The 57,671-nt window shown below is 72.4% G+C and carries 47 protein-coding genes and 2 tRNA genes (2 of these 49 cut by a window edge); 23 read left to right on the forward strand and 26 right to left on the reverse strand.

The features are described 5' to 3' along the window. The 5 genes from ettA to ABD976_RS17660 form a co-directional block, all read left to right on the forward strand. Positions 1-1,195, forward strand: the 3' portion of a protein-coding gene (gene ettA, locus ABD976_RS17640) for an energy-dependent translational throttle protein EttA (RefSeq protein ID WP_345364495.1). It extends 482 nt beyond the left edge of the window; the window shows 1,195 of its 1,677 coding nt (coding positions 483-1,677); its start codon lies off the left edge, out of view; it ends in the stop codon at positions 1,193-1,195. A 20-nt stretch (positions 1,196-1,215) separates the two neighbouring features. Next, positions 1,216-5,322, forward strand: coding sequence for a hypothetical protein (locus tag ABD976_RS17645; RefSeq protein WP_345364497.1), 4,107 nt, complete (start codon positions 1,216-1,218; stop codon positions 5,320-5,322). Positions 5,323-5,523: 201 nt separating this feature from the next. Then, positions 5,524-10,476: an NAD-glutamate dehydrogenase gene (locus ABD976_RS17650; protein ID WP_345364499.1), complete on the forward strand. Its 4,953-nt coding sequence runs from the start codon at positions 5,524-5,526 to the stop codon at positions 10,474-10,476. Between the two features lie 53 nt (positions 10,477-10,529). Next, positions 10,530-10,961 (forward strand): acyl-CoA thioesterase, encoded by a 432-nt coding sequence (locus ABD976_RS17655; protein WP_345364501.1) that lies wholly within the window; start codon positions 10,530-10,532, stop codon positions 10,959-10,961. Next, on the forward strand, positions 10,954-11,595 hold the full coding sequence (locus ABD976_RS17660) for a DUF8010 domain-containing protein (RefSeq protein ID WP_345364503.1): 642 nt from the start codon (positions 10,954-10,956) through the stop codon (positions 11,593-11,595). The genes ABD976_RS17655 and ABD976_RS17660 overlap by 8 nt, the downstream gene beginning before the upstream one ends. A gap of 92 nt (positions 11,596-11,687) precedes the next feature. Here the strand turns inward: ABD976_RS17660 and ABD976_RS17665 are convergent, their stop codons facing one another. The 5 genes from ABD976_RS17665 to ABD976_RS17690 all read right to left on the reverse strand — a co-directional run bounded on the left by ABD976_RS17665 (position 11,688) and on the right by ABD976_RS17690 (position 18,102). Continuing rightward, complete coding sequence (locus tag ABD976_RS17665) at positions 11,688-13,022, reverse strand: heparan-alpha-glucosaminide N-acetyltransferase domain-containing protein (RefSeq protein ID WP_345364505.1); 1,335 nt, start codon at positions 13,020-13,022, stop codon at positions 11,688-11,690. A gap of 139 nt (positions 13,023-13,161) precedes the next feature. After that, the gene (locus ABD976_RS29620; protein ID WP_369774844.1) at positions 13,162-14,196 is read right to left on the reverse strand and encodes an alpha-amylase family glycosyl hydrolase; all 1,035 of its coding nucleotides are present in this window, start codon (positions 14,194-14,196) and stop codon (positions 13,162-13,164) included. Between the two features lie 167 nt (positions 14,197-14,363). Then, the gene (locus ABD976_RS17680) at positions 14,364-14,747 is read right to left on the reverse strand and encodes a globin (RefSeq protein WP_345364507.1); all 384 of its coding nucleotides are present in this window, start codon (positions 14,745-14,747) and stop codon (positions 14,364-14,366) included. 73 nt (positions 14,748-14,820) lie between these two features. Continuing rightward, on the reverse strand, positions 14,821-15,801 hold the full coding sequence (locus ABD976_RS17685) for a mechanosensitive ion channel family protein (RefSeq protein ID WP_345364509.1): 981 nt from the start codon (positions 15,799-15,801) through the stop codon (positions 14,821-14,823). Between the two features lie 186 nt (positions 15,802-15,987). Then, entirely contained in the window at positions 15,988-18,102 is a 2,115-nt protein-coding gene (locus tag ABD976_RS17690) for a prolyl oligopeptidase family serine peptidase (RefSeq protein WP_345364511.1), read from the reverse strand. Between the two features lie 239 nt (positions 18,103-18,341). On the opposite strand from ABD976_RS17690, the gene ABD976_RS17695 reads away from it, so the two are divergent. Beyond that, complete coding sequence (locus ABD976_RS17695) at positions 18,342-18,977, forward strand: HNH endonuclease (RefSeq protein WP_369774845.1); 636 nt, start codon at positions 18,342-18,344, stop codon at positions 18,975-18,977. A 70-nt stretch (positions 18,978-19,047) separates the two neighbouring features. Here ABD976_RS17695 and ABD976_RS17700 read toward each other — a convergent pair whose 3' ends face one another. After that, on the reverse strand, positions 19,048-19,314 hold the full coding sequence (locus tag ABD976_RS17700; RefSeq protein ID WP_345364513.1) for a right-handed parallel beta-helix repeat-containing protein: 267 nt from the start codon (positions 19,312-19,314) through the stop codon (positions 19,048-19,050). Between the two features lie 518 nt (positions 19,315-19,832). Between ABD976_RS17700 and ctaJ the strand changes: the two genes are divergently transcribed. Both ctaJ and ABD976_RS17710 read left to right on the forward strand, forming a co-directional pair. After that, on the forward strand, positions 19,833-20,093 hold the full coding sequence (gene ctaJ, locus ABD976_RS17705; RefSeq protein ID WP_345364515.1) for an aa3-type cytochrome oxidase subunit CtaJ: 261 nt from the start codon (positions 19,833-19,835) through the stop codon (positions 20,091-20,093). Next, entirely contained in the window at positions 20,080-20,577 is a 498-nt protein-coding gene (locus tag ABD976_RS17710) for a DUF5130 family protein (RefSeq protein WP_369774846.1), read from the forward strand. The genes ctaJ and ABD976_RS17710 overlap by 14 nt, the downstream gene beginning before the upstream one ends. Before the next feature lie 414 nt (positions 20,578-20,991). Here ABD976_RS17710 and pepN read toward each other — a convergent pair whose 3' ends face one another. Beyond that, the gene (gene pepN / locus ABD976_RS17715; protein WP_345364517.1) at positions 20,992-23,574 is read right to left on the reverse strand and encodes an aminopeptidase N; all 2,583 of its coding nucleotides are present in this window, start codon (positions 23,572-23,574) and stop codon (positions 20,992-20,994) included. Positions 23,575-23,804: 230 nt separating this feature from the next. Here pepN and ABD976_RS17720 point away from each other — a divergent pair, with 230 nt between their 5' ends. Next, complete coding sequence (locus ABD976_RS17720) at positions 23,805-24,419, forward strand: mycothiol-dependent nitroreductase Rv2466c family protein (RefSeq protein WP_345364520.1); 615 nt, start codon at positions 23,805-23,807, stop codon at positions 24,417-24,419. A gap of 3 nt (positions 24,420-24,422) precedes the next feature. Then, complete coding sequence (locus ABD976_RS17725) at positions 24,423-25,067, forward strand: endonuclease V (protein WP_345364522.1); 645 nt, start codon at positions 24,423-24,425, stop codon at positions 25,065-25,067. On the opposite strand, the gene ABD976_RS17730 is transcribed toward ABD976_RS17725, so the two are convergent. The 10 genes from ABD976_RS17730 to ABD976_RS17775 all read right to left on the reverse strand — a co-directional run bounded on the left by ABD976_RS17730 (position 25,060) and on the right by ABD976_RS17775 (position 38,444). Further along, positions 25,060-25,485: a hypothetical protein gene (locus ABD976_RS17730; protein WP_345364524.1), complete on the reverse strand. Its 426-nt coding sequence runs from the start codon at positions 25,483-25,485 to the stop codon at positions 25,060-25,062. The genes ABD976_RS17725 and ABD976_RS17730 overlap by 8 nt on opposite strands. A 60-nt stretch (positions 25,486-25,545) precedes the next feature. Beyond that, a complete protein-coding gene (locus ABD976_RS17735) occupies positions 25,546-25,944 on the reverse strand; it encodes a hypothetical protein (protein WP_345364526.1) in 399 nt (132 codons plus the stop codon). A gap of 25 nt (positions 25,945-25,969) precedes the next feature. Then, complete coding sequence (locus tag ABD976_RS17740) at positions 25,970-30,436, reverse strand: WXG100-like domain-containing protein (RefSeq protein ID WP_345364528.1); 4,467 nt, start codon at positions 30,434-30,436, stop codon at positions 25,970-25,972. Beyond that, positions 30,433-30,774, reverse strand: a complete 342-nt coding sequence (locus ABD976_RS17745) for a WXG100 family type VII secretion target (RefSeq protein ID WP_345364530.1) — start codon at positions 30,772-30,774, stop codon at positions 30,433-30,435. Before ABD976_RS17745 ends, ABD976_RS17740 begins: the two co-directional genes overlap by 4 nt. Further along, positions 30,774-31,391 carry a YbaB/EbfC family nucleoid-associated protein gene (locus ABD976_RS17750; RefSeq protein WP_345364532.1) on the reverse strand — a complete coding sequence of 206 codons (618 nt, stop codon included), beginning with the start codon at positions 31,389-31,391 and terminating at the stop codon, positions 30,774-30,776. The genes ABD976_RS17745 and ABD976_RS17750 overlap by 1 nt, the downstream gene beginning before the upstream one ends. A 248-nt stretch (positions 31,392-31,639) precedes the next feature. Beyond that, entirely contained in the window at positions 31,640-32,194 is a 555-nt protein-coding gene (locus ABD976_RS17755; protein ID WP_345364534.1) for a suppressor of fused domain protein, read from the reverse strand. A gap of 54 nt (positions 32,195-32,248) precedes the next feature. After that, the gene (locus ABD976_RS17760) at positions 32,249-32,695 is read right to left on the reverse strand and encodes a hypothetical protein (protein ID WP_345364536.1); all 447 of its coding nucleotides are present in this window, start codon (positions 32,693-32,695) and stop codon (positions 32,249-32,251) included. 495 nt (positions 32,696-33,190) lie between these two features. Continuing rightward, complete coding sequence (locus tag ABD976_RS17765; protein WP_345364538.1) at positions 33,191-37,225, reverse strand: hypothetical protein; 4,035 nt, start codon at positions 37,223-37,225, stop codon at positions 33,191-33,193. Next, complete coding sequence (locus ABD976_RS17770) at positions 37,222-37,527, reverse strand: ESX-1 secretion-associated protein (RefSeq protein WP_345364540.1); 306 nt, start codon at positions 37,525-37,527, stop codon at positions 37,222-37,224. The genes ABD976_RS17765 and ABD976_RS17770 overlap by 4 nt, the downstream gene beginning before the upstream one ends. Before the next feature lie 125 nt (positions 37,528-37,652). Further along, complete coding sequence (locus ABD976_RS17775; protein WP_345364542.1) at positions 37,653-38,444, reverse strand: MBL fold metallo-hydrolase; 792 nt, start codon at positions 38,442-38,444, stop codon at positions 37,653-37,655. 62 nt (positions 38,445-38,506) lie between these two features. Between ABD976_RS17775 and ABD976_RS17780 the strand changes: the two genes are divergently transcribed. The 3 genes from ABD976_RS17780 to ABD976_RS17790 are packed head-to-tail and all read left to right on the forward strand — an operon-like array spanning position 38,507 to position 40,172. Beyond that, entirely contained in the window at positions 38,507-38,977 is a 471-nt protein-coding gene (locus ABD976_RS17780) for a ribose-5-phosphate isomerase (RefSeq protein WP_345364544.1), read from the forward strand. Between the two features lie 25 nt (positions 38,978-39,002). Beyond that, a complete protein-coding gene (locus ABD976_RS17785) occupies positions 39,003-39,338 on the forward strand; it encodes a hypothetical protein (RefSeq protein ID WP_345364546.1) in 336 nt (111 codons plus the stop codon). A 27-nt stretch (positions 39,339-39,365) separates the two neighbouring features. After that, positions 39,366-40,172, forward strand: coding sequence for an Fpg/Nei family DNA glycosylase (locus tag ABD976_RS17790; RefSeq protein WP_345364549.1), 807 nt, complete (start codon positions 39,366-39,368; stop codon positions 40,170-40,172). A 16-nt stretch (positions 40,173-40,188) separates the two neighbouring features. On the opposite strand, the gene ABD976_RS17795 is transcribed toward ABD976_RS17790, so the two are convergent. The 5 genes from ABD976_RS17795 to ABD976_RS17815 all read right to left on the reverse strand — a co-directional run bounded on the left by ABD976_RS17795 (position 40,189) and on the right by ABD976_RS17815 (position 44,767). Beyond that, positions 40,189-40,899 carry a hypothetical protein gene (locus ABD976_RS17795; protein WP_345364551.1) on the reverse strand — a complete coding sequence of 237 codons (711 nt, stop codon included), beginning with the start codon at positions 40,897-40,899 and terminating at the stop codon, positions 40,189-40,191. Between the two features lie 133 nt (positions 40,900-41,032). After that, positions 41,033-42,244, reverse strand: a complete 1,212-nt coding sequence (locus tag ABD976_RS17800) for a GNAT family N-acetyltransferase (RefSeq protein WP_345364553.1) — start codon at positions 42,242-42,244, stop codon at positions 41,033-41,035. Positions 42,245-42,350: 106 nt separating this feature from the next. Continuing rightward, positions 42,351-42,989 carry a 2'-5' RNA ligase family protein gene (locus ABD976_RS17805; protein WP_345364555.1) on the reverse strand — a complete coding sequence of 213 codons (639 nt, stop codon included), beginning with the start codon at positions 42,987-42,989 and terminating at the stop codon, positions 42,351-42,353. Between the two features lie 46 nt (positions 42,990-43,035). After that, positions 43,036-44,505 (reverse strand): MDR family MFS transporter, encoded by a 1,470-nt coding sequence (locus ABD976_RS17810; protein WP_345364557.1) that lies wholly within the window; start codon positions 44,503-44,505, stop codon positions 43,036-43,038. A 188-nt stretch (positions 44,506-44,693) separates the two neighbouring features. After that, a tRNA-Gly gene (locus tag ABD976_RS17815) sits at positions 44,694-44,767 on the reverse strand. 150 nt (positions 44,768-44,917) lie between these two features. Here ABD976_RS17815 and ABD976_RS17820 point away from each other — a divergent pair. Then, a tRNA-Pro gene (locus ABD976_RS17820) sits at positions 44,918-44,991 on the forward strand. Positions 44,992-45,110: 119 nt separating this feature from the next. Then, complete coding sequence (locus ABD976_RS17825) at positions 45,111-45,281, forward strand: hypothetical protein (RefSeq protein ID WP_345364559.1); 171 nt, start codon at positions 45,111-45,113, stop codon at positions 45,279-45,281. An 18-nt stretch (positions 45,282-45,299) separates the two neighbouring features. Here the strand turns inward: ABD976_RS17825 and ABD976_RS17830 are convergent, their stop codons facing one another. After that, entirely contained in the window at positions 45,300-46,157 is an 858-nt protein-coding gene (locus ABD976_RS17830; RefSeq protein WP_345364562.1) for a ferredoxin family protein, read from the reverse strand. A gap of 169 nt (positions 46,158-46,326) precedes the next feature. On the opposite strand from ABD976_RS17830, the gene tig reads away from it, so the two are divergent. The 5 genes from tig to ABD976_RS17855 all read left to right on the forward strand — a co-directional run bounded on the left by tig (position 46,327) and on the right by ABD976_RS17855 (position 51,682). Then, complete coding sequence (gene tig / locus ABD976_RS17835; RefSeq protein ID WP_345364564.1) at positions 46,327-47,736, forward strand: trigger factor; 1,410 nt, start codon at positions 46,327-46,329, stop codon at positions 47,734-47,736. Between the two features lie 253 nt (positions 47,737-47,989). Further along, on the forward strand, positions 47,990-48,565 hold the full coding sequence (locus ABD976_RS17840) for an ATP-dependent Clp protease proteolytic subunit (protein WP_345365040.1): 576 nt from the start codon (positions 47,990-47,992) through the stop codon (positions 48,563-48,565). 92 nt (positions 48,566-48,657) lie between these two features. Continuing rightward, complete coding sequence (locus tag ABD976_RS17845) at positions 48,658-49,290, forward strand: ATP-dependent Clp protease proteolytic subunit (RefSeq protein WP_345364566.1); 633 nt, start codon at positions 48,658-48,660, stop codon at positions 49,288-49,290. Positions 49,291-49,669: 379 nt separating this feature from the next. Continuing rightward, positions 49,670-50,950 (forward strand): ATP-dependent Clp protease ATP-binding subunit ClpX, encoded by a 1,281-nt coding sequence (clpX, locus tag ABD976_RS17850; RefSeq protein WP_345364568.1) that lies wholly within the window; start codon positions 49,670-49,672, stop codon positions 50,948-50,950. Positions 50,951-51,106: 156 nt separating this feature from the next. After that, positions 51,107-51,682, forward strand: a complete 576-nt coding sequence (locus tag ABD976_RS17855) for an alpha/beta hydrolase (RefSeq protein WP_345364570.1) — start codon at positions 51,107-51,109, stop codon at positions 51,680-51,682. Between the two features lie 17 nt (positions 51,683-51,699). Here ABD976_RS17855 and ABD976_RS17860 read toward each other — a convergent pair whose 3' ends face one another. Together ABD976_RS17860 and fdhD are read right to left on the reverse strand one after the other, a co-directional pair. Next, on the reverse strand, positions 51,700-52,590 hold the full coding sequence (locus ABD976_RS17860; RefSeq protein ID WP_345364572.1) for an alpha/beta hydrolase: 891 nt from the start codon (positions 52,588-52,590) through the stop codon (positions 51,700-51,702). A 38-nt stretch (positions 52,591-52,628) separates the two neighbouring features. Continuing rightward, the gene (fdhD, locus tag ABD976_RS17865) at positions 52,629-53,465 is read right to left on the reverse strand and encodes a formate dehydrogenase accessory sulfurtransferase FdhD (RefSeq protein ID WP_345364574.1); all 837 of its coding nucleotides are present in this window, start codon (positions 53,463-53,465) and stop codon (positions 52,629-52,631) included. A gap of 152 nt (positions 53,466-53,617) precedes the next feature. Here fdhD and ABD976_RS17870 point away from each other — a divergent pair, with 152 nt between their 5' ends. Next, the gene (locus tag ABD976_RS17870; RefSeq protein ID WP_345364576.1) at positions 53,618-54,949 is read left to right on the forward strand and encodes an OFA family MFS transporter; all 1,332 of its coding nucleotides are present in this window, start codon (positions 53,618-53,620) and stop codon (positions 54,947-54,949) included. Continuing rightward, the gene (locus tag ABD976_RS29625) at positions 54,949-55,056 is read left to right on the forward strand and encodes an MFS transporter small subunit (protein ID WP_425570103.1); all 108 of its coding nucleotides are present in this window, start codon (positions 54,949-54,951) and stop codon (positions 55,054-55,056) included. The genes ABD976_RS17870 and ABD976_RS29625 overlap by 1 nt, the downstream gene beginning before the upstream one ends. A gap of 47 nt (positions 55,057-55,103) precedes the next feature. Here the strand turns inward: ABD976_RS29625 and ABD976_RS17875 are convergent, their stop codons facing one another. Next, entirely contained in the window at positions 55,104-57,401 is a 2,298-nt protein-coding gene (locus tag ABD976_RS17875) for an FdhF/YdeP family oxidoreductase (protein ID WP_345364578.1), read from the reverse strand. A 117-nt stretch (positions 57,402-57,518) separates the two neighbouring features. Between ABD976_RS17875 and ABD976_RS17880 the strand changes: the two genes are divergently transcribed. Beyond that, positions 57,519-57,671: the start of a valine--tRNA ligase gene (locus tag ABD976_RS17880; protein WP_345364580.1), read on the forward strand. It continues 2,481 nt past the right edge of the window; only the first 153 of its 2,634 coding nucleotides appear in the window; its start codon is at positions 57,519-57,521; its stop codon lies off the right edge, out of view.

Genomic DNA, 57,671 nt, shown 5'->3' on the forward strand with positions numbered 1-57,671 from the left:
CGGAGGCGAGCGCCGCCGGGTCGCCCTGTGCAAGCTGCTCCTGAGCAAGCCCGATCTGCTCCTGCTCGACGAGCCCACCAACCACCTGGACGCGGAGAGCGTGCTGTGGTTGGAGCAGTTCCTCGCGAACTACGCGGGCGCCGTCCTCGCCGTCACCCACGACCGCTACTTCCTGGACAACGTCGCCGGCTGGATCCTGGAGCTGGACCGCGGGCGCACCTTCGCCTACGAGGGCAACTACTCGGCGTACCTGGAGAAGAAGGCCGAGCGCCTCGCGGTGCAGGGCAAGCGCGACGCCAAGCTGCAGAAGCGCCTCAAGGACGAGCTCGACTGGGTCCGCTCCAACACCAAGGCCCGCCAGACCAAGTCCCGGTCCCGACTGGCCCGGTACGAGGAGATGGCGGCCGAGGCGGAGAAGACCCGCAAGCTCGACTTCGAGGAGATCCAGATCCCGCCGGGCCCGCGGCTGGGCAACGTCGTGGTCGAGGTCGAGCACCTCAAGAAGGGCTTCGACGACAACCTGCTGATCGACGACCTGTCGTTCACGCTCCCGCGCAACGGCATCGTCGGCGTCATCGGACCGAACGGCGTCGGCAAGACGACGCTGTTCAAGACCATCGTGGGGCTGGAAGAGCCGGACGAGGGCGACGTCAAGGTCGGCGGCACCGTCAAGCTGTCCTACGTGGATCAGAACCGGGCCAACATCGACCCGGACAAGACGGTCTGGCAGGTCGTCTCCGACGAGCTGGACTACATCCACGTCGGGCAGGTCGAGATGCCGTCCCGCGCCTACGTCAGCGCGTTCGGGTTCAAGGGCCCGGACCAGCAGAAGCCGGCCGGGGTGCTCTCCGGTGGTGAGCGCAACCGCCTGAACCTGGCGTTGACGCTCAAGAAGGGCGGCAACCTGATCCTGCTGGACGAGCCGACCAACGACCTCGACGTGGAGACCCTCAGCTCGCTGGAGAACGCCCTGGAGCAGTTCCCCGGCTGCGCCGTGGTGATCTCCCACGACCGCTGGTTCCTGGACCGGGTCGCCACCCACATCCTCGCGTGGGAGGGAGATGACGAGAACCCCGCCAAGTGGTTCTGGTTCGAAGGTAACTTCGAGGGCTACGAGGCCAACAAGATCGAGCGCCTCGGTGCGGACGCGGCCCGTCCGCACCGGGTGACGCATCGGAAGTTGACCCGGGGCTGAACGGAGGCGCCTTGGCGAGCGTGCAGGTTTCACCTCGCACCGGCTCGGCGCACGAACTCCTGGAACCCGCTGAGCAGATGTGCTGGCGGGTTCCGGAGCTCGCGCTGGTGTTCGGTGATCGAGCGGTCGCGCTCGCGAGGCGGACAGGTGACCGCGGCGCCCGGCTGCAGGCCGAGGCGCTGGCGATCTTCTGCTCGAACCGGCTGGGTCGGGGCGTGGCGGTGACCCACCGCGCCCTGACCGCGGTCCGGGATGCCGAGGCGGCGGGGGACGAGGAGGTCGGCGGGCGGCTGCGCGTCGAGCTCGCGTGGTGCGCCCGCGCCGCCGACAGCCACGAGGTCGCGGTGCGGGTGCTGCGTCCGGTGCTGCGCCGGGAACGCATCGAGCCCGCCGTGCGCGCGCACGCGTTGCTCGCGATGGCCGCCTCGCTGCCCGCGTCGCGGCAGCACGTGGAGCGCCTCGACGCGCTCGACGAGGCGGAGCGGCTGTACGAGTCGATCGGCCTGGCCCGCGACGAGCTCCGGCTGGTCCGGGCCCGGGTGCGCGCGGCCCGCGCCGGTCACCACCGCAGGCAGGGCGAGTTCGACAAGGCCGTCGAGGTGGTCGATCAGGGCCTCGACCAGCTCGACCGGCTCGGCGATCCGGACGCCGACAGCGGTGAGCACCGCGCGCGACTGGTGCTGGAGCGCGTCCACGCCCTGTTCGAACTGGGCCGGCGCGCGGAGGCGGTGCGGGTGGCCGACGCCGTGCTGTCCCGACCGGTGCGCGCGGCGGCGGCCGGCCCGGTCGGTTGGCTGGGGCTCGCCATCAGCACCCGCGTCCACCTGCCGGAGGACGACCACGACGCGGCGGTGCGGGTGCTCAACGACACGGCCGCGATCGCCGACCGGCACAAGCAGGACGCGGTGCTGACCGAGGCGTTCAACGCCTTGTCGCAGGCGCACGAGCGCTGCGAGGACTTCCCGGCGGCGCTCACGGCGTTGCGCTCGGCCTACGCCGCCGACCGGCGCTGGCGGGCCGCCGTGCACAGCGCGCGGGTCCGACTGCTCGAAGCGTTCCCGGCGTTGGCCGACGACGCGGCCGTCACGGCCCTGGCCGCGGTGGTCGGCGGCACCGCTCGGGCGGCCGAGCAGCCGGCGGCGGTGCCGACCGCCGAGCCCGGGGCCGAGCCGACCGCTACGCCTGCGGCCGAGCTGAGCACCTCGCCCGGGGTCAAGCCGTCCGCTACATCCGGGGTCGACCCGAGCACTGCGTTCGGGGTCGAGCTGACCGCTACGCCGGGGGTCGAACAAGCCGCTACGCCTGGGGCCGAGCTGAGCGCTGCGCCCGGGGCCAAGCCGACTGCTGTGCCCGGGGTCGAGCCGGCTGCTGCGTCCGGGGTCGAGCGGAGCGCTGCCTCCGGAGCTGAGCCGTCCGCTGTGCCCGGGGCCGGGCCGACTGCTGTGCCCGGGGTCGAGCCGACTGCTGCGTCCAGGGCAGAGCCGACCGCCGCGCTCGCGGCCGACGATCAGCGGGAAGCGGACGCGTCGGCCGACGAGAGCCCCGCGACTGCGCCGGAAGCGGCAGGGTACGTCCCGGCCGGTGCCGCCGCGGACGACGCGCGCACCGGGGTCTCCGGAGGTGGCGCGCACGACGCGGCGTCGGTCGCGCGGGCCGAGGCCGCCGCCGCGGTGCAGTCCGGCACCAGGGCGGCGCGCGCCGCGCACGCGAGCAATCGCGGTGAGCGGGGGGCGGCACGCCCCCGCCCGGAGGTTCCCGGCCCCCGCGGTGGTTCGGACAGCGCGGTCGGGAGCAAGCACGATCTCCCGGCCCCCGGCGGTCGCGGCACCGTGGAGTACGAGGTCCGCGGGGCCTGGACGCCGGAGCCCGCGCGCGGCGGTGGGCGCCGCCGCGCCGAACCGGATGAGACGCACGCGGATCCCGACACCGCGGGATCCGCTGCGGGTGGTCGTCGTCGTGTGGATCGGTCGCCGGAGGTTCCGCAGGCGTGGCCGGAGGCGGTCGAGCCCGCGGGGAGCGACCGCAGCCGCGCGGCCTGGCCGGAGGAGGCGCACCCGGAGTCCGGAGCCGTGGACCCGGCTGCGAGTGGTCGTCGTCGGGCGGACCGGTCGGAGGTCCCGCAGGCGCGGTCCGAGGTGGCCGAGTCCGCGGCGCGAGGTCGCCGCCGCGCGGCCGAGCCGGACCCGGCGACCGACACCCGCGGCCCCGGCCATGACACCGGGCGGGCGGCGCGCCGTGCGACCCCGGCCGATGACGCGGCGGAAGGCGGGGAGCGCTTACCGGGCCGCGTCGACGACCTGGCCGAGCACGCGTGGCCGACGGCCGAAGGCCGGTCGCGCGAGCCCGTCGACGAGCAGGCGTGGCCGGAGGAGCTCCCGGCGGAGGCACCGGGGCGCCGCCGAAGCCCCGCCGACCAGACCCCCGCCGACCAGCCGGGCGATCCGGTGATGAGCCCGTGGACGTCCGGTCGGCGCGGCTCCGGGGACGAACCCGCCGCCGCCCCGCCGGAGGACCAGCCCGGTGGTCGGCGCGCCAGGTCCACGAGCGAGAGCACGTCCCGGTACGGCGCCGGGAACGCGGCGGACGTCGAGGCATCGGGCGGTCGGCACGGGCGGGAGCGCGCTGCCGCGGCCCCCGGGCGGGCAGCCGGTCGGCACGGTGCCGCGGCCCGGTCGGAGGCGTTCGGCGACGCGGCGTCGCGGGGCTCGGGCGCCGAAGGCGTTCCCGGGTACGTCCTCGGCGAGGCCTCGGAGCCGGGCGTCCGCCCGGCGGCGGGAGAGCCGTCCCCCGGTTCGCGCCGGGGCACCGGTGACGCCGAGGTCGCGGGCACGGCCGGGACGTGGGACCGGGGCGCCGCCTGGCCACCGGACGAGGACGTTGCGGAGCGGTCGCCGGGTCGGCACGGCGACGACGCCGGGGGAGCGGAGGCTGCCGCGGCGTGGGAGCAGGGGTCCTCCGATGCTGCCGTCGGGCAGGGCCGTGCGCGCCGCAGACGAGCCGACGTCGAAGCCCCGTCCTGGACGCCGGGTGCCGTCGAGGGCGCCGGTTCGCACAGCGCTGCTGGCGGAAGTGCGGGTGTCGGCGAGCCGTGGGGGCACGTGCGGCCTTCGGCCGCTGAGGACTTCGCCCCGTCCGGGAGGCACGACGCGGAGGCGGCCGCCGGGCCGGGGTGGGACCTGGGCGGCGCCTGGCCGTCCGAGGTGCGGCCGGAGCCGGCGAAGTCCGCGTGGCCGGAAGCGGACGAGCCCGCCCGCGGGCGGCACGGGACGGCGGAGTGGGCGGCCGACGCCGGACGGCACGGCGCTCCGGCGGGCGAGGAACCCGGCGAGGTCGACGACTTCGGCCTCTCGCGGAGCGATCTCAGCGTCCGGGACGCCGCGCGCCGCCTGATGGAGACCCTGACCGGACGTCCGGAGATCTTCCGGGACGCGGTCGGCGGTGCTCGTCGGACCGAGGCCGCGCGCGAGCCGTTCCCCGAGCCGGACGCGGTGCCCGAGGTCACCGGACCGGTGCCGGAGCCGGAGCCCACCGGCGCGTGGCCCGGCGAGGACCGGTCGGCCGAGCCCGACGACCGGCGCCCGGAGCGCGACACCGCCGACGTGACGACGATCATGCCGGTGATCGCGGTGCCGCCGGAACCGGACGTCGCGCCGTCCGATCCGCCGGATGAGCAGCGGTTCCGCGCCGAGGAACCCGAGGGCGGGCGCCGCTCGCGCGGCCGCTCGCTGTCCGAGATCCGCGCTAGCCTGGCGCTGAGCGAGCAGGAGCGGTCCGGGCAGCGGCATTCCCGTTCGGGAACGGAGGAGCCGCCCGAGGACGGCGAACCGGCTCGGGCGGGTGAAGCTCCCGAACTGGTGGCCGAACAGCGCCCCGACTGGCAGGCTGCCGAGCAGGGGGACGTGGTGGACCTGCCGACCGGGGAGCCCGGGGCCGAGGTCGGTCTCGCCGAGCTGCTGACCGAGGCCCTGATGGCCTACGAGACGGGACGCCGGGGGGAGGACGCCGAGCATGGCCGAGCGCCCGGCAGGCACGGCTCGACGCGTTCGTCCACTTCGGATCCCCGTGGTGCGGACGCGCGGCACCGGTGGCCCGGTTTCGGTTCCACCGCGCCGAATCCGCCGACGTAGTTGGCCGACCGCCGACCGCCGTCCCCGGCCCGGGTGGCCGCGTGGGACGCCGCTGCGGTGCCGCCGTGCGCGGGGGTGCGCGCAGGCGCCGAGCGCGGTCCGCGCCCCCGCCCCGCCCCGCGAATCCGGCCCGGACGGACCTCTTAAGCTGGGAGCCGTGTGGGCACAACGAGGTGCCGTCAAGCGTGGAGCTGCCTGAAGATGACTTCGAACCCCGGACAGGTGAAGACCGGACTCCGGTCGCCCGGCGTGACCGCGGCGGCCGGTGACGTGGAGAGCCCCGAGCTCGTGAAGGAGCGCCTGCTCGCGAGCGCCGCCGAGATCGCGCCGGAGCTGGGCGAGCTGCTGCAGGTGTACTACCGGCACGTCCCCGCCGAGGAACTCGTCGACGACGAGCCCGCCGACCTCGTCGGCGCGCTGCGGTCGCACCGCAGGCTCGCCGCGAACCGCGCCGCCGGGCGTCCGGTGGTGCAGATCTTCAACCCCGAGCGCGAGACCGACGGCTGGCAGAGCCCGGCGACCGTGGTGCAGGTCGTGACCGACGACATGCCGTACCTGGTCGACTCGGTGATCGCCGAGCTGGGGCGCGACGTCGCCGAGGTGCAGCGGGTCATCCACCCGATCGTCTCGGTCCGCCGCGACCTCGCCGGCGACCTGCTGGAGGTGCTGCCGGGGGCCGATCCGGCCGCGCCGCCCGCCGACGCGCTGACCGAATCCTGGATGTTCGTCGAGGTGGACCAGGTCGTCGACGCCGAGCGGATCACCCGCCTCCAGCACGACCTGCTGGGCGTGCTCAGCGACGTCCGGGAGGTCGTCGAGGACACCGAGCGGATGCTCGCCGCGGCGCGGACGCTCGCCGACGAGCTGCACTCCGGATCGCCGCCGGTCCCGGTCACCGAGGTCCGCGACGGCGCGGAGCTGCTGCGCTGGTTGACCGAAGGACATTTCACCTTTCTCGGGTACCGGCACTACGAGCTCGTGGCGGAGTCCGGGGACCTGTCGCTGCGCCCGGTGCTGGCCTCGGGGCTCGGCGTGCTGCGCAACGACGTCGTCGCCGAGCGGACCCTGACCTCCGAGCTGGACGCCCGGACCACCGCCACCTCCGACGACCTGCTGGTGCTCACCCAGGCCAGCGCACCGTCCACGGTGCACCGCCCGGTGCACCCGTTCTACGTCGGCGTGCGGACCTTCGACGAGGCGGGCCGGGCGACCGGCGAGCACCGGTTTCTCGGCCTGCTCACCACCACGGCGCTGCACGAGAACGTGCTGGACATCCCGGTGGTCGAGCGCCGGGTGCGGGAGGTCATCCACCGCGCCGGGTTCCCGATGGAGTCCTACTCGGGCCAGCGGATGCTGGAGGAGATCCAGAACTACCCGCGCACCGAGCTGCTCGCCACCGATTCGGAGTCGCTGCAGAGCACCATCACCGGGGTGCTGGCGCTGGCCGAGCGGCGCAAGCTCAAACCGTTCCTGCGCCGCGATCCGTTCGGCCGCTACTACTCGTGCCTGGTGTACCTGCCCCGGGACCGCTACACGACGAGCTCCCGGCTGGCGATGCAGGAGGTGCTGCTCCAGGAGCTCGCCGGCACCGGGCTGGAGTACAGCACCCGCGTCGGCGAGTCGACGCTGGCCCGGGTGCACTTCGTGGTGCACACCGACCCGGAGAACGAGGTCGAGCCGGACTTGGCGCGCATCCAGCAGCGGCTGACCGAGGCGATCCACACCTGGGACGACCAGATGGTCGAGCGGATCGAGGCGGAGCGCACGGGGGCGAACCGCCGCGGTCGGCGCGCGCGCACCGGTTCGGAGGCGATCAGCCAGATCGGGCAGCGCTACGCCGCGAGCTTCCCGGAGGCCTACAAGGAGGACTTCACCGCCGCCGAGGGCCTGATCGACCTGCGCCGGTTGCAGTCCCTGACCGGCCCCCGCGACGTGCGGATGTCCTTCTACACGCCGCGCGACCCCGACCCGGGCGAGCGGCGGTTCAAGATCTACGTCGCCGGTGGCCGGGTCACCCTCTCGCGGGTGCTGCCGGTGCTGCAGAGCATGGGCGTGGAGGTCGTGGACGAGCGGCCCTACGAGATCGAACCCGCCGAGGGCGAGCGCTGCTGGCTCTACGACTTCGGGCTGCGCCTGGAACCGGGGCTGCTGGACAGCGAGGGCGTGGAGCGGCTGGACACGCTGCGCCAGCGCTTCGAGGACGCGTTCCGCGCGGCCTGGCTCGGCGAGGCCGAGGTGGACCGGTTCAACGCGCTGGTGCTGCGGGCCGGGCTGACCTGGCGGCAGGCGTCGGTGCTGCGGGCCTACGCCAAGTACCTGCGCCAGGTCGGCGTGGCCTACAGCCAGGAGTACATCGAGGACACCCTGATCGCGCACCGCACCACGTCGGTGGCGTTGACCAGGCTGTTCGAGGTGCGGTTCGACCCGAACCTGGCCGCGGAGGACCGGGCGGGCCGCGAAGCCGACGTGACCGCCGAGGCGACCAAGCTGATCGACGAGGTCACCAGCCTCGACGCCGACCGGATCCTGCGGTCCTACCTGAGCCTGATCCGGGCGACGCTGCGCACCAACCACTTCGCCGGGTCGCGGCCGTACCTGGCGCTGAAGCTGGAGCCGAAGGAGATCCCGGGGCTGCCGGAACCGCGCCCGCAGTACGAGATCTTCGTGTACTCGCCCCGGATGGAGGGCGTGCACCTGCGCTACGGCTCGGTGGCCCGCGGCGGGTTGCGCTGGTCGGACCGCCGGGAGGACTTCCGCACCGAGATCCTCGGGCTGGTCAAGGCGCAGGCGGTGAAGAACGCGGTGATCGTGCCGGTCGGCGCGAAGGGCGGGTTCGTGGTCAAGCGCCCGCCGGTGCCCACCGGTGACCCGGCGGCCGACCGCGAGGCCGCGCGCGCCGAGGGCGTCGCCTGCTACCGGATGTTCATCTCCGGACTGCTGGACCTGACCGACAACCTGGTCGGCGGGGCGGTCGCGCCGCCGCCGGACGTGGTGCGCCACGACGGCGACGACACCTACCTGGTGGTGGCCGCTGACAAGGGCACCGCCACGTTCTCCGACATCGCCAACGACGTCGCCGGCTCCTACGGCTTCTGGCTCGGCGACGCCTTCGCCTCCGGCGGTTCGGTCGGCTACGACCACAAGGCGATGGGCATCACCGCCAAGGGCGCGTGGGAGAGCGTCAAGCGGCACTTCCTCGAACTCGGCGTGGACACCCAGCGCGAGGACTTCACCGTCGTGGGCATCGGCGACATGGCCGGGGACGTGTTCGGCAACGGGATGCTGCTGTCCGAGCACATCCGGCTGGTCGCGGCGTTCAACCACATGCACGTGTTCATCGACCCCGACCCGGACCCGGCGGTCTCGTTCGCCGAGCGCAGCAGGCTCTTCGCGCTGCCCCGGTCGAGCTGGGACGACTACGACCGGACCAAGATCAGCACCGGCGGCGGGGTGTGGTCCCGCTCGCTGAAGTCGATCCCGCTGAACCCGCAGATCCGCGCGGCGCTGGGCATCGACGACTCGGTGGCGCAGCTGTCCCCGCCGGAGCTGATCAAGGCGATCCTGCTGGCCCCGGTGGACCTGCTGTGGAACGGCGGCATCGGCACCTACGTCAAGGCGGGCACCGAGACCCACGCCGAGGTCGGCGACAAGTCCAACGACGCGGTGCGGGTCGACGGCCAGCGGCTCCGGGCGCGGGTGGTCGGCGAGGGCGGCAACCTCGGCCTCACCCAGCTCGGCCGGATCGAGTTCGCCCGCGCCGGGGGCAAGGTCAACACCGACGCCCTGGACAACTCGGCCGGGGTGGACTGCTCCGACCACGAGGTCAACATCAAGATCCTGCTTGACCAGCTCGTCACCGACGGCGAACTGGACACCGGGGCGCGCAACGAGCTGCTGGCCGGGATGACCGACGAGGTCGGCGAGCTGGTGCTGCGGGACAACCACCGGCAGAACGCGGTGCTCGGCGTCTCCCGCTCGCACGCCGGTCCGATGCTGCCGGTGCACGCCCGCCAGATCACCTCGCTGGAGAAGCGCAGCGGACTCGACCGCGAGCTGGAGGCGCTGCCCGCGCCCAAGCAGATCCGCGAGCGGGAGAAGACCGGGGAGGGGTTGAGCAGCCCCGAGCTGGCCACCCTGATGGCGCACGTCAAGCTCGCGCTCAAGCGCGACGTGCTGGCCGGGGAGCTGCCCGACGCCGAGGCGTTCAGCGACCGGCTCGTCGACTACTTCCCGACCCCGCTGCGGGAGCGCTACGCCGCGGCGATCGCGGCGCACCCGCTGCGCCGCGAGATCATCGCCACGATGCTGGTCAACGAGGTGGTCGACGGCGCGGGGATCTCCTACGCCTACCGGCTGTCCGAGGAGATCAGCGCGTCCACGACCGACGTGGTGCGGGCGTTCGCGGTGGTCACCACGGTCTACGACCTGCACTCGCTGTGGCGGCGGATCGACGCGCTCGCCGGTGCGGTGCCCAGCTCCGTCGCCGATGAGCTGGTGCTGGAGAGCCGCAGGCTGCTCGACCGCGCGGCGCGCTGGATGCTCACCAACCGGCCGCAGCCGCTGGCCATCGGCGCCGAGATCAGCCGGTTCCGGCCGGTGGTCGCCGGGCTCGCCGGTTCCGTGCGCGAGCTGGTGCAGGGCCGGGCGGCCGAGGGCGTCGACGCGAAGGTGCGGCGGTGGGTCGCCGAGGGCGTGCCCGCCGAGCTCGCCGAGGAGGTCGGCTGCCTGCTCGACTCCTACGCGCTGCTGGACGTCACCGAGGTCGCCGAGCTCGCCGAGCGCGACGGCGGGGTGAACGCCGAGCGCAGCCCGCAGGAGAGCGCGGAGCTGTACTACACGCTGTCCGAGCACCTCGACGTCGAGCGGATGCTGCTGGCGGTCAACGGGCTGGAGCGCGGCAACCGGTGGCACTCGCTGGCCCGGCTGGCGCTGCGGGACGACTTCTACGCGTCGCTTCGGGAGATCACCATCGACGTGCTGCGGATCAGCGACCCGGAGGACTCCCCGGCGGACAAGATCGCGCGGTGGGAGTCGCTCAACGCGTCGCGGCTGGCCCGCGCCCGGTCGTCGCTGGAGCAGATCACCAATTCGGGGCTGCTCGACCTGGCGACGCTGTCGGTGGCGGCGCGGCAGTTGCGCAGCATGGTCAGGTGAGGACGTGGGCGTCCGGACGGGCGCCCACCGCACAGCGGAAGGGGGAGCTCGTCGTGGGCGCGTTCGTAGCCGAGGTGCCGTTGCGCTGGTCCGACATGGACGCGTTCGGGCACGTCAACCACGCCAGGACGATCACGCTGCTGGAGGAGGCCCGGGCCGAGCTGCTGTTCACCGAGGCCGAGCGCCGCGGTTTGCTCGGCATGGCGGAGGGGATGGTGGTGGCGCGGGTGGTGATCGACTACCACAGCCCGCTGAACTACCGGTCCGGGACGTTGCAGGTGCAGATGTCGGTGCGCGAGCTCAAGGCCGCGTCGTTCGTGCTCGACTACACCGCGCACGCCGACGAGGTGGTCGCCACGGCCGAGACGCTGATGGTGCCCTACGACCTGCGCGCCGGGCGCCCGCGGCGGCTGTCCACCGACGAGCGCGAGTTCCTCGACGAGTGGTACGTCGAGGTGCCGGAACCGGAGCTCGGCCGTGCCTGAACTGCGGATGGACGACGCCGTCGAGCGCGAGGACCTGGGCGCGTTCGTCGCCCGGGCGGTGCGGCTGGACGGGCAGGCGGTGGTGCGGATGCGCAACCGCGCCGGGACCGACCGGCTCGACGTCTGGGCGGCGACGCCGTTCGACGCCCTGTGCACCCGGTCGGTGACCGGTTCGGTGGTGCCCGACGACCTCAGCGTCTCGGGCAGTGACCTGCTGGCCGCGCTCACCGTCGCCGGCGGGCCGGTGATAGACCCCGGACCGCCGCGCGACCTGATGTGGCGCAGCGAGCTGCCGCCGCCGGGCGGCTGGCGGCGGGTGGACGACCTGCCCGCCCGGCTGGTCGGCGAGGTCGCCGAGCGGGGCATCGACGTGGCCAAGGAGAACGTCGGCCCGAAGGGCACCCCGCCCGCCTCGCTGCTGGACCAGGAAGTGTTCACGGTCAGCGGCTCCGGGTACGAGGTGAAGGTGCCGCTGCGCTGCCTGTTCGTGCTCTCCGGCATGGGCTTCCTGGTCAGCGGCCCCGCCGAGGAGGAGATCGTGCGGGTCAGCGCCACCGACTCGTGGCTCCGGCTGGACTCCCGGTTCGGCGCGGTGGTGCGCCGCAGGCACGCCCTGCTCCCCCTCTTCACCTGATCAGCTGATCTTTTTCCAGGTGAGGGGCACCTTCATCCGACTTGCTCGGATGAAGGTGCCCCTCACTCACCACCCTTCCGGGTGGAATCCGGTCAGGGGTGGCGTTCGGCGCGCACCTCGGGGGCCGCGGGGGCGGGAGCGCGGGTCAGGGCGGTGGTGATCCGGGCGACGGCCTCGCTGACCAGCGCCTCCAGCGGGCCGCGCCGGAAGCGGCGGTGCCAGGCCGCGGCGAAGACCAGCGAGAACAGCAGGAACAGCTCCGGCATCGAGGCGTGCACCCAGGCCATGACGCCTTCCGGCCGGTGCCCGTCCCGGGGGAAGTCGGGCAGGTCCGGCAGCTCCGGCATCGCCGGACCCAGGCTCGCGAGCTCCACCAGGAACTCCGGGGCGCTGCCGAGGACCCAGCCGCCGACCACGATCTGCCAGGTCATCACCAGGGCGTGCAGCGCGTAGAGGGTCAGCGCCATCGATCCGGCCCAGGCCAGCGGCAGCAGCACCTTGCCGGTGCGGTCGGCCAGCTCCAGGCACATCGCGAGGACCACCAGCGCGATGCCGCCGGAACCGGCCAGCTCGAACGTGGTCCCGCTGTGCGCGACGCCCGCCAGCAGCCACTCCGGGTGGTCGACCGGCACCGCGCCCTGCGCCATGCCCTCCGGGTCGACGCCGAACCACTCCACCAGCGCCTGCGACAGCGCGGCGGAACCCACCGCCAGCAGCAGCCCGACCACGCCGAGGCGCAGCCGCACGGCCCCCGAGCGCAGGTCCAGCCGCCCCACCGCGAGCCCGGCCAGCACCAGCGCGAGGTAGGAGGCCGCCGGGTAGAACCCGAGCAGCAGCAGGTCGAAGACGCCCGACGCGGCCAGCAGGTGCCCCGGGTCGACGGCGTTGACCGAGTCGACCAGCAGCGCCAGCGGGGTGTCGGCCGCCATCCCCGAGCGCAGCAGGAACGAGAGCTGCGGGCCGACCAGCGCGGCCACTGACGCGGCGATCACCAGCCCGCGGGCGCCCAGGCCCACGAACGGCACCGCCAGCAGGAAGTACATCCCGTAGAAGGGGATGATCACGGTCAGCAGGAAGCCGGCGGGCGCGGTCGCCCAGGCCAGCGCGATGCCCAGCACCACCAGGAGCACGGCCCGCACCGCGATCCGGGTCCGCGCGGTGCGCAGGGCGGTCCCCCGCAGCGGTGCCCCGCGCCCGGACAGCAGCGCCAGCGAGACCCCGGCCAGCACGGTGAACAGCGCCGTCGCCCGGCCGCTGGCGAACTGCGCGGCCCGCGCCTCGCCCGTCCCGCTCAGGAACGGCGCGCCGAAGTGGATCACGAACATGCCGAGCACCGCGACGAACCGGGCGATGTCGACGCCGATCAGGCGACGGGTGCGGACGTCCTCCCGCGGCGGTGGGGTCAGCTCGGGTGGGGAGGCGGTCATGGCTTCCTGGGCGCTCGGCGGCGGGACCCGGAGAATCTACCGGCCCCGCGACGGCCGTCCGGAGGAAGGTCGGCCTACTGCACCCGGACCACGGGCCCGGGGGCGAGCGGCGCACGCCCGGCCCCGGACCGCCCCGCGGTCACACCAGCCAGGCGGCCGTGCCGACCGGGAGCTGACCGTCGACCAGCGGCCGGCTGGACAGCAGCACCTCGCCCGGCGGCAGCGGGACCGGGGCGGTGGAGGTGTTGAGCGCGCAGATCAGGGTGCTGCCCACCCGGCGGAAGGCGAAGCAGCCCTCCGGGGCGCCGAACCACTCGATCTCCTCGCCGCGGAACGCGGGGTGCGCGGCGCGGGCCTCCATCGCGTGCCGGTACAGCGACAGCGTCGAACCCTCGTCCTCGAGCTGGGTCTCGGCGGTGAAGGTGGCCCACTCCGGCGGGATGGTGGACCAGTCGACCTGGGCGGCGGAGAACCCGAACGGCGGGTGCTCGCCCTCCCACGGCATCGTGATGCGCTGGTTGCCCGGCAGGCCCAGCTCCTCGCCGTGGCGCAGGCACACCGCACCGGGCAGCGCGAGCTGCACCAGGGCCATCGCCCGGACCGGGGTGAGGGCGGCGGCGTTGCGGCTGCGCTCGGTGTCCCGGCTGGCCATCGCCCAGGCCGGTCGCCGACCGCCCGGTGCGAGCACCCGGGTGACGGCCGACTGCACCGCTTCGGCGTGGAACCCGGCGATCGGCAGGTCGATGTTGAAGTCGAGCTGCCACGGACCCTCGCCGCTGCCGATCACCACGTGCTCGGGGATCCGCGCGACCGCGTCGGCCAAGGCCCCGTGCGGGTCCTCCCGGGGAGCCAGGTGGAACCCGTCGATCTCGTGCTCCAGCCACGGCGCGAGCGCCTGCTGCGGATCGGTCCGCGCCGGGTCGACGTCGGCGGCGGCCAGCACCCGGAAACCGGCGTGGCGCGCTTCGGACAGGAAGCGGGTGAGCCCGGCCGCCGCCGGGTCGATCCCGGCCAGCACGAGCGCGTCCACCCCGAGCAGTTCGAGGTAGCCGAGCCGATCGCGCAAGCCGTCGAGGTCGCCCACCCCGTCGGCGTCGACGTCGGCGAAGGAACGCACGCCGACGCGGTAGAACACCGCGTCCGCGTACCAGGGATCAGTGCGTGCCGGCCACATCAGGGGGTGTTCCACCTCATCGTGTTAGCGGTGGCGGTGGACCACGCCCGGCGCGGTGCGGGGACGCGGGGCCTTGCCACGTTGGCGTCCTTCCTCGGTGCCTGTCCGTGCGGTCGTCTCGTTCTTCGCGGAGCGGCGCCCTCCGCCGCGGGTGCCACGGCGGGCCCTCAGAACCAGGAGTTGACCATGCTGTGCGCGGCCATCTCCAGGTAGCTCCAGAGCTGCTCCCGGTGCTCCGGCGCCAGGTTCTCCTCGTCGACGGCGATCCGCATGCAGCGCAGCCAGGCGTCCCGCTCCGCCGGGCCGATCTTGAACGGCGCGTGCCGCATCCGCAGCCTCGGGTGGCCGCGCTGGTCGGAGTAGGTGTGCGGGCCTCCCCAGTACTGCACCAGGAACAGCCGCAGCCGCTCCTCCGCGGGGCCGAGGTCCTCCTCCGGGTACAGCGGCCGCAGCAGCTCGTCGGCGGCCACTTCCTGGTAGAAGCGGGCGACGATCCGGCGGAAGGTCTCCTCGCCGCCCACCTGTTCGTAGAAGGTCTCCACGGAAGTCACCACACCATCCTCTCAGCGAACGCCCGGGGAAGTCTGCCGCCCGGGGTGCGGCGGAGCCAACCCCGGGTCGCGGTCACTGCGCCGGGCTCGTCGGCGGCACCGGCCGCCCGAACGGGTAGGGCGGCTTGATGTCCTCGTCGTCGTAGGCCTGCTTGATCTCGGCCCGCAGCCGCCGCTGCACCGCCCACTGCTGGCCGGGCCGGACCTTGGTGGTCAGCCGCAGCGTGATGGTGTCGGCGGTGATCGAGTCCACGCCGAGCATCTCCGGCGCCTCCAGGACGTCCTTGGCCAGCGGGTCCCGCGAGGTGGCTTCGGTGGCGACCTGGGTGGCCACCTCGATGGCCTTCTGCACGTCGCTGTTGTGCGAGATCGGGAAGTCGACCACCGCGACGGCGAAGCCCTGGCTGGAGTTGCCGACCCGCAGGATCTCGCCGTTGCGGACGTACCAGACCGTGCCGTTGAGGTCGCGCAGCGTGGTCACCCGCAGGCCCACCGCCTCGACCGTGCCGATGGCCTCGCCGAGGTCCACCACGTCACCGACGCCGTACTGGTCCTCGACCATCATGAACATCCCGGACAGGAAGTCCCGGACCAGGTTCTGCGCGCCGAAGGAGACCGCGACACCGAGCACACCGGCCGAGGCCAGCACCGGCCCGAGCGGGATGTTGAGCACCTGGAGCACGTACATCACGGCGAGGCCGAAGATGACGAACGTCGCCACCGACTTCAGCACCGAGCCGATGGTGCGGGCCCGCTGCTTGCGCCGCTCGGAGAGCAGCTCGGCGGTCAGCGTGTCGGCGCGCCGCTCCTTCATCGGCTGGAGCAGCTTCGGCGTCTTGCCGCCGCCGCCCCGGGTGATCCGGGTGATCGTGCGGTGCACGAAGTACCGGATGATGAACGCGACGAGCAGGATGACGAGGATGTTCAGCGGCTTGGCGATGAGCAGGTCGGAGTACATCGCCATCCAGTGGTTGCCGGTCCAGGTCCACACGGTGTGGCACCAGGTCCCGACTTCCTCGACGCAGCTCGGTTGGGTGAGTAACGGCAGGTTCATGGCTTCGGGGGTTTTCTCCGTGCTGTCGTTCGGGGGAAACGGCAACAGAGCGGCGCAGGTCGACCGCACCCGTCCGGGTATCGCGAACGCCCCGCCGCCCACGAGATCCGAGGTCACCTGCGCGCGGCACCATTGCCGGGCGTGCCGGGGCCCGCCGTCGAGAGCCCCGGCACGCCCGGCCGGGCCTCAGTCGACCGCGAGCCCGGTCGCCTCCGCGAGGAAGGCGAGCTGGTCGGTCGCCAGCCCCACAGTACGGGACACCGAACGGGCCGAGTGCCCGACCTCGGTCTCCCTGCGCAGCAGCACCGGGCGCTGCGCGGGGTCGGAGGCCGTGGCCTGCTGGAGCTCGGCGCACATCTTCCTGGCGTGGTTCGGGTCCACCCGGGTGTCCGACTCGAACACCGTGAACAGCACCGACGGGTACTCCGTGTGCTTCGTCACGTTGTGGTACGGCGAGTAGGACAGCAGCCAGCCGAGCTCCTCCGGGTCGTCGGCCGTGCCGTACTCCTCGTTCCACGTCCGACCCAGCAGGAACCGCTCGTAGCGCACCATGTCCAGCAACGGCGCCGAGCACACCACCGCCCGGTAGAGGTCGGGGCGCTGGGTCAGGGCCGCGCCCACCAGCAGACCGCCGTTGGAGCCGCCGGTGATGGCGAGCTGCTCCGGGGTGGTCCAGCCCTGTTCGACGAGGTGCGCCGCGGCGGCGTGGAAGTCGTCGAAGGTGTTCTGCTTGCGCTCCCGCATCCCGGCGAGGTGCCAGTCCTCGCCTTCCTCGCCGCCGCCGCGCAGCGAGGGCAGCGCCCACACACCGCCCGCGGCGACCCAGGCCAGCGCGGTCGGCGCGTAGCCGGGCTCGCGGGACAGCGAGAACCCGCCGTACCCGGTCATCAGCGCCGGGCGCGGCCGGTCCGGGTCGCCGGTGGAGCTGATCAGGAACATCCGCACCGGCGTGCCGTCCGACGAGGTGTAGGTGACCTGCTGGGTGCGCACCCGGGGCAGGTCCACCGCGCCGGGCGCGGACCGCTCCAGGGCGGTCTCCCCGGTGGCGCGGGAGTGGACGTGCACGCAGGGCGGGGTGGCGAAGTCGGTCCAGCCGATCCACAACCGGTCCCGGTCGTGCTCGGTGCGCTCGTCGACGGTGGTCAGGCCGATGATCTGGCCGGTGCCCGGCAGCGGGACGTCACCGACGCGGGCGCCGTCGGACGGCCGGTGCAGGCTCAGCTCGGACACCGCGTGCCGGGTGCGCAGCACCGCCAGCAGCGGGTCCGCGCCGTCGTCGAACCAGCGCACCGCCTCCAGCACCGAGTCGGGCTCCTCGGCGAGCAGCTCGGTCCAGTGCTCCGGCTCCGGCCGCCGCGGATCGGCCACGCACAGCCGCCAGCGCGGCGCGTCCAGCGTGGTCATCACGTAGAGCCGGCCGTCGCGCTCCACCCACGACGAGACGCGGTAGCCGTCGGTGGTGTCGACGATCTGGCGCAGCGGCGGGGCGGCCTCGCCGGTGGACAGGTCGGCGATCCACACCGAGTCGCGGCGGGCGGTGCCCGGGCTGCCCTCGATGACCAGCCAGCGGCCGTCCCGCGAGACGGTGGTGCCGTAGTAGAAGGTGTGGTCCTGGCCCTCGCCGTGCACCAGCACGTCCTGCTCGGGGTCGCCGCCCACCCGGTGCCGCCAGACGCGCCGGTGGAACTGCTCCTCGCCCTCGGGCACCAGTTCGGGGGCGAGCCTGCGGATGTAGAAGAACTCCTCGCCGCCGGGCAGCCAGGAGATCGACGAGTAGCGGCAGCGGTCGATCGGCCCCTCGACGAGCTCGCCGGTGGTCACGTCCATCACGTGCAGCAGCGATTCCTCGTCGCCGCCGACCGAGACCTGGTAGGCGAGCAGGTCGCCCTCCAGGCTCGGCGACCAGGTGTCGAGCGTGGTCAGCCCCGACGGGTCGAGCGCGGTGACGTCCAGCAGCACCCGCTCGGTGCCGTCGGGTTCGCGCACGGTGAGCACCGCGAACTCCTGGTCGGCCTCGCGGCGGGTGAAGAACGCCCGCCCGCCCCGCCACTGCGGGACCGACACCGAGCCGGCCGACAGCAGCGACCGCATCCGCTCGGTGATCGCGTCGCGGCCGGGCAGCGACTCCAGTTTCTCGCGGGCGAGCACGTCCTGCTGCGCCGACCACGCCTCGGTGCGCGGATCGGTGGGATCTTCCAGCCACCGGTACGGGTCGGCCACCCGGTGCCCGTGCAGATCTTCGACGATGTCCTCGCGCTGCGCGCGCGGGTAGGTCAGATTCGCTGGTTGAACGTCGGTCACGGTCGACGACTGTACGTGGGCGCGGTGATCAGGCCGAGGTCTCGCGGAGATCGTTCCCACCGGAATCGGCGGGATTCACCCGGAATGATCATTTATCCGCTGATGCGCGCGCGAGCATGTTTTCTTCACCGCGAATGCGTTCGCAATTCGCCGCTCGTTCACGTGGTGCAGCGAATCACACGTGCATTCGCGCGGGGTTCTGTGTTCGACTTAGGCCGATACCCGGTGGAGGTGGTCGCGTGCCCGACCGACAACCGACCCGACAATCGGCGCCGCGGGGCGCGGCCCACGGGCTCGTCCCCCGGACCGCGCTGTGCCAGGTCACGCGCGCGCCGGACCGGCCGCCCGGCCAGCCGCCCGGGGGCAAGCGCCGGGTGCTGCTGCTCAACGCCACCTTCGAACCGCTGACCGCGCTGCCGCTGCGCCGCGCGATCGTGCTGGTGGTGTGCGGGAAGGCCGAGGTCGTGCACGGGGACGCCGCCGGCGAGGTGCTGCACTCCGCCAGCGAGAGCCTGGCGGTGCCGTCGGTGATCCGGCTCAGCACCTTCGTCCGCGTCCCCTACCGGGGGCGCGTGCCGCTGACCCGGTCGGCGCTGATGCTGCGCGACGCGCACCGGTGCGTCTACTGCGGAGCGCGGGCCGAGACGATCGACCACGTGGTGCCGCGCAGCAAGGGCGGGCCGCATTCCTGGGAGAACTGCGTCGCCTGCTGCCGCAAGTGCAACCACCGCAAGGCCGACCGCACCCTCAGCGAGCTGGGCTGGCAGCTCCCGGTCGCGCCGCGGGCGCCGCGCGGCAGGCACTGGCGGCTGCTCGCCGGGCTCTCCGAGACGGACCCGCTCTGGCTCCCGTACCTGGGCGATCCGGCCGCCTGAGGGGCTGCGCCGGGGCCGCACCTCGCGGGGTCGCGCGCCGCCTCCCGGTGCCGAGCGGTTCCCGCCCGGCTCAGCGCACGCCCGCGCCACGCCGCACCCCGCTGATCCGCACGCCCCGGTGGTGGCCGCTGATGCGCACCCCGCGCCGCGAGCTGATCCGGACCCCGCGGTAACCGCTGATCCGGACGCCGTGCTGTCCGCTGATCCGCACGCCGTGCTGCTGCCCGCTGATCCGGACCCCGCTGGAGCCGCTGATCCGGACGCCGCGGTGGTACCCGCTGATCCGGACGCCGCGCTGCCCGCTGATCCGGACCCCGCTGGATCCGCTGATCCGCACGCCCCGTTCCCGACCGCTGATTCGGACCCCCCGCTGGTGGGCGCTGATTCGGACGCCGCGCCGTGCCCCGCTGATGCGCACGCCGCTCCGGGAGTCGGGACCGGCCATTCGCACTCCGTGGTCGCGCAGCGGTTGATCATTCACCGGAAGAGTGAGAATGCTGCTCTGGACGGCGGTTTCGAAGATCGACATGGTGTGCCTCCTGCATTCGTACGGCAACTTGAGCGTGGTTGATCAAATATGCAAGGCCCATACAGGTGAAAAACTATGGGCAAAATTGATCCCGAACAAGCCGCCAAGTCGCCGCCGACTGCAAACGTCTGGATGGACTCCATTCGACGGCGACGGCTCCGCCGTACGAGTGATCGAGGGTGAGTTATACCACAGGATACTCGTGACCGTGGGTAATTCGCGTCCGCTTCGCGAAGTTCCGACCGGTGCGATCGGTTCCGGGGCGGACCGGCGACCCGCTGCCGGAAGAGGACGACGTGCGCCACGTCATCGGATACCGTACGGGCGTGAGTGTCCTGCAGACTGTGCTCGCCCTGGCGGTCGTCCCGGTGGCCGTCTACGCCGTGGTCACGCTCATCGTCCTGTGGCCCAAGCTCGCCCGGCCCCGCCGCCGGCGCGGGGACGGCTGGGACTTCGCCCCGGTGTTCTGGGTGGCCGATCCCGCGCGGGTCAACGCCGCCGGGCCGGTGACCGACGTGGAGTCCGAGCTCGGACCGGATGAACAGCAGCCCAGCACCGCCCGGGGAGGCGCACGTGGCACGTGGTGAGGACGCCGCCCTGCTCGCGGCTCAGGAAAGCGGCGACACCGGAGGCGTGGTGACGCCGACCGGGCGCCTCTCGATCGCCCGGCGGATCGAGCCGGACCGCCCCCGGCTGCCGTTCAGCCCGGGGCAGCTCGCCCGGGTCGACGAGGCGATCGCGCTGTCCACCCGGACCACCGGCCTGGAGTTCGCCGTCTACGTCGGCGGCCTGGGCGAGGATTCCCGCGCGCAGGCCGAGGACATGCACGCCACCCTCGGCGCCCGCGCGGCCGAAGGCGTGCTGATCGCGGTGTCGCCGGGGGAGCGCAAGTTCGAGATCGTCACCGGCGACGAGGCGTACCGGCGCATCCCGGACCGGAGCTGCCAGCTCGCCGCCATGAGCATGGTCGCCTCCTTCAAGGAGGACGAGCTCATCGACGGGCTGATCGGCGGGCTGCGGATGCTCTCCGACGCCGCAGGCACCCGAGCCGAAGCACGCTCCGCCCACTGACCGCACGACCAAGAGGCCCGCGAGGCGAACAACCTCGCGGGCCCAGTCGTGCCTTCCGGACCGAGAAGCCCAGGACGCCCAGTCCAGGCGAACCCCGAAGCGACACCAGGCCACCATCAGCCAAGCGGCGACGCGCACGCCACCAGCAACCCCGTCAGGCAAGCGGCGCGAGCCGCTTCCGCTTCACCCCACCCTCGCAACCGGCACCGCCGCGGGTTCTCAGCGGTCTTCTCGCGAGGACGCCCTGATGCCGTGTATGGGCATACATCAAGAAGGGCGCCCGGAGCGAGAAGACCGCTGAGGTTCCGCCACCGGCACCGCTCCGCAGCGGAACCACAACACCTTCCCAGCGAGAAGGCCGCTGAGGTTCCGCCACTGGCACCGCCAAGCAAGGCGAGACGGGACAACCTCAGCTCAAGAACGGTCGAATTCTCGGGCTGCTAGTGCCCGCACAATCCCCGCCCTGCCCTCGGACACCAGTCGGCGCAGTGCCGCCGGGTGCTCCCCGGCCAGCCACGCGTCGGCCTCGGCCACCGTGTCGTCCTGCACGGCCCAGGAGGGGAACAGCCCGATCACCGTGGGCTGGGCGCGCTCGCTGGACCGCCGCTGCCACACCTCGTCGATCTCGGCGAAGTACCGCGCCACGTACGAGGTGAGCAGGTCGCGCTGCGCGGGGTGCTGGAACCCGGCGATGATCGCGTCGCTGACCGCGTTGGGCAGCTCGTCGTCGTGCACCGCCCGGTTCCAGGCCAGCTCCTTGGACGCCGCGGTCGGGATCAGCGCCCGCGCCCGCTCGGCGCGCCGCCGCCCGGTGGCGGTCTGGTCCTGGTCGAGCTGGGCCTCGATCTCCGACTCGTCGGCCGCGCCGTGCGCCACCAGGGCTTGCAGGAGCTGCCAGCGCAGGTCGGTGTCGACCAGCAGGCCCTCCAGCGGCGCGGTGCCGTCGTACCAGCCGCGCAGCACCGCGACCTGGTCCTCGTCGAGCACCGATCCGGTCAGCGAGTTGACGAAGGCGAGCTGGTGGTCCGAGCCGGGTTCGGCGGCGGTGGCCAGCTCGATCAGCCGGGCGGAGTAGCGCGCCCAGCCCTCCGCCTGCCAGGACGGGTCCACGTAGGACGCCAGCGCGGTCTGGGTCTGCATCAGCACCCGCTGCACCACGCCGATCTCGCTCTCCGCGCCGATCCCGCCCTCGGGCGAGGTGCCCAGCACCAGGCTGACGAAGTCGCGGGCCTTGAGCTCGGCCTCCCGGGTCATCTCCCAGGCGGTCGACCAGCACAGCGCGCGGGGCAGCGACTCCTCGACGTCGGCGATCCGGTCGATCAGGGTCGCCAGCGACTCGGGGTCGAAGCGCAGCGAGCAGTAGGTGAGGTCGTCGTCGTTGACCAGCACCAGCTTGCCGCGGTGCACCCCGACGAGGTCGGGGACCTCGGTGCGCTCGCCGGTGACGTCCAGCTCCACCCGGTGCTCGCGCACCAGCTTGCCGGTCTCCGGGTCGTCGTCGTAGATCCCGATCGCGAGCCGGTGGGTGCGCAGTTCGCCTTCGCCGGGCCGGGCCGGGCTCTGCAGCACCGCGAAGGAGGTGAACCGCCCGTCCTCGTCGGTGCCGAACTTCGGCCGCAGCATGTTCAGCCCGGTGGTCTCCAGCCATTCGGCGCTCCACCAGGACAGGTCCCGCCCGGAGGCCTCCTCCAGCGCGACCAGCAGGTCGTTGAGGGTGGCGTTGCCCCAGGCGTGCCGCTGGAAGTAGACCCGCAGCCCGGACAGGAAGCCTTCCAGCCCCACGTAGGCGACGAGCTGCTTGAGCACCGAGGCGCCCTTGGCGTAGGTGATGCCGTCGAAGTTGACCTCCACGGCCTGCAGGTCCGGGATGTCGGCGGCGACCGGGTGGGTCGAGGGGAGCTGGTCCTGCCGGTAGGCCCAGGACTTCTCGACGCTGGCGAAGGTGGTCCAGGCGTGCCGGTACTCGGTGCCGCCGACCTGCGCGAGCACGCTGGCCCAGGTGGCGAACGACTCGTTGAGCCACAGGTCGTTCCACCAGCGCATGGTGACCAGGTCGCCGAACCACATGTGCGCCATCTCGTGCAGCACGGTCTCGCAGCGGCGCTCGTAGAGGTAGCCGGTGACCTTCGAGCGGAAGACGTAGTCCTCCAGGAACGTCACGCAGCCGGCGTTCTCCATCGCACCCGCGTTGAACTCCGGCACGAAGCACTGGTCGTACTTGCCGAACGGGTACGGCACGCCGAACGCCTTGTGGTAGAAGGCGAATCCCTGCTTGGTCTCGGTGAACAGCCGCTGGGCGTCGAGGTGCTCGGCCAGCGAGGCGCGGCAGTACAGGCCCAGCGGGATGGGGTCCTGGCCGTCGTCGCCGGGGAACTCGTCGCGCCACTCCGCGTACGGCCCGGCGACCAGCGCCACCAGGTAGGTCGACATCGGCCGGGTGGTCTCGAAGGCGTGCCGCCGGACGTCGGCGGTCAGGTCGGTGACCTCGGCCGCGGCGTTGGAGATGACCTTCCAGCTCGCCGGCGCGTCGACGGTGAGCTGGTAGGTGGCCTTGAGGTCCGGCTGGTCGAAGCAGGCGAACATCCGCTTCGCATCGGCCGTCTCGAACTGGCTGTAGAGGTAGACGCCGCCGTCGACCGGGTCGATGAAGCGGTGCAGGCCTTCGCCGGTGTTGGTGTAGGCGCAGTCGGCGGCGATGACGAGCTCGTTGGTCTCGGCCAGGTCGGGCAGCCGCAGCCCGCGCGACTCGTCGTAGTCGGCGAGGTCGAGCTCGATGCCGTTGAGCACGGCGCTGCGGATCCGCGGGGCGATCAGGTCGATCCACGTGTCGGCGCCGACCTCGGCGCTGCGGAAGCGCACCGCGGTGGTGGAGCCGAAGGTCTCCACCTCGGGACCGCCCGCGCCACCGGAGAGGTCGAGATCGACCACGTAGGAATCGACCTGGAGCAGCGCCGCGCGCTGCTCGGCCTGTTCGCGGGTGAGGTTCGGCGGTGCCACGGATCACCTCGTTGTTCGTCGGGAATGGCCTCGCCGGTGTGCCGCACCGGCGGAGGCATCAAATCATGTCGACGCGCCCCGGCGCGTGCGGCTCCGGCGTGCTGTCGGCGTGTCGGCACGATCACCCGGCGGGGCGGCGGTCCGAACGGTGAAACCGGGAAGACGGCGGGGTGGCGCGGGGTTGTTGTTGAATGGCAGCGTTCGAACCGAGCCGACCGAGGAGTCCCCAGATGAGTGCAGCCGCCAAAGCCCAGGTCGACTTCTACTTCGACCCAGCGTGCCCGTTCGCCTGGGTCAGCTCCCGGTGGATCCTGGAGGTGCAGCAGGTCCGGGACATCGACCTTCGGTTCCAGGTGATGAGCCTCGCCGTGCTCAACGAGGGCCGCGACCTGCCCGCCGAGTACCAGGACCTGATGGCGCAGGCGTGGGGCCCGGTGCGGGTGCTCATCGCCGCCGCGCAGCAGCACGGCGACGAGGTGCTCAGCCCGCTCTACACCGCGATGGGCACCCGGATCCACGACCAGGGCAACCGGGACTTCGCCCAGGTCACCGCGGAATCGCTGGCCGAGGTGGGGCTGCCCGCGTCGCTGGCCGAGGCCGCGACCAGCACCGAGCACGACGAGGCGCTGCGGGCCAGCCACCACCGGGGCATGGACCCGGTCGGCGACGAGGTCGGCACCCCGACCCTGCACGTCGACGGCGTCGCGTTCTTCGGCCCGGTGATCACCCGCATCCCGCGCGGCGAGGAGGCGGGCACGATGTTCGACGGCGCGGTCGCGCTGGCCCGCAACCCGTACTTCTTCGAGCTCAAGCGCACCCGCACCGAGGACCCGCGGTTCGACTGAGCCGTGGAGCGGCCCACCACCGCGGCCGAGGCGGTCGCGGTCCAGGAGCGGCTGCGCCCGCTGGTCCGCACCGACCGGCCGCTGCCGCCGGTGCGGACCGCGGCCGGGCTCGACGTCGCCTACTTCCCCGGGTCGGACCGGCTGGTCGCCGCGGTTACCGTGCTCGACGTCGAGACGCTGTCCACCGTGGACAGCCGCGCGGTCCGCGGCACCGCCGATTTCCCCTACCTGCCGGGGCTGTTCGCCTTCCGCGAAGCGCCGTCGCTGCTGCGCGCCCTGGACGGGCTCACGACGTCACCGGACGTCCTGGTCTGCGACGGGCAGGGCCTCGCGCACCCGCGCCGGTTCGGGTTGGCCTGCCACCTCGGGGTGCTCACCGGCCTGCCCAGCATCGGCGTCGGCAAGACCGCGCTGGGCCGCTACGACCCGCCGGGCGAGGAGCGCGGCGCCACCAGCCCGCTGCTGCTCGACGGCGAGGTCCTCGGCCGCGCGCTGCGCACCCGGCGCGGCGTCAAACCGGTGTTCGTCTCGGTGGGCCACCGCTGTGACCTCGACTCGGCGTGCGAGCTGGTGCTGCGGCTGGCCCCGCACCACCGGCTGCCCGAGACCACCCGCACCGCCGACCGGCTCGGCCGCGACCTCAGCTGATCCGGGCGCGCAGCCAGTCCGGCAGGTTCTCCTCGTCGCGCGGGAACATCTCCTGCTCCTGCGCGTAGTCGGCGTCCGTGGCGCTCCACGGAACTTCGAGCTCCCGGTTGTAGTAGGTCTCGTAGGTGTCCGGCGGGCTCATCCGGAAGAACGCCGAGAACCAGGTGCCGAGGCCCTCTTCGTGCATCCCCACCCGGAGCCGCCAGAACAGGGCGTTGAGCTCGGTGGGCGGGTTCCAGGCGAGCATCTCACCCGCAGCGTCCTGCGCGCCCGCGCCGATCTCCACGTGCCGGCCGATGGCCTTGTACTCCACGGCGATGAGCTGCCACCCCTCCGGAGCGGAGTCGAGGACGATCCTGGCCACCTCGTCGAGCAGTTCCTTCTGCTCGACGGGCCCCATCCCGTCGGTCTGGCTCATGCGTTGCTCCTGTGGTTTCCGGGGATGGACGGGCGGCAGTCTAGTGGTGCGATCACCGGGTCACCCCTCCCACTCCGCCTCGAACTCGGCGGCCTCGGCGAACCGGGCGGCCAACCAGTCCGGGACGTGCTCGTCGTCGCGCGGGAACCGCTCGTGGTCGAGCACGAACGCGGTCGGTGCGATCGTCGGCGACCACTGCGGATCGTCGGTGAAGTTGAACCGCACCTCGGGCTCGGCGTCCCGGCGCAGCTCGACGTGCGCCGAGAACCAGGTGCCGCGCCCCGGCTCGTACATCGCCGCGCGCGCCTCGCGCAGCAGCGCGCTGACGCCCGCGGGAAGCGGGTCGAGCAGCGGTTGCCCGTTCTGCCGCGTCCCGCTCAGCACCGCCTGGCTGATCCCGGCGTCCCGGAAGTCCAGCCGCAGCCGCGCCCAGTCCTCGGGCAGCCCCGCCCGGAGCAACCCGAGGACCTCCTCGACGAGCTCCTCAGGACTTCTTGGACTTCTTGCCGCTGGACTGCCCCGATCCGTCCCCGTCCGCGGGGCGCTTGCCGGTTCCCTGGGCGGGTTTGTCATCGTAATCGTGCCACTCCCCGTAGTTGTAGTTCGCGACGTTCGGGAAATCCGCGTGGTTCACGGTGACGATGCCGTTCTTGTCCGTCTCGATCCACCGGTAGGCCGCGGTGACGGGAATGCCGTCGGGGTTGGTGCGCGGTGCCAGCACCTCGATGCGGTTGATGGTGCTGCCCCGGTCGTGCGCGCTGGAAAGGTGGTCCTCGACGTGGCGCCAGGACGCCTCGTTGGTCATGCCCTCGCGGTAGTGCCCGCTGTTGGACGTCGCCCGCTGCGGGTACATGTTGATGTACTCGCCGGGTCCGCCCGCCTCGTGCGCAGCGAGGTGACCGCCTGCCCAGCGCCAGTCCGGGTGCACGACCCGGCCTTCCTCGCCGGCGTGGTCCTGCGAGGTCTGGTCCCGGTAATAGCGGTCGGCGGGCAACGCGGTGGGGCTGTCCTTGTAGTGCGGGGTCCCGGACATCTTGGTGGTCTGGCCGTGGGAGTCGGTGTTGAAGACCCAGTTGCCGTCGATCTTGTACTGCGCGTCCGGCCGCACGCCGTCCCTGCGCAGCTCGACGTTGCCCCGCACCTCCTTGGAGCCGCTCGCGCTGGAGTCGACCTCCACCCACTCGATCTTCCCGTTGCCGTTGGTGAAGAAGCTGGCTCCCCGCTCCGGGAAGTCGTAGCGGGTGTTCGGCGCGAGCTCGACCTTCTTCTTCGGGTTGTCGGTCAGCGAGCTGAACGGAGTGTTCGGACCGATCTTCTTCAGATGCTTGTTCTTGTTGTTCGAGTCGGGAAGGCTGATCGGACTCTGCCCGTCGGGGTGCCCGGGCGGCCTCGTGAAAGTGCTGTCCGGCGGTCGGTTCCAGGTCGTGACCGGATCGGGCAGCGCCGGGGGCGCTGCGGGGGCCTGCGGCGCTGGTGTGAGCCCGGGGTACGGGACCGAGGGTTGCGTCGGGTTGAGAACCGTGGTGGTCCACGGCGGAGGTGGGTCGTACGGCGGCTTGGAGTGCGGTGGCACGTTGCCCGGTGCCCGGTCCTCGGCACCTTCCGGCCGGGTGTCCGGGGTCCCGCTGCCCGGCGGGTGGAAGCCGTCGGCGGTCGGCCGCGAGGTGCTGCCCGCCGGGTAGTGCGTGGTCCAGTTGCCGTTCGGCGGCCAACCGGGACCGCCGTTCGGGTCCCGGTCACCGGAGAACACCCGGCCGTCGTTGTCGGTCCAGGCCCGCCCGCTCGGCGCGGTGACCGGAACACCGAGGTCGGCGGCCAGGTCGCGGGCCAGGCCGCTGCTGCCCGAGTCGCAGGCGATCAGCCGGATCGGCTTGTCGCCGTCCCAGTTCGGGTCGTTGCGGATCATGTCGGCGAACTCGCCGGGGGTGAACGTCTGGTCCCCGATCCGCACGTTGCCGTCCGGCGTCGAGTGCACGTCGACGGTGTGGTGCACGCCGTCGTCCGGCACCCGCTGCGCGAGGTCCTTCATCGCCGGGTCGTCGTGGTACGACGAGCCGCTCGGCGTGCTGTCGCGCTGCGCCTCGGCATCGGCGATCTGCTGACCGCGGTCCGGAGCGGGGTCCGGTCGCGGCCCGTCCTGCGATGCCGGGGAGTCCGGGCGGCCGTCCGGACGCGGCGATGGGGGCACCACCGCGGCGGCGTCGGGACCGCGTGGCGGCGGCGCGGCCGGACGCGGTTCCGGTCCGCGCGGGGTGTCGGTGCCGCCGCGCGGCGGCGGACCGGCGGGGGAGCGGTCCGGCTGGCGCGGGGTGTCGCCGCCGCCGGGGCGGTCGGCTGGGCCGGGCGAGCCGCCTGGACGACCGGGCCCACCCGGCGTCGGCCCGCCGGGAGTCGGTCCACCGGGCGTCGGTCCTGCCGGGGGCGGGCCGCTCGGCCGACCGGGGCAGCCCGGCGTCGGCCCGCCGGGAGCAGCTCCACCGGGCGTCGGTCCTGCCGGGGGCGGGCCGCTCGGCGTCGGTCCGGGCGTCACGCCGCCGCCGGGTGCGGGCTGGTCGCCGCGTGGCGGGGGCGCGGTCGGCAGCGGACCCGCGGCCGGAGGCGCCGGTGGTGCGTCCACGTTGGCCGACGTCGTGCTGGACGGGCCCGTTTGGCGGTCCGGTGTCGGACCGGTCGGGAAGGAGCTGATCGGCGCACCGGGGACCGGACCCTCGTCCGGGTTCGGCCCGTTGTCGGGACGTGGTCCGCCGTCCGGTCGCGCGCCACCTTCCGGGCCGCCCGGCGAGCGGACGCCGGGGGCTCCGCCGCTGCTCGTCGGCTGGTCGTTCGGTGGTGTGGAGTCCGGGTGCGGCGGTGGGGCGCCGCCGTCGGGCGGCGTCGGGCCGACGTCGCGCGGAGGCGGCGCGGGTGCGTCGGCGGGCTCGGGGCGCGGCGGGGTGCCCGGTGTCGGCCCGTTGTCGGTTTCCGGGGTCGGTCCCCGGTCCGGCGACGGGGTGTTCCCGGGCCCGTCGGGGGACGGGGTCGTTCCGCGGTCGGGGCTCGGTTCCGGTGTGGTGCCGCGGGAGGCGTCACCGTCCGGGGTCGGGCCGGTCTCCGGGGACGGCCGGGATTCGCCGTCCGGACGCGGCGAGCTGCCGTTGTCCGGGCTCTCGCTGGGAGGTGTCGGGCTCCGGTCGTCCGCGCCGTCCCGGGTCGTACCGCCGTCCGGTGTGGACTCCGGGGTCGGTGCGGTGTTCGTGTCCGGCGGCGTGGTGCTGCCGTCCGGTGTGGACCCGTTGTCCGGTGCGGGGCTCCGGTCGGACGGCGGTGCGGTGCCGCTGTCCGGTGTGGAGTCCGGGGACGGCTGGGAGCCGCCGTCCGGAGTTGGGGTGGTGACGCTGTCCGGCGTGGGCGTGGACCCGAACGTGCTGGGACCGTCGGAGGCGTCCCGCGTTCCTGAGTCGGGGACGCTGGACGAGGGCGGCGGGGTGTTCGTCGTGCTGTCGCCGGGCGGCGGCGTGCTGCCGGAGGTGTCCGGCGCGGGCGTGCCGGGCCCGGCTCCTCCCGAGGGCGGCGTGGGGGTGCCGCCGACCGCCGGGGGCGGACCGGCGGTCGGGACCTCCGGTGCCGGTGAGGTCGAGGAGGTGTCGGCCGCCGGGGGCGGCGTGGTCGCGCCGTCGCCGCCCGAGGCGCCCTCGCCCGCGAATGCGGTGGGCGTGTCCCCGGCCGGGGGCGTGGTGGCTCCGTCGCCTCCCCTGGACGTCGAGCTGTCGGGCGCCGGGCTTTCGGGCGTCGGAGTCTCGGGCGCCGGGGTCTCGGGCGCCGGGGTCTCGGGCGCCGGGGTCTCGGGCGTCGAGCTGTCGGGTGCCGGAGTCTCGGAAGCGGGAGGCGGCGTGGCGCCGTCGCCGGTCGTCGCGCCGTCGTCCGAGGGCGGTGGTGCGGAGGTGTCCGGTGGCGCGGCCGGGCCGTCGTCGGACGGCGCGCTCCGGTCGCCGGTGGGCGAGTCGGACCCGCCGGTGTCGGTGCCGGGCGGGGGCTCGTCCCCGGGTCCGGGCGCCGAACGGTCACCACCACCGCCGTCGGCGTCGGGGACGTCGGGGACGTTGATGTTGTCGACGCCGGCCCCGACACCGCCCATCACGCCGCCGGTGAACCCGCCCGAAGCGGCGGCCATGCCGACGTTGCCGGGGTCGATCTCGCCTTCCATGATCAACTGCTCGGCGACGCTGCTGACCGTGCCTTCGGCCGCGCCGGTGATGCCTTCCTTGACGATCGAGCCGCCGACGCTGTCGCCCGCCGCGCCCCCGATGCCGCGGCCGATCGCGCCTCCGACGCCATCGAACAGGCCGCCCACGACGCCGCCGATGGCACCGCTGATCGCGGCCTCGCCGAACTTCTTGAGGTCGTAGCCGTCGCGCTCGCCGGAGGCGATCTGGATGCTCTGCACGGCGAGCTCGATGCCCAGCGAGAGGGTCATCTCGATCGCGATGTTGATGATGAGCTGGCGGAAGATCTGCATCACGACCACGCGCGTGACGCCTTGGGCGGCGGCGATCCCGGCGGTCGAGGCGCCGAAGGTGAACGGCGCGGCGGCGATCATCGCGGCGATCTGCGCGGCGAGCGCGATCATCGTCGCGATGATCGTCAGCTTGGTGTGCTCGACTTCCAGCGCGGCGTTGTCGCAGGCCTCGGCGAGCTGCTCGCAAGCCTTCTTGAGCTGCGGCAGGGCGGCCTCGTCACCGTCGCCGATGTCCTTCCAGAGGTCGGTGAAGGAGTCGGCGGTGCGGCCCCGCATCGCGCCCTTGGTCTGCTCCGCGCCACGGTTGGCCTCCACCTGGACGCCGTCGACGCCCTCGGCGGCGGCGCGCCAGGCATCGGCCATCCGACGCATCGCGTCCTCGTCGCCCTCGGGCCAGGACTGGCCGACGCAGAGCGGGACCAGCCACTTGATCTCCTCGGGCATCTCGATGCTCATGTGGTCCGCCCCTTGTTCTCGACCTGGCCGGACCGGCCGATGTTCACGGCGGAGTCGAGGTCGCGGGTTTCGGTGTCGTCCGCGGTGCCCTTGAGGTTGTCGTCGATGTCGCCGAGCGCCTTCACGGTCTTCTCCAGCGCGTCGAAGAGGTCGTCCCGGCCCTTGGTGTACTCCTTGCCGAACTTCTCGCCGGCCTCGTCGGTGCCCCAGCACTCGCCTTCGGCCTCCAGCGCGGACCGCAGGGTGTTCAGCACCCCGTCGAGGTCGCCACCGGCCGCGCCGATCTTCGCGCCGCCCGACCGGACCTCCTCGGGCTGCATCTCCATTTCGTCAGCCATCAGCGGTCCTCCCGCAGCAGGAAGGTGTCCCGCGGCTCGTCGTCGTCCGGGTCGGAGGCGGCCGGGCGCGCTGGCGCCCGTGGTGGTGCGGCAGGTGGCGGTGCGGCGGCCGGCCGCGGCTCCTCGGGCGGCGGTGCCGGGCGCCCCGGGGAACGCGGCTGCGCGGCCCGCTCGGCGTCGGGATCGGGCGGGGTGAGCAGCGTGCCGCGCGAGGGCAGCAGGTCCTGGAACGACGGCGCCCCGGGCACGATGTCGGAGAGCTCGGGCAGCGGCCCGCTCGGCGCGAGTTCGTCCTGCAACGCGCGCTGCGCGGTCCCGGAGGCCTCCCGGACGACGCCGGTGATGGTCTGCGACAGCCGCTCCGGGGTGCTGCGCGCGAACGCCTTCGGCGAGAGCGCGATCTGCTGCACCGTCCCGGTGGCGTCGACCCGGACGGTCACCAGGCCGTCCTCGGAGGTCACCTCGTAGGTGCGCTGCGCGGCCTCCGCCTGCTTGCGCCCGATCTCCGCGGTCTGCTGCCGCAGATCGGACAGCATCCCGTCGATCTGGCTGCGCAGCGCGGCGTTCCGATTCTGCAGCTCAGCGCGCCGCGCCGCGGCCCCGTCCTCTTCCGGCAACTCCGACACCCTCCCGGCGCATCGCGACGACGATCAACCAACCCCGATGAGAATGACGTTCGCCGATCCCCACCGGTGCCGCGGGGGCCGGGAAAGACTCCGTCCAGCCCCGACGTTGCTCCGAACGGAGTAGCCGGTATGTCCGGTCCGGGCGGTGTGGGAGGTAACGGCGCTGGTGCCCGTCCGATCGTGCGTGCGCGGTCAGTGCTGAACTGATCGCGGACCGTTCCGGCGGGCACCGTGCCGGATCACGCTGCGGAAGGCCGGTTCACGTCGAGGATCTTCACCCGGTTCTCCTCGAACTTCGCGAACAGGGCCTCCTTGCTCTGTTCTTGAGCGAAGGCCGCTTCGGCCGAAGTGATCGGGATGAGCGAGACGAGCTGCACCTCCGGCTCCTGGCTGTCCGGGTACAGGCTGAACTTGTCCCCGAAGAACGGGGAGGGGTGAGCCAGGACGGCCTGGATCGGGGAGTCCTCGATGAGCGGCTCCTCGCTCTCGACGACCATGCCGTAGTCCAATCCCTGCCCGGTTTGGACCAGCATCGTCGCGAGTGACTCTGCCAGGTACTGCGCGATGTGCCGCTGTCCCTCCCACAGGGAGCAGACGAGTTCTTCCGGCATCATCGACGTGATCTTCTGTAATCGCAGCCCGTTGGTGACCACCGTGCTGATTCCCGGATCGGGCATGTTGAAAAAAACGAGGTCGAATCCCCGGTTTCCGGCGACCGACTCGGCCGACTGGATCTGCTCCACCGCGCCTAGGTGCGCTTGCAGGTGGCCAAGCAGCCCTATGTCGCGCGACATGTCTCCATTTTCCCGGGGGTACGTTCTGGCGCTGAAAAACTACTCGTCTTGCATCTATTGCTCGCGCTGTTCGGTGCGGAGTTCCGCTGGGAACCAGGCCGGCGTGTTTGCCATGGTCCGAGGAAAGTTCGACTGTTCTTCTAGGAAGTCGGCCAACGAAGGCTGACTGTTCCACTGTGGTTCGTTTTCTCTGTTGTAGACGATTTCGTACGTGTTGGGTGGGCTGAGTCGATAAAGAGCTGAAAACCAGGTTCCGAGACGTTTGCGGTGCATCCCCACTCGAAGTCGCCACAGTAGCTGCCATGACTCATCGGGCGGTGACCATTGGATGAGATTACCCGCCGAATCCTTTGCGCCGGCTCCGACCTGCACGTGTCGCCCAATCGCCTTGTATTCCAATGCTATTCGTGACCAATCCGTTGGCGCGGACTCGAGGACCAGTCCCGTCAGTTCGTTGAGCAAAGCATTTTGCTCGTCGGGGTCTAGTTCCAGGCTCACCATATTTGTTCTACTCCTGTTTTCGGCTTACCGTAGGCGTTGCTGAGAGGATGTATTGTACTGCTTCGGTGCCGTGGGCCAAGTGGGCTACCGTACTATTCGGATGGCGTAATGATGGCGCTCAGCCATGCAGGCGTGCACTCGAGTGTTCTAGGGAACGCGATGAAGTCGAGCTCGTAAACCTTTGGGTCCACGGGCGGACTCCATTCAGGATCATGATCATAATTAAAATTTATGGCAGATCCGTGATCTCTTGCCAAGGTAAGCTCGACGGAAAACCAAGCTCCGCGGGTTGGGTGCGCCATATTCTTGCGCAGTTCCCGCATGATTTCATGGGCAATTCCTGGGAGGCCGACCAAGATCTGACGGCCATCTCTCGCCACCGTGTCGAGCTCGGCTTGGCAGATCGTAGTGCTTGCCCGGTAGAGAAGCGAAATCTGTTCCCAATCCGATGGTGCCGCCGATGTGAGCTCTCGGCATAGAATTTCGGTCAGCTCGCTATCGGGAATAGGGGGTTTGGGGTCCGTAGTTGACATCGGGCACATTGGGGAATATAGCTTCCTTTACGCGCGATTTCCCGTCGGCTGACGTCTCGACCCAGCGATACCGGACCTCCCTTGGTATTCCGTCCTTGTCTCGTGGAGCGAACACTTCGATGCGGTCAACACTGCAGCCCGGTTTTTTTGCGTGTTCGGTTAAGTATTGTTCCAGTTTGTACCACGATGCCTCTGGTGTCCATCCTTGTCGGTTGTTTCCGCTGTTTGATGCATGCATTTGCGGAAACATGTTGATGTACTCTCCGGGGCCACCGAAATTGTGTGCTGCCATGTGCCCGCCGGCCCACTTGTAGGTTGAATATACTGCGTTTCCCTCGTCTCGGGAGGCGTCCTGTGCTCCCTTGTCGCGGCCGTACATGTTGTTTGGCAGCGCCGAAGGGGTGCCGCGTATGTGCGGCACGCCGGACATCGATTCCGTGCGGCCCCATGGATCTGTGTTGAAAATCCAATTCCTGTCGACCCTGTATTGGGCATTGGGCAGCGGGTTGTTCAAATCCGGGTTTCTGAAAACAGGATTGAGGTCGGTATCCGATCGATCAATGTCTACCCATTTGATGCGACCGCGTTCATCTGTGTAGAAGACACCGCGTCCCTCCACTGCGTATCGAGTGAACGGCTTTAGCTCCGCTTCCCTCGAGCTGAAAGGTTCCTTTTCGTCCAGTTCGCGCAGTGCAGGATCGTTATCGGGCGCGTTCCGAAATGCTGCCGGATCAGGGTTGTCCCAGCGTGCGAATGGTTCAGGCGCATCCGGGTGCGACAGCGGGCCCCGGTATTCCGGAGAGAACTCGTCCGGGTCGATCCCAGGGATCGTGTCGGTCGGCGTTGGTGGTTCGAGCACGGCGATCTCGACGTGCTCTGGGGGGTCGTCGTATGGTGCGCCGAGGCGTCGGCCCGGAACCTGGTTCTCAGGAAAAAGTGCATCTTGTTCGTATTTGTTCTCAGGGACTACGCCTCGGACGCGACGCTGCTGCCCCCGCGCCTCGGCGTCGTCCGGTCGTGATCCGGGGTCTTCGCCGTCTCGGGTGGGGTGGAAGCCGTCGGTGCTGGCGGGGGAGCTGGTGCCGTCGGGGCTGTGGGTGTCCCAGCCGCCGTCCGGGGGCCAGCCCGGGCCGCCGTCGGGGTCGGTGCTGCTGGCGAAGACCTGGCCTTGGCCGTCGGTCCAGGCCTTGCCGCGCGGGGCGGTGACGTCGACTTCCAGTTTGCGGGACAGGTCGGCGGCGAAGTCGCCGGAGTCGCAGCTCACCAGGCGGATCGGTTTGCCGTCCCAGTCCGGGTTGCGGCGCATGAGGTCGGCGAACTCGTCCACCGAGTAGCTGCGGTCGCCGATCTGGATCCGGCCGTCCGGGCCCATGTGGGCGTCGAGGGTGAAGTGCTCGCCGTCGTCGGGGACCCGGCGGGCGAGGTCCTGCATGTTCGGGTCGGTGTGGCCCGAGGCGCCCGCGTCGGTGCGGTTGTCGCGCAGGTGGTCGACGCCCTCGTCGATCTTGCGCTCGTACTCCGGCGTGCCCGGCCTCGGGTTGTCCGCGTCCGCCGGGCGGTCGGGGTCCTGCCTCGGCTGCGCGTCCGCCGGTCGGTCGCCGCCGTCCGGGTCGCGCGGCTTGTCGGCGTTCGGCGGGCGGTCTCCCGGCCTGTCGGCGTCGGGCTTCGTGGTGCCCGGTTTCGCCGGGTCGTTGCTGGGGGTGGTCGACTCCGGTTTTGTCGGGTCCGGCTTGCCCGCGTCCGGCTTCGCCATGTCGGGCTTGGCCGGGTCCGGTCTGAACCCGTCCGGCCTGGTCGGCCCGGGGGTGGACGGCCTCGGTGGTTGCTGGCCCGGGGGCTGCGGCCTGCCGCCGTCCGGCCGCGCGGTGTCGGGGCGGGGACGTGGTGGTTCGCCGCCGAGGCCCTGGGGGCGCTGCGGGGCCGGGCGGGGAGCGGGCGCGTCGGGTCGCTGCGGTGTGGTGCGCGGTGGGGCGTCGCCGCCTCGCGGGCGTGGTGCGGGGGTGTCCGGCGTGGACGGCGGTCGGGCCGCTCCCGGGCTGCCCGGCGTGCCGGTCCAGCCGCCGCCGGAACCGGGGCGGCCGGTCGGGCCGCTGGGGGATCCGCCGCTGGGGCCGCCGGCGCCCCCCGGGGTGGCTCCGCCCATCGCGCCGCCTGAGGGGGTGGTGCCCGTCGGCTGGTCGGGGCGCGGTGCGCCGGGGGCCGGGGTCTGGGGGGTCGGGCCCGCCGGGGCGTCGACGCTGGAGGAACTCGTCGTGGAAGGTGTGGTCGGCGTGGTGCCGCTCGTTCCGCTCGGCGACGGGACGTGGCCGCTCGGTGCCGACCCGCCGTCCGGTGTGGATGGTGTGCTCGGCGTTGTGCCACCGGCCGGTGTGGACGGAGTCGACCCTCCGCCGCCGGATAGGTCGCCGGTGAAGGACGTCGTGCGCGGTTCCGGGCTGCTGGCCGGGGACGGCGCGGGGCCGTTGCCCGTCGGTGCGTCCGTTGTGGACGTCGGTCCGGGTGACGGTGATGTGCCGCCGGGGCCGGTTCCGCCGGAGACACCCGGGCTGGTGCCGGGTGAGGTGGTCGGGCTCGTTCCGCCTACGCCGTCGGGAGAATTGCTGCCGAGCGGGCTCGGACCGGTGCCGGGCGCGTCTCCCGTGGTGCTGGAGGTGCTGGGGGCGTCGCCGCCGGTGCCGTTCGGGGCGGAACCGTTTCCGCCGGTGCCGGGGGCGTTTCCGTCCGTCCCGTTCGGACCGGGGGTGCTGCCGTCGGTGCCCGGGCTGCTGGTGGTGCTGGGAGTCTCACCCGTGCCGGTCGGTCCCGGGCGGTTGGTGCTCGGGCTCGTGCCGTCGCCACCGGTGCCGGTCGGCCCTGGTCCGTTGCCTCCGGCGCTCGGGCTGGTGGGGCTCGTGCTGGTGCCGGTCGGTCCCGGGCTGGTGCCGTCGGTGCTCGGGGTGTTGCCGTCACCGCCCGTGCCGGTCGGGCCTGGCCCGTTGCCTCCGGTGCTGGGGGTGGTGCCGGGGTCGTCGCCTCCGGTGCTGGGGCTGGTGCCGTCGCCGCCGGAGCCGTCGGCGTTCGGGGCGTCGGGGCTGTTCCGGCCGGTGATGTTGGTGCCGAAGGCGTCGTCGACCTTGCCCCAGGCGCTTTCGGCGAGCCGGTCGGCCATCCGGCCCGGGATGTCGATCTTGTCCGCCACCCGACCGACCGTCGAGATCGCCGAGCCCGCCGCCTCCCCGGCCTTCTTGCCCAGCTTGCCGAGGAGTTCCATGACCTTGGAGAACGCCTCGACCATCCGGCCCAGCTTGGGCGAGACGTTGCTGATCGTCTTGGTCAGCTTCTGGACGACGTCGGCGATCTTGGTGACGGTCTTGCTGATGAACGCCACGGCCTGCGGCACGACCCACGACAGCGACACCAGCGGCGGCGCGAGCGCTTCGAGCGCGTAGGTGATCAGCCGCGAGATGCAGTCGGCGACGAGGTCGCGGACGAACTCGCGGACGAACGAGACGACCTCGCCCATCACCGTGACCACGGTGCTGATGGTGTTGGCCAGCTCGGAGGCGCCGACCAGGGCTTCGCCCTTCTCGGCGGCGTAGCGGCGGTAGGCGTCACCGGCCGCGCCGGTCCACTCCGCGGTGTGCGCTTCGACGGCCTGGGAGTACTGCTGCGCGGCCTGGCCCACCGCTTGCGAGACGTTGGCCCAGGTGGCGCCGTAGGCCTTCACGCCGTCGGGGTCGCCGGCGAACCAGTCCAGCGCCTCCTTGAGCGGTTCGACGTGCTCGATCAGCCAGGACAGGCCGTAGGAGAGCAGGGTGCCGATGGGATCGACGACCATGCTGACGGCTTCCATCGCCATGCCGCCGTAGGCCAGGCCGGATTCGACCCAGCTCGACTCGTCGTTGAGGCTCTGGACGTCGTGGAACGATTCGAGGATGCCGATGCCGGTGATGGATTCCGGCGCGGCGTTCGGGTCCTTCGGGAGGGTGTCCTCGGTGACGACGTAGGGGTTGGTCACGCCAAGCTCCCGAGGCTGTCGCTGTTGTCCTCGTCGACGGACTCGTAGTCCTCAGCGGTGGCCCGGATGTTGTCGGCGGTCTCCCGCATCGCCTCGACGGCCTTCTTCAGGGCCTCGATGCCCTGCTGCTCCACCGGGTCGATCATCCACGCGAACGGGCGGCACAGGATCCCGTAGGCGTCGTTGTCCAGCGACACCTGCTGCGAGGCGTCGACCGCGGTGCCGAGCTGGTCGACCACACCGTCCACTGCGGACGCGTGCGCGCGCAGGTTCGCCACGACGACGTTCATCCGGTTCGCCACGGTGGTCCTCCCCCTCGAGCAGACCTCGATCGAGGATGACGCCCCGCCGTCGCGAGCGGTGCCCCTTCACCGCCCAATGCGGCCGGACGGCCGCGCAACTTGCGCCGAACGGCCCAAGGCCCGGGTTACCGGACGCGGTCCAGCGCGGCCGTCGTCGTCGACGCGGGGAACGGGGAGCGGGCCACGGCCGCCGCGCGCGGCAGCGACCCCGCCGCCACCGCCGAGCACAGCGCGGCGAGCGCGGCCAGGTCCTCGCGCTGGGCGCGGGCGAAAGCGGCGTCGACCGGGGTGCCGTGACCGGGCACCACGACCTCCGGGGCGAGTGCGAGCAGCCGGTCCACGGCGGTCGGCCAGCGCAGCGGATCGGCGTCCTCGAAGTCCGGTGGCCCACCCTGCTCGACGAGGTCCCCGGCGAAGACCACCGCCGCGTCGGGGACCTCGACCACGAGGTCGTGGTCGGTGTGCCCGGGACCGAGGTGGTGCAGCCGCACCCGGCGGTCGCCGAGGTCGAGCTCCGCCCCGTCGCGGACCAGCCGGTCGGGCTCGACCGGTCGCGCGGCCTCCAGCGCCGCCGCCAGCGCGGTCTCGCCCCGCTCCCGGTAGTGCCGCGACCAGTGGGCGCGCTGCGGCTCGGCGGTGCGGGCCAGGTGCGCCGGGAAACCGGCGTGCGCCCACACCGGCGCGGGCCGGAACGCCGCGGTGCCGAAGCAGTGGTCGAAGTGCGCGTGGGTGAGCACGACCTGCACGGGCAGCGCGGTGATCCCGCGCACCTCCTCGGCCCACCCGGCGCCCCGCACCTCGTCGCCGCCGGTGTCGACCACCACCGCCGACCCGGTGCCGAGCACGAGCCCGGTGGTCAGGTCCAGCTCGTCGTGCCTGCGCACCAGAACCCCGGCGGCGATCTCCTGCCAGCTCATCCGGTGATGATGGCACCGACCGGGGTGCGCGGTGTCCGAGCGGGGTTTGGCACACTGCCCGCGTGCGCGTCTACATTGGCTCCGATCACGCGGGCTTCGAACTCAAGAACCACCTCGTCACCTGGCTGACCGAGCGCGGTCACGACGTCACCGACGTCGGTCCCGCCGAATACGACGCCCTCGACGACTACCCCCCGTTCTGCGTCGAGGCCGCCCGCCGGGTGGCCGCCGACGAAGGCAGCCTCGGACTGGTCCTGGGCGGCTCCGGCAACGGCGAGCAGATCGCGGCGAACAAGGTGCCCGGCATCCGCGCCGCGCTCGCCTGGAGCGTCGAGACCGCCGAGCTCTCCCGCAAGCACAACGGTGCCCAGGTGGCCGGGATCGGCTCCCGGATGCACACCCAGGCCGAGGCGGAGGCGATCGTCGAGGCCTTCCTGAGCACCGAGTTCGAGGGCGGTCGGCACCAGCGCCGGATCGACCTGCTGTCGGACTACGAGAAGACGGGTGAGCCGCCGGCGCTGCCCGGCAACTGAGGGCGCTCACCCGACGGAGGATCGGATGGACCAGCCGCGCCCTGGCGCCGCGCTGCTCGCGCCCGTGGTGGCCTTCGGCGGCACGGCGCTCGGGTCGCTGGTGGTCCACCTGGTGCACCGCGCGTTCGCACCGCAGCTGGTGCTGGCGCTGTGCTCGCGGCCGTCCTGCGCGCTCGACGTCGCGCTGTGGTCGCTCGTCGGCGGCTTCGCCGTGCTGTGCCTGGCGACCCTCGCCGGGACCGTCCTGGCCTTCCGGGTGCGGTCGGTGCGGGAGGCGCTGCGCACCGGCGGGCTCGTCGCGCTCGGCGGCACCCTGCTCCAGGTGCTCGGCGCGGTCCTGCTGTGGGTGCTGCTGCCGTGACGCTGCTGCCGACCGGAGCGGAGTGACATGCCCGAAGGACACACCCTGCACCGGCTCGCCTTGCTGCACCGGGAGCGCTACGCCGGTGCCCCGGTGGAGGTGCGCAGCCCGCAGGGGCGCTTCGCCGACAGCGCCTCGCTGCTCGACGGCGCGGTGCTGCGCGGCGCCGAAGCGCACGGCAAGCACCTGTTCCACGTGTACGGGCCGGACCGGATCGTGCACGTCCACCTCGGTCTCTACGGCACGTTCGCCGAATCCCCGCTGCCCGAGGAGACCCCGCGCGGCCAAGTGCGGATGCGGCTGGTCGGCGCGACCCACTTCACCGACCTGCGCGGCCCCACCCGGTGCGAACTGCTCACCGGGCCGGAGGCCGAGGCGGTGCACGCCAGGCTGGGCCCCGACCCGCTGCGCTCCGACGCCGAGCCGGAGCGGGCGTGGGCGCGCATCGCGCGGTCGCGCACCAGCATCGCCGCGCTGCTGATGGACCAGGGCGTGCTCGCCGGCGTCGGCAACGTCTACCGGGCCGAGGTGCTGTTCCGGCAGGGCATCGACCCGCGCACGCCCGGTCGCGCGCTGGACCGCGGGACGTGGGAGGCGATCTGGGCGGACCTCGCCGAGCTGATGGCCGACGGCGTGCGGATCGGGCGGATCGACACCGTGCGGCCCGAGCACCTGCCCGAGGTCACCGGCCGCGCGCCGCGCCAGGACCGGCACGGCGGTGAGGTCTACGTCTACCGGCGGGCGGGGATGCCCTGCCTGGTGTGCGGCGCGGAGGTGGCGCTCGAGGAGCTCGTCGGGCGCAAGCTCTACTGGTGCCCCACCTGCCAGCCTTGAGGCCGGGGAACGGGCCTCAGAAGCCGCCGAAGTCGAAGCCGCCGAAGTCCAGGTCGTCCAGGCCGCCCTCGGCATCGCCCGGGGTGCCGTCGAGGTCGTCGGCGTGGGCTTCGGCGGGCACCCCCGCCATCCCGCTGAACAGCGCCGAGGTGACCGCGAGCGTGCCCAGTCCCCACGCGCCCGCGACCAGGGCGGGCTGCCACCACGCGCGGCTGTACCAGCCTTCGGGCACCGGTCGTCCCGCGACCGGCCCGCCCGGGTAGTAGTACGGCGTCCGCTCGGTCGGCGTCGGCGAGGCCACCTCGCGTTCGCCGTCGACCTCGACGTCCCGGTACTCGGTGACCTGGCCCGCGCCGCGCCGGCCGGCCAGCTCCGGCAGCTCCGGTCCCGGGTCCAGGTCCATCGCGGTGCGCGCCGCGCGGATGTAGTAGAGCCCTTCCAGCGCGGTGCCGGTGGTCAGCTCCGCCCGCGTGGTCGTGGTCGTCTGGTCGAGCTGGGACAGCGCCGCCTGGTGCCGTTCGGAGGCGTCGGCGAGGGCTTGGCGGGCGGCGTCGTTCGTGCCGGTCAGGGTCAGGACCTGACCGCCGAGCCGTTCGACCCAGCGGCGGGCCTCGGCCCGGGCGTCGTCGAGTTCGCGGCGGTGCTTGGCCGCCGCCGCGCGGCGGGCCCACCAGAGCCCGCCGACGATCACCAGGGCTGCCAGGACGATGACGATGAGCGCTTCCACCGGAGCCTCCAGACCGCCGGGGTTCACCCTCGACCCTACCCCGCGACGGGACCGCCCGCGGGGCGGGAATTGCAGGTCAGCGCAGGTGCACCGGAGGTCGGCCTCGCCCCGGCGACGTGCCGGAGCGGGTTCCTCAGAACTGCTCGGGGCAGTGCGGCGGCCGGTCGCCGGCGAAGGCGCGGGAGAGCTGCTGGAGCGCGCCGGGGGAGTGCTCGGCGATCCGCCCGGCCCGGCCCAGCTCACCCAGCGTCGTACCGCCGAGGTGGACCGCGCCCAGGTCGGCGACGTCGAGCGCGACCGACGGTGCGGCCTCGCTGCGGGTCACCTCGGCGACCCCGTCGGCGATGCGCAGCCGCCAGCGGCCGGCGTTCCAGGGGCACACCGCGTCCGTCACGTCGAGGACGGCGTCCACCGGCCCGGCCATCGGGTAGCGCCGGGAGGTCAGCGCCGCGGGCAGGTCGACCAGCCGGACCCAGATCCCGTCGGTCACCTCCCGGAGCGCCTGGCGGGGATCGGCGAGCATCGCGAGCACCGGTTCGTCCACGGCGGCGTGGGACCAGCGCACCTCGGCGACCAGGTCGACGTCGAGCAGGTAGCGCACGAGCGCGGCGTACGCCTGCGGCGTCTCGGCGGCCAGCTCGGTGACGTGCAGGGCGTAGCTCGGTCCGCGCAGGCCCCAGCCGTGCTCGGCGCGGTACAACGCGTACCCGCCGGGGTGGACGGCGCAGCGCACCGGCCCCTGGCCGCCCCGCCCCGGCGCTTCGACGGTCCGCAGCCGCCAGGGCTCGTCGTGCCGGGTGAACCAGCCGACGCGGTCCGCGGCGATCGCCGGGTGGTGCTCGGCGACGGCCGCCAGCCCCCGGTCCAAGCCGACCTCCCGGACCGGGCGCTCGTCGATCGCCACGTCGGGCCGGAACCGGGCGCCGCGCGGCACCGCCAGCCGGACCTGCTGCGTCGCGGGTCCGTAGCCGAACCGGCCGTAGATCCCGCCTTCGGAGGCGTACAGCGCGGCGATCGGGGCGCGTCCGCGCAGCCCGCGGAGCTGCTCGCGCATCAGCGCGCGGAGCACGCCGCGCCTGCGGTGGCCGGGAGCCACCCCGACGTTGGTCACGGCGGCCACCGGCACCCCGGTCGCGCCGGGCACGATCAGCGTCCGGTCCAGGGCGGCGCACCCGCCGATCAGCTCGTCGCCGTCGAAGGCGCCCAGGGACCGCGCGTGGCCGAACTCGGCGCGGCTGCGCTCCCGGGCCTCGTCCGACTCCGCGTCGAGGAAGGACGCCTTGAGCACCGAGTGGAACGCGTCGTGGTCAGCCGGGCCGAGGTCCCGCGTGCTGATGTCCGCCATGTTCCGGTTGTACCGGGCGCGGCAACCGGTTTTCCGCCGCGCCCGCTTCACCCGGGAGGGTGGTGAGCGAGGGGCACCAGGTGCAGATCGGCCGAGCGGGTGGGGCTCAGGCGCCGAGCGGGACCTGGGTGACCGGTCGCCACTCCGGGCACGAGTGGTCGCGGTTGAGCTCGACCAGGGACAGCGCGCCGACCTTCGCCGTGGCCGGGTCCACTTCGGTCGCGCTCAGCGTGGCGACGGCGAAGATCGCCGGACCCTCGGTGGTGGAGTGCGCCAGGCTGACGTGCCGGTCGACGTCCTCCGGCACCGGCGGCAGACCGCCCTCGCCCAGCACCGCCGCCGCGCCACCGCGCACCGCCGAGCGCAGCTCGGTCACGGTCGTCTGCGGCTCGGCGGGCAGCGACAGCGACTCCGGCTGCACCAGCGCCCGCTGGAACACCAGCGTGAACGGGGCGATCCGGGCCAGCCGGGAGCGCGTCTCGGCCACCAGCGAGTCGAGCGCGGCGTCGTCGATCTCGTCGGTGAAGCCGACCTCCTGCACCAGGATGTGCATCCACTCCAGCGGGACCAGGTCGAAACCGGGCAGCTCGCGCAAGGCGTACTGGTAGTTGTTCACGAGCGTGCGCAGACCCGGTTGATCGGAGAACGGCAGCAGCCACGCGTAGCTGGTGCGTCCGGCGTGCCAGCCCGGGCGCCAGCGGGCGTGGTTGCGGACTTGATCGGCGTGCGGCATGTCGGCGGTCACCCCCCACATACTGCACCGCGCGTCCTCGTTGTGAAGCACTGTTGACCTATCTCACGGTTCGCTCCCGAGCGCGTTCACCCTCCAGGGTCGCGCGCCATTCCGGGTCGAGCGTGGGCGCCGCGTCGACGTCCCGCACCCGCAGCGCGAGCAGGATGCCCAGCACGGTGAACACCGCCCCGGCCAGGAACGCGCCGTGGTAGCCGGCGAGCTGCGCCCGGGCCAGCTCGGCGGGCACCGACGGATCCACAGTGGAGGTGGCGAGCTCGGTCGCGGCGACCAGCAGGGTCGCCACCACGGCGGTGCCCAGCGCGGTGGCGACCTGGCGGCTCACGTTGAACATCGAACTCGCGTGGCCCATCGACTCCGGCGCGGTGCGGGCGAACGTCGCGGTCTGCAACGGCGTCATCAGCAGCCCCATCGCCACGCCCTGCACCACCAGCAGGCCCGCCAGCGCCCAGATCGGCGTGTCCAGCCCGAGGAGCTGCATCCCGCCGACGACCAGGAGCTGCACGCCGAACCCGGCCAGGATCAGCCGCTTCGGGCCGATCCGGCCGTAGACCCGGCTGACCACCTGCGTCACCACCAGCATGCTCAGCGCCTGCGGCATGAGCGCCAGTCCGGCCTCCAGCGGCGAGGCGCCGCGCAGGTTCTGCAGGTACAGCGGCACCAGGAACAGCACGCCGAACATCGCCGCGGTCTGGGCCAGCAGCAGCGCGTTGCCGGTGCCGAACATCCGTTCGCCGAGCAGCCGCAGGTCCAGGATGGGCTCCGAGGTGCTCAGCTCCCGCCACACCAGGCCCAGGATCAGCACCACCGAGGAACCCAGCGCCGTCCACACCACCGGGTCCGACCAGCCCTGCTGGGCGCCGTGGTCCAACCCGAACAGCAGCGCGGCCAGGCCGGAACCCGCCAGCAGGAATCCCGGCAGGTCGAAGCGCCCCGGCCGCTCCCGGACCTCCTCCTTCAGGAACAGCACGGTGAACAGCAGCGCCAGCACGCCGACCGGCACGTTGATGAAGAAGATCCACCGCCAGCTCGCGTACTCCACGAGCGCGCCGCCGAGCACCGGACCCAGCGTCGGCGCGATGGTGACCGGGATGGCCAGCACCGCCCCGGCCTTGGCCCGCTCGTGCGCGGGGAAGGCGCGGAACAGCATCGCCTGCCCCACCGGCACCAGCATCCCGCCGCCGACGCCCTGCAGGATGCGGGCGCCGATCAGCATCCACAGCTCGGTGGAGATCCCGCACAGCACCGAGGCCGTCGTGAAGATGACGACCGCGGCCTGGAAGGTGCGCTTGCTGCCGAACCGGTCGGCGATCCAGCCGGAGGACGGGATGAACACCGCGAGGCTGAGCATGTAACCGGTGAGGACCCACTGCAGCCCGCCGGGCCCGACGCCGAACTCGCGCCCCAGCGTGGCCAGCGCGACGTTGAGGATCGTGACGTCCAGGATCTGCATGATCAGTCCGAGCACGAACGTGATCCCGACCAGCCACTTGTACTCGAGTCGGCGCACCCCGGGTCCCCCTCGACGGTTTCGGCGCTGCGGCGGCACGGGCCGCGCGGCACCACCCGTCCAGGGGGATACCGCCCGCGTCACCGTCCGAATCCAACCGCTCGGGCGGCGCGGTATTCCCGGCCGGTGAGTCGGATCACCCGCGATGACGAGTGGCCCGGTCGCGACGAACGCGACCGGGCCACCGGTGGAGCGGGCGACGGGAATCGAACCCGCGTAGCCAGTTTGGAAGACTGGGGCTCTACCATTGAGCTACGCCCGCGTGCCTGGCCGAACCGTCGGCGCGTGGCGGCCCGCGACGAGTGCTCCGCAGCGGGTCCGGCGCCTTTTCGACCTTGCGTGCTCCACCTTAGCGGGTCGCGATAGGCTTCCGGCAACGCACCCGGGGTTTCCGGGTGCGCCGCACGTCGGACGGGGTGTGGCGCAGTTTGGTAGCGCACTCGCTTTGGGTGCGAGGGGTCGTGGGTTCAAATCCCGCCACCCCGACGTCGCGGCCGGTCGCTCGCTTCGGTGGGCGACCGGTTCCTCGTACCCGGACCGGTAACGGTCCGTGGTCGCGCACCGATTGCCCCCGTGTGGATGAGGGAAGAACGATCGCGTCGCGCGTGCACCGGCCCGCGGTCCTGATCTGCGGCGTGCTCGGGGCGCTCACCTTCGCGCTGGTCGGCGTGTCGCTGTGGGTGCCCGGTCCGGCGCCCACCAGTTCCGACTCGCCCGGTGGCATCGTCACGGCGGTGACGCCGACCGAGCTCGGCGCGGCGGGGGCCGGCCGATGAGCACCGGCCACGGGAGAATCAGGGCAGCGGGTCCACCGAGGTGACCGAGGTGGCGCTCGGGCGGACCGGGGCGCCGCCGCAGCTGTTCGGCCGCGGCGGCTCCAGCGGCTGCTCGCGCACCACCGCCCGCCAGCGTCGCCCGTCCTGGTGGACGACCACCGGGTCGGGCCCGGATTCGTCGACGCGCAGCGCGTCCAGCCGGTGTTCGCCGACGAGCTCGCGCACGGCCAGCTCCGCGGCCTGCCCGGCGTGCGACCACGGGGACCGGCCGCGGCAGCCGGTGCGCGCCAGTTCGCCGCGCCCGGCCGCGGCCAGCACCTCGCGGGCCGCCGCGCCGTCGAGTCGCCCGAACGTGTAGCCGCTGGGCAGCAGCACCGAGGCGGGGGCGAAGCGGTGGCCGCCGGTGTGCGAGGTCTCCCAGACGTCCGGTCGGTCGCCCAACTCGCGCACCAGGTCCCGGCCGAGCAGCGCGCAGCACCGGTCCCGCCGCCCGTTCGTGCAGACCAGCAGCACCGGGTCCGCGGGCCGGCCGAGGTCGGTGGCGGACAGGTCCAGGTCCAGCAGCGCGGCGGGGTCGTCCACCTCGAACCGGCGCAGCGCCCCGCCCGGGGTGCTGCGGGCCACCAGCGCGGTCCGGGGCGCGGCGGTGTCGGCGTGCCTGCCGGGGCGCCGGATGAGCTGGAGCCGGAAGCCGTGCGCCCCGGCCCGCTCGGCGAGCTCGCGGCCGAGGTCGGGGTCCAGCCCGCTCTGCACCGGGGCGTTGCGCCCCCACGGTCCGGGTTGTTCGAGGCAGAGCCAGCCGGTCGTCACGGCCGCGGTGCCCGCCAGCGGTTCGGCGAGGTCGGCGGACAGCGCGGCGCAGGAGTCCTCGTGCACCGCTCCACCCAAGCACGCCGGTGCTCCGGGGCGGTGCTCCGGCGCCCCCGGGCCAGCCGTCCCCGGTCGAAGCAATAGACTCGGAGGTCAGCCCGGCATCATTGGACGTGGCCACGGCCACGCCTGACGGCAGCGCCGGGAGTCAAGCACGTTCGCACTAGGAGACCACGTGAAGAGCACCGTCGAGCACCTGAGCCCGACGCGCGTCCGGATCAACGTCGAGGTGCCGTTCGACGAGCTCAAGCCGAACTTCGACCGCGCGTACAAGGCCCTCGCCCAGCAGGTCCGCATCCCCGGCTTCCGGCCGGGCAAGGTCCCGTCGCGGGTCCTGGAGAGCCGCATCGGTCGTGCCCCCGTGCTCGACGAGGTCGTCAACGAAGCGGTTCCCGCCAAGTACCTCGAAGCCGTCAACGGCAGCGAGGTGCAGACCCTCGGGCGCCCGGACATCGAGGTGACCAAGATCGAGGACGGCGACGAGATCGCCTTCACCGCCGAGGTCGACGTCCGGCCCGAGATCACCGTGCCCGCCTTCGGCGAGCTGTCGGTGAGCGTGGACGACGTCGAGGTCACCGAGGACGAGGTGACCGAGCAGCTCGATTCGCTGCGCGCCCGGTTCGGCACCCTCGCCGGTGTCGAGCGCCCGGCGCAGCAGGGCGACTTCGTCAGCATCGACCTGTCCGCCACGGTCGACGGCGAGGCGGTCGAGGAGGCGCAGACCAGCGGCCTGTCCTACGAGATCGGCTCCGGCCAGCTCATCGACGGCATCGACGACGCCCTGAACGGGCTCTCCGCGGGCGAGACCGCGACCTTCACCACCCAGCTCGTCGCCGGGGACCACACCGGCCGCGACGCCGAGGTGACGGTGACCCTGAACTCCGTCAAGGAGCGGCACCTGCCGGAGGTCGACGACGAGTTCGCCCAGATGGCCAGCGAGTTCGACACGGTCGACGAGCTGGTCGCCGACCTGCGCGAGCGCCTCGGTCGGGTGAAGCGGATGCAGCAGGGCGTGGAGGCCCGGGACAAGATCCTGGAAGCGCTGCTGGAGACCACCGACATCCCGCTGCCCGAGAAGGTCGTCGAGTCCGAGGTCGAGGTGCGCCAGCACGACGCGGTGCACCCGTTCGACCACGACGAGGAGCAGTTCAACGCCTCGTTGCAGGAGCAGGGCAAGACCCGCGAGGAGTTCGACGCCGAGACCCGCAAGGAGGCGGAGGAGGCGGTCAAGACCCAGCTCCTGCTGGACACCATCGCCGACGCCGAGCAGGTGACCGTCTCGGACAACGAGCTCACCGAGCGGATCATCTACCAGGCGCAGCGGTACGGGATGAGCCCCGACCAGTTCGTGCAGCAGGCCCAGGAGGCCAACCAGCTCGGTGCCATCTTCGCCGACGTCCGGCGCAGCAAGGCGCTGTTCACGGTCGTCCGCCAGGCCACCGTGACCGACTCGGCCGGCAACGAGCTGGACCTCGACGAGCTGTTCGGCTCGCAGGAGGAGGCGCCCGCCGCCGAGGAGACCGGTGAGGTCGAGGGCGAGGTCGCCGAGGACGCCAAGCCGGGGGAGCCCGCCAAGGCGGAGTGACGCGACTCGGAGAACATGCTCTAAGCGAACGTGGGCGGTACTGGGAAGCTGGTGCCGCCCACGTTCGTTAGGGTCGTTGTTAGCGGATCACCCGAGAGGGACACACCGACATCATCCCGGGGGAGCGGCGACCTGGTCCACTGTGGAAGCGGCGGGCGCGGCGGCTCCGGGTGGGAAGACCCGTTGTGGGAGAAGGCAGGGAGACGTGACGCAGCATCTGACTGGTCCGGTGTCCGACGCGCAGTCGCCGTACATGCGGTCGAACACCGGACTCACTCTCAACGACTCGGTCTACGAGCGTCTTCTTCAGGAGCGCATCGTGGTCCTCGGCTCCCAGGTCGAGGACTCCATCGCCAACCAGATCTGCTCGCAGTTCCTGCTGTTGGCGGCCGAGGACCCGGACCGCGACATCTCGCTGTACATCAACTCGCCGGGCGGCTCGGTGACGGCGGGCATGGCGATCTACGACACCATGCAGCTCATCAAGCCGGACGTGGCCACCGTGGCGATGGGCATGGCCGCCTCGATGGGGCAGTTCCTGCTCTCGGCGGGGGCCAAGGGCAAGCGCTACACGCTGCCGCACGCGCGGATCATGATGCACCAGCCGTCCGCCGGTCTCGGCGGCACGGCCTCCGACATCGCGATCCAGGCCGAGATGTTCTCCCGGCACAAGAAGGAGATGGCTCAGCTCATCGCGGAGCAGACCGGTCAGTCGGTGGAGAAGATCCTCGCCGACTCCGACCGCGACCGCTGGTTCGCGGCCGAGGAGGCCCGCGAGTACGGCTTCGTCGACCACGTCGCCACGGCCGCCAACCTGCCGCGCAGCTAACCCCAGCCACCGGACGTGGTCCCCGGACCTTGGCCGCCGGCACCCCCGGTGCCGCCCAGGACCGGGCCGGAAACCAACGAGGAGTCACCGTCGTGAGCTCATACCAGCCTCCGCAGTCCCGGTACGTGCTGCCCTCCTTCGTCGAGCGCACCGCGTACGGGGTCAAGGAATCGAACCCCTACAACAAGCTGTTCGAGGAGCGCATCGTCTTCCTCGGCGTCCAGGTCGACGACGCGTCGGCCAACGACGTCATGGCCCAGCTCCTCTTCCTCGAGTCCGACGACCCGGACCGCGAGATCCAGATGTACATCAACTCGCCCGGTGGCTCGTTCACCGCGCTGATGGCCATCTACGACACCATCCAGTACGTCCGCCCCGACGTGCGCACCATCTGCCTGGGCCAGGCGGCCTCGGCGGCGGCTGTGCTGCTCGCCGCGGGCACCAAGGGCAAGCGCCAGGCGCTGCCGAACTCCCGGGTGCTGATCCACCAGCCGTCCGTGGAGGGCATCTACGGCCAGGTCTCCGACCTGGAGATCCAGGCGGCCGAGGTGCACCGGATGCGCGAGCTGCTGGAGAACACGCTGGCCAAGCACACCGCCAGGTCCCCGGAGCAGATCCGCGAGGACATCGACCGGGACAAGATCCTCACGGCCGAGCAGGCGGTGGAGTACGGCATCCTCGACGAGGTGGTGCCGTACCGGAAGCTCTCGGACCAGCAGTCGTAGGTCCTGGCCCGCGCGGTGCGGGTGGTCGCGAGCGGCTGCCGCCGGTGCGGACCGGCGCAGCGGCTCCGGCGGCAGGTGCTGGTAAAACCGGTTGGGTCCGGGCCCGCCACCTGGGATGGTGGGATTCGTCCCACTTCCCGGGACGGCTCGGCCGAGTCGGAGGTCACGGCCTTCCGGGCGTGGTGCGCGGGCGTCGCCGCCGCGCCACGCCCGGGGCCGGGCCCGACCGACACGCCGAGGAGTGCGGTGGCGGTGCCACGGGCGTGGGTGGCGGACACTGTGAGTCTCCCCGAACGCGGGGAACGGCAGGTACCGTCGAGGACAGTTACGGTCAGGCGCACCACCGGACGGTGCGCCGGAGGGGACGGGGTCAGCGGTCATGGCACGTATCGGTGACGGCGGCGACCTGCTGAAGTGCTCCTTCTGCGGGAAGAGCCAGAAGCAGGTCAAGAAACTCATCGCCGGCCCCGGCGTGTACATCTGCGATGAGTGCATCGATCTCTGCAACGAGATCATCGAGGAAGAACTCGCCGAAGCGGGTGAGGTGAAGCTCGACGAGCTGCCCAAGCCCGCCGAGATCCACGAGTTCCTCGACCAGTACGTCATCGGGCAGAGCCCCGCGAAGCGCAACCTGTCCGTCGCGGTCTACAACCACTACAAGCGCATCCAGGCCGGGGAGCGCCGGGAGGGCCGCGGCGAGGAAGCCGTCGAGCTGGCCAAGTCCAACATCCTGATGCTGGGCCCCACCGGCTGCGGCAAGACGTACCTGGCGCAGACGCTCGCCAAGATGCTCAACGTCCCGTTCGCCATCGCCGACGCCACGGCCCTCACCGAGGCCGGCTACGTGGGCGAGGACGTCGAGAACATCCTGCTCAAGCTGATCCAGGCCGCCGACTACGACGTCAAGCGCGCCGAGACCGGCATCATCTACATCGACGAGGTCGACAAGATCGCCCGCAAGAGCGAGAACCCGTCGATCACCCGGGACGTCTCCGGCGAAGGCGTGCAGCAGGCGCTGCTGAAGATCCTGGAGGGCACCACCGCCAGCGTCCCGCCGCAGGGCGGGCGCAAGCACCCGCACCAGGAGTTCATCCAGATCGACACGACGAACGTGCTGTTCATCGTCGCGGGCGCGTTCGCCGGGCTGGAGAAGATCGTCGAGGACCGGGTGGGCAAGCACAGCGTCGGCTTCGGCGCCGACCTGCGCTCCAAGGAGGACCTGGACTCCGCCGACCACTTCGCCGACGTGATGCCCGAGGACCTGATCAAGTTCGGGCTGATCCCCGAGTTCATCGGTCGGCTGCCCACCGTGGCCAGCGTGACCAACCTCGACAAGGCCTCCCTGGTCCGCATCCTCACCGAGCCGCGCAACGCGCTGATCAAGCAGTACAAGCGGCTGTTCGAGATGGACAACGTCGAGCTGGAGTTCACCAAGACGGCGCTGGAGGCCATCGCCGACCAGGCGATCCTGCGGGGCACCGGGGCGCGCGGGTTGCGCGCGATCCTGGAGGAGGTCCTGCTGCCGGTGATGTACGACATCCCGAGCCGCGCGGACGTCGCCAAGGTGGTCATCACCGAGCAGACGGTCCGGGAGAACGTCAACCCGACGATCGTGGCCCGGCAGGCCACCAGGCGGGAGCGCCGGGAGAAGTCGGCCTGAGCTCGCCCCGCGGTGGCGGGTCGACGGGCACCGGAGCCCTCCGGTGGCGGTCGCCGGGACGCCCGAGCGTCCCCCGAACGGGGGTGCCTCCGCTGCGCGTTCCCAGGGCATAGCTGATCATGGGTCGGTCGGTGGAACCGAGACCGGGAGCGGCCCATGACCGAGTTGCACGTCCTGCTGGTGCTGGGCGAGGCCCGTCCCGGGCCGTGGCATTGGCAGCAGTGGCTCGCCGGTCGGCTCCGCGAGCACGACGTGCCGGTCGAGCAGGTCGATGACGACGCCGCCCCCGAGCGGCTGCGCGCCCGGCTCGCCGCCGTCGCGCCGGAGGCCGAACTCGCCGTGGCCGCGCACGCCGCCGGTGCGCTCCGCTGGCTGGAGCACGCGTCCGCCGCCTCCGACCACGAACGCCGCGCCGACCGGGTGCTGCTGGTCGCGCCACCAGCGGTGGCCCACCCGCCCGACGCCCGGGCGTTGCGCCGCGTCGCCGCCTCGACCCGCATCGTGGCGGGCACCGGGGACCCGCGGCTGCCGGACACCCAGGACCTCGCCGCCGATCTCCAGGTCGTCCTGGACGTGATCCTCGACGGCGGGCGGCTGGACCTCGACGCCGGGTACGGTCCGTGGCCGTCGGTGCTGCGGTGGGCGCTCTACGGCGCGCTGCCGGTGGCCGACCGCTCCGACGGCGAACCCCGCACCGAGGACCGGTCACCGCGGCGGCTGCGCCTGGTCTGAACGGCTCCGCGGTCGGTTCAGCGGCGGCTGGTGCCGGTGCCGGTGCCGAGGTGGGCACCGATGAAGTCGACGAGCTGGGGCAGCGCCTTGCGGTAGTACCGGCTGTTGTGCCCGCCGGGCGTGGTGGAGGCGACCTCCGGGTCGGCGCGGGCGATGAACCGCCGAGTGCCCCGGATGAAGCGGTCGTCGGTGCCGCACCACACGCCCAGCGGCACGTCCCCGAGCGCGTCGACGTGCCGCAGCGGGTCCAGTTCCGCCCACGCCGCCTCGTCGACGAACGCGCGGCGCTTGCGCATCTCCCCCCAGCTCGTCAGCAGCGCCGGGGAGACCACCCCGGCGGCGTCCACCGGGTGCCCCTGCTCGCGGCGCCGCCGGGTGTAGAGCAGCGCGCCGAAGCCGCCCATCGAGATGCCGGACACCGCGAACGGCTGACCCCACCGGTCGCCGAGGCCGCGCTGGGCGAGCCAGTGCGGCACCTCGTCGAGCAGCATCCACATCGGGTCGTCCCCGGGAGCGCGGTGCCAGTAGCTGTTGGCCCCGCCGTCGACGGCGAGGAACGCGTACGGCGGGATGCGCCGGGCGGCCACCGACGCGGTGAGCCAGGCGGGCAGCCCGCCCGCGGAGTCGCGGGCGTCGCCGAACCGGCCGTGCAGCATCAGGCACACCGGCAGGCCGCGGGGGTCGACGTTCTTCGGGAACATCGTCACCATCTCGACGGGCCGGTTGCGGGCCCGCGAGTAGACCTGCTCGACGGCCACGTTCACCTGGTCGGCCAGCGGGACCGCGCGGCGCGGTGGGTCGGTGAGGGCGTCACCGGCCAGCCCGAGCGTGGCCAGTCCGGCCAGCCCGGCGCTGAGCGCGCTGCGCCGCGTGATGAGGCGGCGGGCGCGGTGGTCACCGTGCCGCATGCTTTCATCGTGCCAAGGACCGGGCGGTCGCGGCGAGTTCACGTCATGCCGTTCGTCACGATCCGGTGTTGTCCGGTGTAGACGTTCATGGTCGTGCCGCGCAGGAAGCCGACCAGGGTCATGCCCTGCTCCGCGGCGAGGTCGACCGCCAGCGAGGACGGTGCCGACACCGCCGAGAGCATCGGCGCACCGGCCATCGCGGCCTTCTGCACCAGTTCGAAGGAGGCGCGTCCGGAGACCATCAGCACGCAGCCGCCGAGCGGGATGCGGCCGTCCAGCAGCGCCCAGCCGAGCGCCTTGTCGACCGCGTTGTGCCTGCCGACGTCCTCCCGGACCACCAGCGGGCGGCCGTCGGCGTCGAACAGGCCGGCCGCGTGCAGGCCGCCGGTGCTGTCGAACACCCGCTGGGCCTCCCGCAGCCGGTCGGGCAGCGCGATCAGGGTGTCCACCGGCAACCGCAGCGGGTCTTCGGCGGGGGAGTGCCGGGTGCTCAGCTTCACCGCGTCCAGCGCGGCCTTGCCGCACACGCCGCACGACGAGGTGGTGTAGAAGTTGCGCTCCACCGAGGTGTCGGGCGGGGCCACGCCCGGTGCCAGGGTGATGTCGAGGACGTTGTAGGTGTTGCGCCCGTCCGGACCGGGGCTGTCGCAGTAGCGGGCGCTGGCCAGCTCGTGCTTGTCCTGGATGACGCCCTCGGTCAGCAGGAAGCCGTGCGCCAGTTCGACGTCGTGCCCGGGGGTGCGCATGGTGACCGTCAGCGGCGTGCCGTTGACCCGGATCTCCAGCGGTTCTTCGGCCGCGAGCGCATCGGGGCGCTTGCGGGTGCCCTCCGCGGTGATCCGCAGGACCGGGCGCCGTGCGGTGACGCGACCCATGTCAGCACCTCCCACGAGGCTCTCGTTCTCCGTCGATGTACACAGTATGCTCGGCGCGCCTTGATCGGCACAGCCCCGCGAGACGGGGTTCTCGGAACGCACAGCCCTCGGGGACGGCGCCGATCAGCACAGCCCCGGGGCGGGAGGTCTCAATGGTCGCGGCCGTTCTCGCTCGCAATCGCATCGTCGCACCCGACGGCTGGAACCGGTGGCTGGTGCCACCGGCCGCGCTCGCGGTGCACCTGGCGATCGGCCAGGTCTACGCCTGGAGCGTGTTCAAACCACCGCTGGAAGGTTCGCTGGGGCTCAGCGGCACGCTCAGCGCGCTGCCGTTCCAGCTCGGCATCGTGATGCTCGGTCTCTCCGCCGCGGTCGGCGGAACGTGGGTGGAGCGCAACGGGCCGCGCTGGGCGATGGCGGTGTCCGCGGTCTGCTTCTCCGCCGGGTTCCTGATCTCGGCGCTCGGGGTGGCCACCGGCCAGTACTGGCTCGTGGTGCTCGGCTACGGCGTGGTCGGCGGCATCGGCCTCGGCATCGGCTACATCTCGCCGGTCTCGACGCTCATGAAGTGGTTCCCGGACCGCCCCGGCATGGCGACCGGCATCGCGATCATGGGCTTCGGCGGCGGTGCGCTGATCGCCTCGCCGTGGTCGGCGCGGATGCTCTCGGCGTTCGGCACCGACACCACCGGGATCGCCCAGACGTTCCTGGTGCACGGCGTGGTGTACGCGGTGTTCATGACCCTGGGCGTGCTGCTGATCCGGGTGCCCGCCGACGACTGGACCCCGCCGGGGCGACCGGCGGCGACGTCGGGCCGGATGGTCACCACGGCCGACGTCTCGGCGAAGTCGGCCTTGCGCACGCCGCAGTTCTGGCTGCTGTGGATCGTGCTGTGCTGCAACGTCACCGCGGGCATCGGCATCCTGGAGAAGGCCGCCCCGATGATCGTCGACTTCTTCGCCGGGACCTCGACCCCGGTGGCCACCGCGTCGGCGGCCGGGTTCGTCGCGCTGCTGTCGCTGACGAACATGGCGGGCCGGTTCATCTGGTCGTCCACATCGGACATCGTGGGGCGCAAGAACATCTACCGCCTCTACCTCGGCGGCGGCATCGTGCTCTACCTCGGGATCGTGCTGTTCGGCGCGAGCGGCATCCCGGTGTTCGTGCTCTGCGCGATGCTGATCCTGTCGTTCTACGGCGGTGGTTTCTCGACCATGCCCGCCTACCTCAAGGACCTGTTCGGCACCTACCAGGTCGGCGCGATCCACGGTCGGCTGCTCACCGCCTGGTCGGCCGCCGGAGTGCTCGGGCCGCTGATCATCAACGCGGTCGCCGACTCCCAGGAGGCCGCCGGGGCCACCGGCGCCGCGCTGTACTCGACGTCGCTGTACATCATGATCGGCCTGCTCTGCGTCGGCTTCGCGGCCAACGAACTGGTGCGCCCGGTCGATCCCAAGCACCACGAACCGGAAGGGGATCGCTGATGCCCCGTCGCGGACTGCTCGCCCTGTCCTGGGCCTGGGTGGGCCTGCCCTTCGCCTACGGCCTGTACGAACTCATCCTCAAGGTCGCCCAGCTCTTCACCGGCTGACCGACCCCGCGCGGCGCCCGGTGGGTGAGCCGGGCGCCGCGCGGCCGTCAGCGGCGTTCGAAGCGGATGATGATCGCCTTGGAGACCGGGGTGTTGGAGCCGTCGGCGACCGAGCCCAGCGGCACCAGCGGGTTGGCCTCCGGGTAGTAGGCCGCCGCGCAGCCCCGGGCGGTGGGGTAGCCGACCAGCCGGAAGCGCTCGGCGCGGCGCTCCTCCGCCGTGCCCTCGGCGGTGGTCCACTCCGAGACCACGTCGACCACGTCGCCGTCGGCGAAGCCCAGTCCGGTGAGGTCGTCGGGGTGGACCAGCACCACCCGGCGGGCGTCCTCGATGCCGCGGTAGCGGTCCGAGAGGCCGTAGATCGTGGTGTTGTACTGGTCGTGGCTGCGCAGCGTCTGGAGCAGCAGCCGCCCCTCCGGGATCACGATCGGCTCGGCGGTGTTCACCGTGAAGTTCGCCTTGCCGGTGGCGGTGGGGAAGCTGCGGCTGTCCCGGGGCGGGTGCGGCAGCACGAAGCCGTCCGGCTCGCGGACCCGGGCGTTGTAGTCCTCGCACCCCGGCACCACGCGGGCGATGCGGTCGCGGATCGCGTCGTAGTCCCGCTCGAACTCGGCCCACCGCACCGGGTGGTCGTCGCCGAACAGCGCCTGCCCGAGCCGGCTGACGATGGCGACCTCGGACAGCAGCGCGTCGGAGGCGGGGGCGAGCCTGCCGCGCGAGGCGTGCACCACCGACATGGAGTCCTCGACGGTGACGAACTGCGCTCCCGCGGCCTGCACGTCGCGCTCGGTGCGCCCGAGGGTGGGCAGGATCAGCGCGGTGCGCCCGGGCACGACGTGCGAGCGGTTCAGCTTGGTCGAGACCTGAACGGTGAGGTCGCAGCCGCGCAGCGCCTCGATGGTGCCCGCGGTGTCCGGGGTGGCCGAGACGAAGTTGCCGCCCATGCCGAGGAACGCCCGCACCCGGCCGTCCCGCATGGCGCGCAGCGCGTCGACGGTGTCGAGCCCGTGGTGCCGGGGCGAGCGGATGCCGAACTCCGCGTCCAGCGCGTCGAGGAACTCCTCCGGCATCTTCTCCCAGATGCCCATCGTGCGGTCGCCCTGCACGTTGGAGTGGCCACGGACCGGGCAGACCCCGGCGCCGGGCTTGCCGATCATGCCGCGCAGCAGCAGCAGGTCCACCACCTCGCGGATGGTCGCCACCCCGTGCTTGTGCTGGGTGAGGCCCATCGCCCAGCAGGCGACGGTGCGCTCCGAGGAGATCACCATCTCGGCGATCCGCTCGATCTGCTCCCGGTCCAGGCCGGTGGCCGTGGTCACGGCCTCCCAGTCCAGGTCCCCGGCCTGCGCCGCGAACTCGGCGTAGCCGTGGGTGTGGGCGTCGACGAACTCCTGGTCGACCGCGCCCGCCTTGAGCACCAGCGAGTTCAGCGCCTTGAACAGCATGAGGTCGCCGCCGAGGCGGATCTGGGCGAACTCGTCGGCCAGCGCGGTGCCCTCGCCGACCACGCCGCGGGCGTTCTGCGGGTTCTTGAACCGCATCAGCCCGGTCTCCGGCAGCGGGTTCACCGCGACGATCCGGCCGCCGCGCTGCTTGACCTTCTCCAGCGAGGCGAGCATCCGGGGGTGGTTGGTGCCCGGGTTCTGGCCGACCACCAGCACCAGGTCGGCGTGCTCCAGGTCGGCCAGCGACACCGACCCCTTGCCGATGCCGATGGTCTCGGTCAGCGCCGCCCCGGAGGACTCGTGGCACATGTTCGAGCAGTCCGGCAGGTTGTTGGTGCCGAACGAGCGGACCAGGAGCTGGTAGAGGAACGCGGCCTCGTTGCTGGTGCGGCCGGAGGTGTAGAACGCCGCCGCGTCCGGGGAGTCCAGGGCCCGCAGCCGCTCGGCGATGAGGTCGAAGGCGTCGTCCCACTCGATCGGCCGGTAGTGCGTGTCCCCCTCGCGCAACACCACCGGGTGAGTCAGGCGCCCCTGCTGGCCGAGCCAGTAGTCGGTCTTGTCCGCCAGCTCGGCGACCGGGTGGCGGGCGAAGAACTCCGGCCCGACGCGGCGGGTGGTGGCCTCCTCGGCGACCGCCTTCGCGCCGTTCTCGCAGAACTCCGCCAGCTTGCGCTTGTCGCCGTCGGCCTCGCGCGGGTCCGGCCAGGCGCAGCCGGGGCAGTCGAACCCGGCCCGCTGGTTGAGCAGCGGCAGCGTCCGGATCGTGCGGCCGACGCCCATCTGCTCGACGCCGCGCCGCAGCGACACGAGCACCCCCTTGACGCCCGCCGCCGCGGTGCCGGGCCGTCCGACGGTCAGCTCGGTCTCGTCGATGTCCTCAACAGGTGCGCGCTTCGCCATGCGCCCCAGCCTCCGCCTCGATTCCCCGGAGATCGCCACCGGGTGTCCGATATCGGCATCGTCGCAGGTGGACCCGCCCGCGCACCGGCGCGGGGCGACCCTCGTAGAATCCGGACCGTGACACAGACCCATGCCGCGCAGCCCCGTGAACTCCCGTCGAGCTGGAACCCGGCCGACGTAGAGGCCGAGCTGTACCAGCGCTGGGTGGACGCCGGGTACTTCACCGCCGACGCGGACAGCGACAAGCCGCCGTTCTCGATCGTGATCCCG

The organism is Saccharopolyspora cebuensis (genome assembly GCF_039542665.1).
In the GTDB taxonomy this organism is placed as follows: domain Bacteria; phylum Actinomycetota; class Actinomycetes; order Mycobacteriales; family Pseudonocardiaceae; genus Saccharopolyspora; species Saccharopolyspora cebuensis.

Excerpts from the sequence above, each read along its gene's own strand:
- ABD976_RS17760 (WP_345364536.1), bottom strand. The coding sequence starts at position 32,695 with ATGGTGAGCCTGGAACTAGACCCCGACGAGCAAAATGCTTTGCTCAAC.
- ABD976_RS17745 (WP_345364530.1), bottom strand. The coding sequence starts at position 30,774 with ATGGCTGACGAAATGGAGATGCAGCCCGAGGAGGTCCGGTCGGGCGGC.
- ABD976_RS17870 (WP_345364576.1), top strand. The coding sequence starts at position 53,618 with ATGGTCGCGGCCGTTCTCGCTCGCAATCGCATCGTCGCACCCGACGGC.
- clpX (WP_345364568.1), top strand. The coding sequence starts at position 49,670 with ATGGCACGTATCGGTGACGGCGGCGACCTGCTGAAGTGCTCCTTCTGC.
- ABD976_RS29620 (WP_369774844.1), bottom strand. The coding sequence starts at position 14,196 with ATGTGGCCGGCACGCACTGATCCCTGGTACGCGGACGCGGTGTTCTAC.
- ABD976_RS17755 (WP_345364534.1), bottom strand. The coding sequence starts at position 32,194 with ATGTCGCGCGACATAGGGCTGCTTGGCCACCTGCAAGCGCACCTAGGC.
- ABD976_RS17730 (WP_345364524.1), bottom strand. The coding sequence starts at position 25,485 with ATGAGCCAGACCGACGGGATGGGGCCCGTCGAGCAGAAGGAACTGCTC.
- ABD976_RS17785 (WP_345364546.1), top strand. The coding sequence starts at position 39,003 with ATGGACCAGCCGCGCCCTGGCGCCGCGCTGCTCGCGCCCGTGGTGGCC.
- ABD976_RS17860 (WP_345364572.1), bottom strand. The coding sequence starts at position 52,590 with ATGCGGCACGGTGACCACCGCGCCCGCCGCCTCATCACGCGGCGCAGC.
- ABD976_RS17875 (WP_345364578.1), bottom strand. The coding sequence starts at position 57,401 with ATGGCGAAGCGCGCACCTGTTGAGGACATCGACGAGACCGAGCTGACC.
- fdhD (WP_345364574.1), bottom strand. The coding sequence starts at position 53,465 with ATGGGTCGCGTCACCGCACGGCGCCCGGTCCTGCGGATCACCGCGGAG.
- ABD976_RS17665 (WP_345364505.1), bottom strand. The coding sequence starts at position 13,022 with ATGACCGCCTCCCCACCCGAGCTGACCCCACCGCCGCGGGAGGACGTC.
- ABD976_RS17740 (WP_345364528.1), bottom strand. The coding sequence starts at position 30,436 with ATGAGCATCGAGATGCCCGAGGAGATCAAGTGGCTGGTCCCGCTCTGC.
- ABD976_RS17800 (WP_345364553.1), bottom strand. The coding sequence starts at position 42,244 with ATGGCGGACATCAGCACGCGGGACCTCGGCCCGGCTGACCACGACGCG.
- ABD976_RS17855 (WP_345364570.1), top strand. The coding sequence starts at position 51,107 with ATGACCGAGTTGCACGTCCTGCTGGTGCTGGGCGAGGCCCGTCCCGGG.
- ABD976_RS29625 (WP_425570103.1), top strand. The coding sequence starts at position 54,949 with ATGCCCCGTCGCGGACTGCTCGCCCTGTCCTGGGCCTGGGTGGGCCTG.
- ABD976_RS17790 (WP_345364549.1), top strand. The coding sequence starts at position 39,366 with ATGCCCGAAGGACACACCCTGCACCGGCTCGCCTTGCTGCACCGGGAG.
- ABD976_RS17720 (WP_345364520.1), top strand. The coding sequence starts at position 23,805 with ATGAGTGCAGCCGCCAAAGCCCAGGTCGACTTCTACTTCGACCCAGCG.
- ABD976_RS17775 (WP_345364542.1), bottom strand. The coding sequence starts at position 38,444 with ATGAGCTGGCAGGAGATCGCCGCCGGGGTTCTGGTGCGCAGGCACGAC.
- ABD976_RS17685 (WP_345364509.1), bottom strand. The coding sequence starts at position 15,801 with ATGAACCTGCCGTTACTCACCCAACCGAGCTGCGTCGAGGAAGTCGGG.
- ABD976_RS17650 (WP_345364499.1), top strand. The coding sequence starts at position 5,524 with ATGACTTCGAACCCCGGACAGGTGAAGACCGGACTCCGGTCGCCCGGC.
- ABD976_RS17840 (WP_345365040.1), top strand. The coding sequence starts at position 47,990 with ATGCGGTCGAACACCGGACTCACTCTCAACGACTCGGTCTACGAGCGT.